Annotated in this window: 56 protein-coding genes and 1 tRNA gene (2 of these 57 cut by a window edge); 30 read left to right on the forward strand and 27 right to left on the reverse strand. The window is 58.5% G+C overall.

Annotated features, from left to right (window positions below):
• From polA to AC07U5_RS00595, 11 genes are all read left to right on the forward strand, one after another.
• Positions 1 to 861: the end of a DNA polymerase I gene (gene polA, locus AC07U5_RS00545; protein WP_494723228.1), read on the forward strand. Its footprint begins 2133 nt before the window's first position; only the last 861 of its 2994 coding nucleotides appear in the window; the start codon falls outside the window, past its left edge; it ends in the stop codon at positions 859 to 861.
• Positions 862 to 1034: 173 nt separating this feature from the next.
• Positions 1035 to 1757, forward strand: a complete 723-nt coding sequence (locus tag AC07U5_RS00550; RefSeq protein ID WP_494722021.1) for a DUF1868 domain-containing protein — start codon at positions 1035 to 1037, stop codon at positions 1755 to 1757.
• A gap of 188 nt (positions 1758 to 1945) precedes the next feature.
• A complete protein-coding gene (gene rpmF, locus AC07U5_RS00555; protein WP_016556742.1) occupies positions 1946 to 2131 on the forward strand; it encodes a 50S ribosomal protein L32 in 186 nt (61 codons plus the stop codon).
• Positions 2132 to 2154: 23 nt separating this feature from the next.
• Positions 2155 to 2355 carry a hypothetical protein gene (locus AC07U5_RS00560; protein WP_494722022.1) on the forward strand — a complete coding sequence of 67 codons (201 nt, stop codon included), beginning with the start codon at positions 2155 to 2157 and terminating at the stop codon, positions 2353 to 2355.
• Entirely contained in the window at positions 2352 to 4175 is a 1824-nt protein-coding gene (locus tag AC07U5_RS00565; RefSeq protein WP_494722023.1) for a sensor histidine kinase, read from the forward strand. The genes AC07U5_RS00560 and AC07U5_RS00565 overlap by 4 nt, the downstream gene beginning before the upstream one ends.
• A complete protein-coding gene (locus AC07U5_RS00570) occupies positions 4172 to 5533 on the forward strand; it encodes a sigma-54-dependent transcriptional regulator (protein ID WP_113266396.1) in 1362 nt (453 codons plus the stop codon). Before AC07U5_RS00565 ends, AC07U5_RS00570 begins: the two co-directional genes overlap by 4 nt.
• 217 nt (positions 5534 to 5750) lie before the next feature.
• Complete coding sequence (locus AC07U5_RS00575) at positions 5751 to 6734, forward strand: tripartite tricarboxylate transporter substrate-binding protein (protein ID WP_062427228.1); 984 nt, start codon at positions 5751 to 5753, stop codon at positions 6732 to 6734.
• Between the two features lie 134 nt (positions 6735 to 6868).
• Positions 6869 to 7330 carry a tripartite tricarboxylate transporter TctB family protein gene (locus AC07U5_RS00580; protein WP_494722024.1) on the forward strand — a complete coding sequence of 154 codons (462 nt, stop codon included), beginning with the start codon at positions 6869 to 6871 and terminating at the stop codon, positions 7328 to 7330.
• A gap of 9 nt (positions 7331 to 7339) precedes the next feature.
• Positions 7340 to 8845 (forward strand): tripartite tricarboxylate transporter permease, encoded by a 1506-nt coding sequence (locus tag AC07U5_RS00585; protein ID WP_062427230.1) that lies wholly within the window; start codon positions 7340 to 7342, stop codon positions 8843 to 8845.
• Between the two features lie 114 nt (positions 8846 to 8959).
• A complete protein-coding gene (locus AC07U5_RS00590; RefSeq protein WP_062427231.1) occupies positions 8960 to 9172 on the forward strand; it encodes a SlyX family protein in 213 nt (70 codons plus the stop codon).
• Between the two features lie 46 nt (positions 9173 to 9218).
• Positions 9219 to 9773, forward strand: coding sequence for a DUF924 family protein (locus AC07U5_RS00595; RefSeq protein ID WP_494722025.1), 555 nt, complete (start codon positions 9219 to 9221; stop codon positions 9771 to 9773).
• Between the two features lie 65 nt (positions 9774 to 9838).
• Here AC07U5_RS00595 and dnaJ read toward each other — a convergent pair whose 3' ends face one another.
• The 6 genes from dnaJ to AC07U5_RS00625 all read right to left on the reverse strand — a co-directional run bounded on the left by dnaJ (position 9839) and on the right by AC07U5_RS00625 (position 17395).
• Entirely contained in the window at positions 9839 to 10969 is a 1131-nt protein-coding gene (gene dnaJ / locus AC07U5_RS00600) for a molecular chaperone DnaJ (protein WP_494722026.1), read from the reverse strand.
• 89 nt (positions 10970 to 11058) lie between these two features.
• Positions 11059 to 12963, reverse strand: a complete 1905-nt coding sequence (gene dnaK / locus AC07U5_RS00605) for a molecular chaperone DnaK (RefSeq protein WP_062427234.1) — start codon at positions 12961 to 12963, stop codon at positions 11059 to 11061.
• Between the two features lie 264 nt (positions 12964 to 13227).
• On the reverse strand, positions 13228 to 15255 hold the full coding sequence (locus tag AC07U5_RS00610) for a PAS domain-containing protein (RefSeq protein ID WP_494722027.1): 2028 nt from the start codon (positions 15253 to 15255) through the stop codon (positions 13228 to 13230).
• The gene (locus tag AC07U5_RS00615) at positions 15255 to 15665 is read right to left on the reverse strand and encodes a response regulator (protein ID WP_494723229.1); all 411 of its coding nucleotides are present in this window, start codon (positions 15663 to 15665) and stop codon (positions 15255 to 15257) included. The genes AC07U5_RS00610 and AC07U5_RS00615 overlap by 1 nt, the downstream gene beginning before the upstream one ends.
• Positions 15666 to 15667: 2 nt before the next feature.
• The gene (locus AC07U5_RS00620) at positions 15668 to 16786 is read right to left on the reverse strand and encodes a PAS domain-containing protein (RefSeq protein WP_113225662.1); all 1119 of its coding nucleotides are present in this window, start codon (positions 16784 to 16786) and stop codon (positions 15668 to 15670) included.
• A 159-nt stretch (positions 16787 to 16945) separates the two neighbouring features.
• On the reverse strand, positions 16946 to 17395 hold the full coding sequence (locus AC07U5_RS00625) for a DoxX family protein (protein ID WP_207773822.1): 450 nt from the start codon (positions 17393 to 17395) through the stop codon (positions 16946 to 16948).
• A gap of 124 nt (positions 17396 to 17519) precedes the next feature.
• Between AC07U5_RS00625 and AC07U5_RS00630 the strand changes: the two genes are divergently transcribed.
• Positions 17520 to 17828, forward strand: a complete 309-nt coding sequence (locus tag AC07U5_RS00630) for an Rdx family protein (RefSeq protein ID WP_116493009.1) — start codon at positions 17520 to 17522, stop codon at positions 17826 to 17828.
• 207 nt (positions 17829 to 18035) lie between these two features.
• A tRNA-Leu gene (locus AC07U5_RS00635) sits at positions 18036 to 18122 on the forward strand.
• Between the two features lie 341 nt (positions 18123 to 18463).
• Here the strand turns inward: AC07U5_RS00635 and AC07U5_RS00640 are convergent.
• Positions 18464 to 18847 (reverse strand): pilus assembly protein N-terminal domain-containing protein, encoded by a 384-nt coding sequence (locus tag AC07U5_RS00640; RefSeq protein ID WP_376784953.1) that lies wholly within the window; start codon positions 18845 to 18847, stop codon positions 18464 to 18466.
• A 414-nt stretch (positions 18848 to 19261) separates the two neighbouring features.
• Between AC07U5_RS00640 and AC07U5_RS00645 the strand changes: the two genes are divergently transcribed.
• The 9 genes from AC07U5_RS00645 (at position 19262) to AC07U5_RS00685 (ending at position 28132) form a co-directional block, all read left to right on the forward strand.
• Entirely contained in the window at positions 19262 to 19450 is a 189-nt protein-coding gene (locus AC07U5_RS00645; RefSeq protein ID WP_112358208.1) for a Flp family type IVb pilin, read from the forward strand.
• A 99-nt stretch (positions 19451 to 19549) separates the two neighbouring features.
• Positions 19550 to 20062, forward strand: coding sequence for an A24 family peptidase (locus AC07U5_RS00650; protein ID WP_112358209.1), 513 nt, complete (start codon positions 19550 to 19552; stop codon positions 20060 to 20062).
• A gap of 143 nt (positions 20063 to 20205) precedes the next feature.
• Positions 20206 to 21012, forward strand: a complete 807-nt coding sequence (gene cpaB / locus AC07U5_RS00655) for a Flp pilus assembly protein CpaB (RefSeq protein WP_494722028.1) — start codon at positions 20206 to 20208, stop codon at positions 21010 to 21012.
• Positions 21009 to 22589: a type II and III secretion system protein family protein gene (locus AC07U5_RS00660; RefSeq protein WP_494722029.1), complete on the forward strand. Its 1581-nt coding sequence runs from the start codon at positions 21009 to 21011 to the stop codon at positions 22587 to 22589. Before cpaB ends, AC07U5_RS00660 begins: the two co-directional genes overlap by 4 nt.
• Positions 22586 to 23278, forward strand: coding sequence for a CpaD family pilus assembly protein (locus tag AC07U5_RS00665; RefSeq protein ID WP_112358212.1), 693 nt, complete (start codon positions 22586 to 22588; stop codon positions 23276 to 23278). The genes AC07U5_RS00660 and AC07U5_RS00665 overlap by 4 nt, the downstream gene beginning before the upstream one ends.
• Before the next feature lie 34 nt (positions 23279 to 23312).
• Positions 23313 to 24602, forward strand: a complete 1290-nt coding sequence (locus AC07U5_RS00670; protein ID WP_162692999.1) for a CpaE/TadZ family protein — start codon at positions 23313 to 23315, stop codon at positions 24600 to 24602.
• A gap of 42 nt (positions 24603 to 24644) precedes the next feature.
• On the forward strand, positions 24645 to 26135 hold the full coding sequence (locus tag AC07U5_RS00675; protein WP_112955365.1) for a TadA family conjugal transfer-associated ATPase: 1491 nt from the start codon (positions 24645 to 24647) through the stop codon (positions 26133 to 26135).
• Positions 26132 to 27136, forward strand: coding sequence for a type II secretion system F family protein (locus AC07U5_RS00680; protein WP_312806734.1), 1005 nt, complete (start codon positions 26132 to 26134; stop codon positions 27134 to 27136). The genes AC07U5_RS00675 and AC07U5_RS00680 overlap by 4 nt, the downstream gene beginning before the upstream one ends.
• Positions 27137 to 27145: 9 nt before the next feature.
• The gene (locus tag AC07U5_RS00685; protein ID WP_494722030.1) at positions 27146 to 28132 is read left to right on the forward strand and encodes a type II secretion system F family protein; all 987 of its coding nucleotides are present in this window, start codon (positions 27146 to 27148) and stop codon (positions 28130 to 28132) included.
• Between the two features lie 108 nt (positions 28133 to 28240).
• On the opposite strand, the gene AC07U5_RS00690 is transcribed toward AC07U5_RS00685, so the two are convergent.
• Positions 28241 to 28957 carry a tetratricopeptide repeat protein gene (locus tag AC07U5_RS00690; protein WP_162693003.1) on the reverse strand — a complete coding sequence of 239 codons (717 nt, stop codon included), beginning with the start codon at positions 28955 to 28957 and terminating at the stop codon, positions 28241 to 28243.
• Positions 28958 to 29200: 243 nt separating this feature from the next.
• Here AC07U5_RS00690 and AC07U5_RS00695 point away from each other — a divergent pair, with 243 nt between their 5' ends.
• The gene (locus AC07U5_RS00695; protein ID WP_494722031.1) at positions 29201 to 30598 is read left to right on the forward strand and encodes a leucyl aminopeptidase family protein; all 1398 of its coding nucleotides are present in this window, start codon (positions 29201 to 29203) and stop codon (positions 30596 to 30598) included.
• Between the two features lie 74 nt (positions 30599 to 30672).
• On the opposite strand, the gene pncB is transcribed toward AC07U5_RS00695, so the two are convergent.
• The 7 genes from pncB to AC07U5_RS00730 form a co-directional block, all read right to left on the reverse strand.
• A complete protein-coding gene (gene pncB / locus AC07U5_RS00700) occupies positions 30673 to 31977 on the reverse strand; it encodes a nicotinate phosphoribosyltransferase (protein ID WP_062443305.1) in 1305 nt (434 codons plus the stop codon).
• A gap of 163 nt (positions 31978 to 32140) precedes the next feature.
• Complete coding sequence (locus AC07U5_RS00705; RefSeq protein ID WP_494722032.1) at positions 32141 to 32506, reverse strand: hypothetical protein; 366 nt, start codon at positions 32504 to 32506, stop codon at positions 32141 to 32143.
• Between the two features lie 87 nt (positions 32507 to 32593).
• Complete coding sequence (locus AC07U5_RS00710; protein WP_494722033.1) at positions 32594 to 33451, reverse strand: C40 family peptidase; 858 nt, start codon at positions 33449 to 33451, stop codon at positions 32594 to 32596.
• A gap of 71 nt (positions 33452 to 33522) precedes the next feature.
• On the reverse strand, positions 33523 to 33867 hold the full coding sequence (locus AC07U5_RS00715) for a MarR family winged helix-turn-helix transcriptional regulator (protein ID WP_112955357.1): 345 nt from the start codon (positions 33865 to 33867) through the stop codon (positions 33523 to 33525).
• A gap of 314 nt (positions 33868 to 34181) precedes the next feature.
• On the reverse strand, positions 34182 to 35288 hold the full coding sequence (locus AC07U5_RS00720; protein ID WP_062427252.1) for a DUF475 domain-containing protein: 1107 nt from the start codon (positions 35286 to 35288) through the stop codon (positions 34182 to 34184).
• Positions 35289 to 35637: 349 nt separating this feature from the next.
• Complete coding sequence (locus tag AC07U5_RS00725) at positions 35638 to 36567, reverse strand: DMT family transporter (protein WP_112520101.1); 930 nt, start codon at positions 36565 to 36567, stop codon at positions 35638 to 35640.
• An 89-nt stretch (positions 36568 to 36656) separates the two neighbouring features.
• Positions 36657 to 38000: a formimidoylglutamate deiminase gene (locus tag AC07U5_RS00730; protein ID WP_494722034.1), complete on the reverse strand. Its 1344-nt coding sequence runs from the start codon at positions 37998 to 38000 to the stop codon at positions 36657 to 36659.
• Between the two features lie 85 nt (positions 38001 to 38085).
• Between AC07U5_RS00730 and hutI the strand changes: the two genes are divergently transcribed.
• The 5 genes from hutI to AC07U5_RS00755 are packed head-to-tail and all read left to right on the forward strand — an operon-like array spanning position 38086 to position 43939.
• A complete protein-coding gene (gene hutI, locus AC07U5_RS00735; RefSeq protein WP_494722035.1) occupies positions 38086 to 39330 on the forward strand; it encodes an imidazolonepropionase in 1245 nt (414 codons plus the stop codon).
• 3 nt (positions 39331 to 39333) lie between these two features.
• On the forward strand, positions 39334 to 40869 hold the full coding sequence (gene hutH / locus AC07U5_RS00740; RefSeq protein WP_494722036.1) for a histidine ammonia-lyase: 1536 nt from the start codon (positions 39334 to 39336) through the stop codon (positions 40867 to 40869).
• Between the two features lies 1 nt (position 40870).
• Positions 40871 to 41671: an N-formylglutamate deformylase gene (hutG, locus tag AC07U5_RS00745; RefSeq protein WP_494722037.1), complete on the forward strand. Its 801-nt coding sequence runs from the start codon at positions 40871 to 40873 to the stop codon at positions 41669 to 41671.
• 12 nt (positions 41672 to 41683) lie between these two features.
• The gene (gene hutU / locus AC07U5_RS00750) at positions 41684 to 43369 is read left to right on the forward strand and encodes a urocanate hydratase (protein ID WP_062427258.1); all 1686 of its coding nucleotides are present in this window, start codon (positions 41684 to 41686) and stop codon (positions 43367 to 43369) included.
• Positions 43370 to 43372: 3 nt separating this feature from the next.
• Positions 43373 to 43939: a HutD/Ves family protein gene (locus tag AC07U5_RS00755; RefSeq protein ID WP_494722038.1), complete on the forward strand. Its 567-nt coding sequence runs from the start codon at positions 43373 to 43375 to the stop codon at positions 43937 to 43939.
• Between the two features lie 228 nt (positions 43940 to 44167).
• On the opposite strand, the gene AC07U5_RS00760 is transcribed toward AC07U5_RS00755, so the two are convergent.
• Complete coding sequence (locus AC07U5_RS00760; protein ID WP_313556811.1) at positions 44168 to 45664, reverse strand: CoA-acylating methylmalonate-semialdehyde dehydrogenase; 1497 nt, start codon at positions 45662 to 45664, stop codon at positions 44168 to 44170.
• 154 nt (positions 45665 to 45818) lie between these two features.
• Here AC07U5_RS00760 and AC07U5_RS00765 point away from each other — a divergent pair, with 154 nt between their 5' ends.
• On the forward strand, positions 45819 to 46130 hold the full coding sequence (locus AC07U5_RS00765) for a putative quinol monooxygenase (RefSeq protein ID WP_313556812.1): 312 nt from the start codon (positions 45819 to 45821) through the stop codon (positions 46128 to 46130).
• Positions 46127 to 47008 (forward strand): LysR family transcriptional regulator, encoded by an 882-nt coding sequence (locus AC07U5_RS00770; protein WP_062427262.1) that lies wholly within the window; start codon positions 46127 to 46129, stop codon positions 47006 to 47008. The genes AC07U5_RS00765 and AC07U5_RS00770 overlap by 4 nt, the downstream gene beginning before the upstream one ends.
• A 9-nt stretch (positions 47009 to 47017) precedes the next feature.
• On the opposite strand, the gene phnN is transcribed toward AC07U5_RS00770, so the two are convergent.
• From phnN to AC07U5_RS00825, 11 genes are all read right to left on the reverse strand, one after another.
• Positions 47018 to 47617 carry a phosphonate metabolism protein/1,5-bisphosphokinase (PRPP-forming) PhnN gene (gene phnN, locus AC07U5_RS00775; protein WP_313556814.1) on the reverse strand — a complete coding sequence of 200 codons (600 nt, stop codon included), beginning with the start codon at positions 47615 to 47617 and terminating at the stop codon, positions 47018 to 47020.
• Positions 47614 to 48750 carry an alpha-D-ribose 1-methylphosphonate 5-triphosphate diphosphatase gene (locus tag AC07U5_RS00780; RefSeq protein WP_494722039.1) on the reverse strand — a complete coding sequence of 379 codons (1137 nt, stop codon included), beginning with the start codon at positions 48748 to 48750 and terminating at the stop codon, positions 47614 to 47616. Before AC07U5_RS00780 ends, phnN begins: the two co-directional genes overlap by 4 nt.
• Positions 48743 to 49435 (reverse strand): DUF1045 domain-containing protein, encoded by a 693-nt coding sequence (locus AC07U5_RS00785; RefSeq protein WP_494722040.1) that lies wholly within the window; start codon positions 49433 to 49435, stop codon positions 48743 to 48745. The genes AC07U5_RS00780 and AC07U5_RS00785 overlap by 8 nt, the downstream gene beginning before the upstream one ends.
• A gap of 254 nt (positions 49436 to 49689) precedes the next feature.
• On the reverse strand, positions 49690 to 51039 hold the full coding sequence (gene phnE / locus AC07U5_RS00790; protein WP_494722041.1) for a phosphonate ABC transporter, permease protein PhnE: 1350 nt from the start codon (positions 51037 to 51039) through the stop codon (positions 49690 to 49692).
• Positions 51039 to 52013: a phosphonate ABC transporter, permease protein PhnE gene (phnE, locus tag AC07U5_RS00795; RefSeq protein ID WP_494722042.1), complete on the reverse strand. Its 975-nt coding sequence runs from the start codon at positions 52011 to 52013 to the stop codon at positions 51039 to 51041. The genes phnE (AC07U5_RS00790) and phnE (AC07U5_RS00795) overlap by 1 nt, the downstream gene beginning before the upstream one ends.
• 165 nt (positions 52014 to 52178) lie before the next feature.
• Positions 52179 to 53084: a phosphonate ABC transporter substrate-binding protein gene (gene phnD, locus AC07U5_RS00800; RefSeq protein ID WP_062443352.1), complete on the reverse strand. Its 906-nt coding sequence runs from the start codon at positions 53082 to 53084 to the stop codon at positions 52179 to 52181.
• Positions 53085 to 53178: 94 nt separating this feature from the next.
• Positions 53179 to 54054: a phosphonate ABC transporter ATP-binding protein gene (gene phnC, locus AC07U5_RS00805; RefSeq protein WP_494722043.1), complete on the reverse strand. Its 876-nt coding sequence runs from the start codon at positions 54052 to 54054 to the stop codon at positions 53179 to 53181.
• Between the two features lie 115 nt (positions 54055 to 54169).
• Complete coding sequence (locus AC07U5_RS00810) at positions 54170 to 54787, reverse strand: DapH/DapD/GlmU-related protein (protein WP_062427270.1); 618 nt, start codon at positions 54785 to 54787, stop codon at positions 54170 to 54172.
• Entirely contained in the window at positions 54784 to 55491 is a 708-nt protein-coding gene (gene phnL, locus AC07U5_RS00815; RefSeq protein WP_494722044.1) for a phosphonate C-P lyase system protein PhnL, read from the reverse strand. The genes AC07U5_RS00810 and phnL overlap by 4 nt, the downstream gene beginning before the upstream one ends.
• Position 55492: 1 nt before the next feature.
• Positions 55493 to 56269: a phosphonate C-P lyase system protein PhnK gene (gene phnK, locus AC07U5_RS00820; RefSeq protein WP_062427272.1), complete on the reverse strand. Its 777-nt coding sequence runs from the start codon at positions 56267 to 56269 to the stop codon at positions 55493 to 55495.
• On the reverse strand, positions 56266 to 56783 hold the 3' portion of the coding sequence (locus AC07U5_RS00825; protein ID WP_494722045.1) for an alpha-D-ribose 1-methylphosphonate 5-phosphate C-P-lyase PhnJ. The gene runs 400 nt beyond the window's last position; the window shows 518 of its 918 coding nt (coding positions 401-918); its start codon lies off the right edge, out of view; it ends in the stop codon at positions 56266 to 56268. The genes phnK and AC07U5_RS00825 overlap by 4 nt, the downstream gene beginning before the upstream one ends.

Genomic DNA, 56783 nt, shown 5'->3' on the forward strand with positions numbered 1-56783 from the left:
TATATCCATGCCGACACCAAGCGCGTCCACACCTCCTATTCGCTGGCATCGACCACGACGGGTCGTCTTTCCTCGTCGGAACCGAACCTTCAGAACATTCCGGTGCGAACGGCGGAAGGCCGCAAGATCAGAACGGCCTTCATTTCCACGCCCGGCAACAAGCTTCTTTCGGCCGACTACAGCCAGATCGAATTGCGTGTGCTGGCGCATGTCGCCGATATCCCGCAGTTGAGAAATGCCTTTGAAAACGGCATCGATATTCATGCGATGACAGCATCGGAGATGTTCGGTGTGCCGGTGGAAGGCATGCCATCGGAAGTGCGTCGCCGCGCCAAGGCGATCAATTTCGGCATCATCTACGGCATTTCGTCTTTCGGTCTTGCCAATCAGCTCAGCATCGGCCGCTCTGAAGCGGGTGAGTACATCAAGAAATACTTCGAGCGCTTCCCCGGCATTCGCGACTATATGGAAAATACCAAGGCCTATGCCCGCGAGCATGGCTATGTCGAGACCATCTTCGGCCGCCGCATTCACTACCCTGAAATCAAGTCGTCCAACCCGTCGGTAAGGGCGTTCAACGAGCGCGCGGCAATCAATGCGCCGATCCAGGGGTCTGCGGCCGATATCATCCGTCGGGCGATGATCCGCATGGAACCGGCACTCGAGCAGGCGAAACTTTCCGCCCGCATGCTGCTTCAGGTGCATGACGAACTGATTTTTGAGGTCGAAGACAGCGAAATCGAAAAGACGCTGCCTGTGGTCGTCTCCATCATGGAAAACGCTGCCATGCCGGCCATCGACATGAGGGTGCCGCTGCAGGTGGATGCCCGGGCCGCCAGCAACTGGGACGAGGCTCACTAAAGCGCCGTGCGTCCTATTATGGGACGCACAAAAGACGCTTTACCTGTTTGAATCGACGCAACGTGCTTTCCGAAAATCGGGTCCGATTTTCGGGCCGATGCTGTAACATTTCGAATGTCATGTGCCTGTCGCCCATGAGGCGTAGGGGAAGGCTTCTATCAAGGAGCCCTCCCATGCACGCCCCGTTCGTTTCGCCACAACTTTCCGCCTTCTCGACCACCCATCACACTGCACCACCCCGACATCTGGGAACGCGCTATTCTCCCGAGGGAGAATTTCTGCCTGAGCCGGGCAACACGGTCGTCTGCCATCTGGTCGAAGGTTCGCCGTCTCAACAGGCGATCATTGCCGCCCTTCAGCGGCTTCTCGATATGCCCGAGTCTTCGACCCACCTCGCCTTCACACCCGTCTCCAGCCTGCACATGACGGTGTTTCAGGGCATCATCGAGCATCGCCGCGCTTGGCCTTACTGGCCGAAGGAGATGCCGGAAGACAGCACGATCGACGCGATGACGGCGTTTTACCGTGAGCGCCTCGCAGAATTTCTTAAGCTGCCAGCCTTCAATATGCAGGCAACATCGGTCACGCCGCTCGGCCTGATCCTGAAAGGGGTAACCGAGGTGGATGACAGGATCATCGCTGCATGGCGTGACGCCTTTGCCGAGGCCTTCGGTTATCGTCATCCCGATCACGAGACTTACGAATTCCACATTACATTTGCCTATGCCCGCCGTTGGTTCGAGCCGGAGTGCCTGCCACGCTGGCAGGCGATGCTGGATGACTGCCTTGAAAAATTGCGTGCGTCAGCGCCGGTCATCGAAATGCGCCCGCCAGCCTTCTGTGCATTTGCCGACATGAACCACTTTGAGGAGTTGCTTGTCTTCGATCCCATCTGATATGGATGGGTCGGACGGATGCCGATTTTCGATTGCGTCGGTATCTCGCGAAAAAATGTGCGTCGGGGCTGGTCAAAGCCCCGCAGGGCATGTATAAGCGCGCCAAATTTCCGATATCGAGACATGCGACATTCGGCCTATGGTTCTGGCCGGTTCCCGTGTTTCGCCGCTTCAGTGGAGTAACACAAATGGCAGTTCCTAAAAGAAAAACGAGCCCGTCCAAGCGCGGTATGCGCCGTTCGGCAGACGCCCTCAAGGCAGCAACCTACGTCGAAGACAAGAACTCCGGCGAACTGCGTCGCCCGCACCACATCGACCTGAAGACAGGCATGTATCGCGGCCGTCAGGTTCTGACGCCGAAGGAAAGCGCATAATCAGCGCTTCTTGATGCGATTGCATGACGAACGAGCCGGCCTTTGGGTCGGCTTTTTTGTTGCCTTCTCCTGCCGTCGCAATGCCGCTTGGAAAAAAACGAACCCGCACATACTATCCTCAGCAGGAGGACGGTTTTTTTACAGCATGTCGCGCAAAAGTGGTCACCGGTTTTGCGGCAACGACACGCGACAGAAAAAACCGTCAGGTGGAGGGGTTCGAGTGAGATATCGGTGGGTTGGCATCCTTTTGCTTTGCCTTGGTCTGTGCGGCTTTGCCTTCACCAAGGGACGGGAACTGCTGGCAGAGAGTTATCTCAACGAGGCTGCCGAACAGGGTGGAACGACGTTACGGCTCGCGGTCTCTGCCCTTGGCGGGCATCTGAGCCGCTACGAGCCCCTTCCCGCACTGATGGCCGACCACGACGATATCGAGGAGCTGGTTGCCCATCCGGAGGATCAGCGTCTCAGGCAGCGCGCCAACATCTATCTGAAGTCGATCAACGACCTACTGAAGTCCTCTGACATCTACATCATGACGCTGGACGGCGAAACGATCGCAGCCAGCAACTATGATGGCCCGGCAAGCTTCATCGGACAGAATTTCAGCTATCGCCCGTATTTCCAGGATGCCGCCAAGGGCCTGCAGTCGCGCTTCTTCGCGCTGGGGACAACCTCACACAAGCGCGGCTATTATTTCGCCTCTCCCATCCTGTTCAACGACGTCATCAAAGGCGTCATCGTCTTCAAGGTGGATATTGAAGGCATCGAGGCCTCCTTCGGCACCGGCGAAAATCGCATCGTCGTCACCGATCCGGAAGGCATCATCTTCATGACCGGTGTGCCGCAATGGCTCTATTCGGCGGTCCTGCCGCTGACGCCCGATAGAATTGCCAGGACGGAAGCCTCGCGCCGCTATGCGGATGCCAAGCTCAGCCAGTTGCCGGTCACCGAAGGCATCTTCGGCAGTCATCGGTTGATGACGATCCGTGAAGGGCAGCAGGACAGGGAATATCTCGTCCTTTCGCAACCCATGCCGGAAGCGGGCTGGACGGTGAATGTGCTGATGGATACTGGCTCGGTGCGCACGCAGGTGCAGACGACGATGCTGGCAGCCCTGCTCTGCTTTGGCCTGGCAGGCGCACTTCTGGCGGCCATGCTGCAAAGACGCAGGCGCCTGCAGGACCGCCTGGTGCATCAGGCGGAAGCCCAGGCAGAGCTGGAGCGGCGGGTGGAGGAACGCACCGCAGACCTGGCGCGGGTGAACCGCGACATCAAGCGGGAGATTGCCGAACGCCGCCAGACGGAAAAGCAGCTGCGTAAAACCCAGAAGGATCTGATCCAGGCGGGCAAGCTTGCAGCCCTTGGCCAGATGTCGGCCGCCCTTTCCCACGAGTTCAACCAGCCGCTCGCCGCTGCCAAGACCTATGCCGAAAGTGCCTCTCTGCTGATCGAACGCGGGCGCGTGGAGGAGGCGAACTCCAATCTCTCCCGCATCTCCGCCCTGATCGACAGAATGGCTTCGATCAGCAGGCATCTTCGCAACTTCGCCCGCAAGCCCAATGAGCATGTCGGCCCTGTTCCGCTCGACACGGTGGTGGCCGATACGCTCGAAATCGTCAGCGCAAGGCTGAAAGCGGCGGATGCGCAATTGCATGTGGCGCTTGGACCGGAGACGCTTTTTGTCAAGGCCGGACCGGTGCGTCTGCAGCAGGTGCTCGTCAACATCATCTCCAATGCCGCGGATGCGGTAGAGGGGCTGGACGACCGGCGTATCGATCTCACTGCACAAAAGAGCGACAACAAGGTGATCGTTTCGGTGCGCGATCGTGGCCCCGGCGTGCCGCCCGCGATCATGGAGCGCATCTTCGACCCGTTCTTTTCGACGAAAGGCGTCGGCAAGGGCCTGGGTCTTGGCTTGTCGATCTCCTATAATATCGTCAAGGATTTTGGCGGGCGGCTTGTCGTCACCAATCTGGAGGACGGCGGCGCGCGATTCGATATTGAACTCGACGCCGAAACACCGATGGAGATTGCCGCGGAATGAGCGTGTCCCGCGTATTGCTGATCGATGACGAAGAGGATTTGCGCCTTTCCACAGCCCAGGCGCTGGAGCTTGCAGGCCTCGATGTCGTCACCATCGACAATGCCGACCATGTCTTCGAACTGATCGGCTACAGTTTCGATGGCGTGATCGTCAGCGATATCCGCATGCCCGGCATCGACGGCATGAGCCTGCTGCAGAAGGTGCGGGAACTGGACGCGGAAATTCCAGTGATTCTCGTGACCGGCCATGGCGATGTGCAGCTTGCGGTCAGTGCCATGCGCAACGGTGCTTACGACTTTATCGAAAAACCATTCAGCATCCAGTATCTCGCCGGCATCATCAAACGCGCCATGGATCGGCGTTCTCTGGTGCTGGAAAATCGGCGCCTGCGCGCGGTTGCCGGAAAACGTGACGATCTGGAAACGCGCCTGCCAGGCCGCACGCAGGTGATGGTCGATCTGCGCTACCGTATCCGTGCCATAGGAGCCGCGGATGCCGATACGCTGATCATCGGCGATACGGGAGCCGGCAAGGAAGTGGTGGCGCGGGCGCTGCATGATGTGAGCGCGCGCGCCGACCGTCCCTTCGTCGCCATCAATTGCGCCGCCCTTCCCCAGCATCTGATCGAGAGCGAACTCTTCGGCCACGAGGCAGGGGCCTTTCCAGGGGCACTGAGGGCACGCTACGGCAAGTTCGAGCATGCGCGCGGTGGAACCATCCTGCTCGACGAGATCGGCTCCATGCCGCCCGATATGCAGGGCAAGCTGCTGCGCGTGCTTCAGGAGCGCACCATCACGCGGCTTGGCTCCAACGAGACCGTGGAACTCGATGTCCGCTTCATTGCCACCAGCAAGACGGACCTGGCGCATGAGGCCCTTGCCGGTCGCTTCCGCCAGGATCTCCTCTATCGTCTGAACGTCGCCACGATCCATGTCCCGTCGCTTGCGCAACGGCAAAGCGATATTCCCCTGCTTTTCCTGCATCTCGTAAGAGAAGCAGCAGCGCGCTATGGCCGCGACGACATGGAGGTGCCATCCAGCATCATTTCATCGCTGGCGATGCGCGAGTGGCCCGGCAATGTGCGTGAGCTGAGAAACGAGGCAGACCGGTTCGTTCTTGGACTGGACGGTCGTTCCGGCGAAGGGCCGCAAAGCGATCCGCTTGCTGGTCATGGCCTCTCCGCCAAGGTGGCAGAGTTTGAAAAAGGCATCATCGCAAGAACAATCGCGAGCCATAAAGGCAATCTGAAAGCCGTCTATGAGACGCTCGGAATATCGCGCAAGACGCTCTATGAAAAGATGCAAAAATACGCACTAACAAAGCATGCCCTCATCGATGAAGACATGACAAGCTCCTGAGTTCTGTTCGTCATTATTATCATGGGTAGGAATCCACCCACGCCACGACGGCGATGTTTCGGATTCCACCCATTCGGGCCGTTAGCCGACGCTCTTTTAACGATTTGTTTTCTTCCCTCGATTGCGTGACGCGCGATCTCGATTGCAAATGATCTCACCCCGGCGAGCGCAGAGGAGTGCGTCTCGTCGCTGAGGCCATATTCATCGGGAGGAAAAGATGAAACTTCTGAAATCCGTCACGGGTGCAGTCGCTGCCGCCGCCGTATCGCTCTTTGCGCTTTCTGCAGCCGCACAGGATTATCCTGGCCGTAACATCACCATGGTCGTGCCGTTCTCCGCAGGCGGTCCAACGGACACCGTGGCACGCCTCGTTGCTGAATCCATGTCCAAGGATCTCGGCCAGCAGATCATCGTCGAGAACGTCGGCGGCGCTGGCGGCACGCTCGGTGCAGGTCGCGTGGCATCTGCCGATCCGGATGGTTACACCATCCTTCTGCATCACATCGGCATGGCCACCAGCGATACTCTCTACCGCAAGCTGGCCTACAAGACGCTCGACGCCTTCGACTATGTGGGCCTCGTGACCGAAGTTCCGATGACCATCCTGTCGCGCAAGAATCTTGAAACCAACGACCTCAAGGGCCTGATCGACTACGCCAAGGCGAACAAGGACAAGGTGACGGTAGCCAATGCCGGCATCGGCGCTGCCTCTCACCTGTGCGGCATGCTGTTCATGAGCGCCATCGAAACGCCGCTCGTCACCGTTCCCTACAAGGGAACGGGTCCTGCCATGACCGACCTTCTGGGCGGCCAGGTCGACATCATGTGCGACCAGACCACCAACACCACCAAGCAGATCCAGGGCGGCACCGTGAAGGCTTACGCGGTCACCACGCCTCAGCGTCTGAGCGTCCTGCCGAACGTGCCGACCGCAACGGAAGCTGGCCTGCCCAACTTCGAAGTTGGTATCTGGCACGGCATCTACACACCCAAGGGCACGCCTGCGGCTGTGAATGAGCGTTTGTCCAAGGCGCTTCAGGTGGCCCTGAAGGACCAGAACGTTGCTGCACGCTTTGCCGAACTCGGCACCACGCCTTCGCCAGAAGCAGATGCGACGCCAGCCGCGCTCAAGGCCAAGCTTGAAAGCGAAATTGCTCGCTGGAAGCCTGTGATCGAATCTGCCGGCCAATACGCCGACTAATCCTGCTTCAGGCCGGGGATGACGCATGTCGTCCCCGGCTTCGCCTTGCAGACGACAGTTATCCTTGAAGACCTTACATCGAACTCTACAGACATTGGGCCAAAGGCGGCACCGATGCACAGGCGGGGACGACCATGAAATCAGTTAGTTTCGATGCCACAGAAGCCATCTGCGGCGCAATTTTCATCTGCCTCGGCATCTTATTTGCCTGGCAAGCCTATGATCTGGATCTGGGAACGACATTCCGCATGGGGCCGGGCTATTTTCCGCTCGTCCTGTCCTTGATCCTCATATTGCTCGGCGGCGTCATTTTTCTTCGCGCCGGCAAGGTTGCAAACGAGCCGATGACCTCCATCGCGTGGCGGGGCATCTTCTTCATCCTTCCGGCGCCGATCTTCTTCGGCCTGACGGTGCGTGGACTGGGCTTCGTGCCATCGCTGTTTCTCAGTGCGCTAATCGCCTCCTTTGCATCGCACAAGATGAAACCAATGATGGCCGTGCTTTTGTCGGCTGCCATCACGGTGTTTTCGGTTCTCGTCTTCAATTACGGTCTCGGCCTGCCTTTCCAGCGCTTTGGCCCCTGGCTCAACTTCTGAGGTCGCGTCATGGAACTCTTCGATAATCTGGCGCTCGGCTTTTATACGGCCTCCACGCTTCACAATCTGTTCTTCTGCCTGATCGGCGTGCTTCTAGGAACACTGATCGGTGTTCTGCCGGGTATCGGTGCTACGGCCACCATTGCCATGCTGTTGCCGATCACCTTCCAGTTGGAGCCCGTCTCCTCGCTGATCATGCTGGCCGGCATTTATTACGGTGCGCAATATGGCGGCTCGACCACGGCGATCCTGATCAACATGCCGGGCGAGTCCTCATCCGCCGTGACGGCCATCGACGGTTACCAGATGGCGCGCAAGGGCAAGGCGGGGGCGGCTCTCGCAATCGCTGCCATCGGTTCTTTCTTTGCCGGCACTGTTGCGACCTTCCTCGTAGCGGTCTTCGCTCCGCCACTGACGTCGATTGCTCTTGAGTTCGGCGCGGCGGAATATTTCTCACTGATGGTCGTCGGTCTCGTCTCATCCATCGCACTGGCACATGGCTCCATCGTCAAGGCGCTCGCCATGGTCGTGCTCGGCCTGCTGCTGGGTCTCGTCGGTACCGACATCTATAGCGGCACGCCGCGCTTCACGCTCGGCATTCGCGAATATGCTGATGGCCTGAACTTCGTTGCCGTTGCCGTCGGTGTTTTCGGTATCGCCGAAATCCTGCGCAATCTGGAAGACGAGCGCACCCGTACCGTGCTGATGGCCAAGGTTTCCGGCCTTCTGCCGACCAAGGACGACTTCAAGAAGATGGTGGGGCCGGTCCTGCGCGGTACGGCGATCGGCTCGGCACTCGGCATCCTGCCGGGCGGCGGTGCCATCCTCGCGGCCTTTGCTTCCTACACAGTGGAAAAGCGCGTCTCTAAGAACCCGGAAGAATTTGGCCATGGCGCGATCGCCGGCGTGGCCGGTCCGGAATCGGCCAACAATGCCGGTGCTCAGACCTCCTTCATCCCGCTTCTGACCCTTGGAATTCCAGCCAATCCGGTCATGGCGCTGATGGTGGGCGCAATGATCATCCAGGGTATAGTGCCCGGTCCGAATGTTGCGACCGAGCAGCCGGCGCTCTTCTGGGGTATCATCGCCTCCATGTGGATCGGTAACCTGATGCTGGTGGTGTTGAACCTGCCGCTCATCGGGCTCTGGGTGAAGCTTCTGACGATCCCTTACTACGTGCTCTTCCCGATCATCATGGCCTTCTGCGCCATCGGGGTTTACAGCGTCAACTCCAACGTCTTCGATCTCTATGCCGTCGCCTTCTTCGGCTTCATCGGTTACGCCTTGGTGAAACTGCGCTGCGAACCGGCACCGCTGCTGCTCGGCTTCGTGCTGGGGCCGCTCCTCGAAGAGAACCTGCGCCGCGCCATGATCCTGTCGCGTGGCGATCCGAGCACCTTCGTCACCCGGCCGATCAGCGCTACGCTGCTTCTGATCGCCGTGCTGGTTCTCGTTGTCGTCTTCCTGCCAAGCGTCAAGAAGAAACGCGAAGAGGTTTTCCAGGACGAAGGCTGACACAGCCTCACGATTTTCATGACACCATCAAAGGCCGGCACCACGTGTCCGGCCTTTGTCTTGTTTATGCTTTATAAAACTGCGAAAGCAGCGTGAGTGATAACGGAGGTCTTCATGGCAGATCACAACGAAGCGCGGATCGTCGCTTTGGAAGAGACGGTGGCATATCAGGCCAAGACGATCGAGGAGCTGTCCGATCAGTTGGCTGAGCAGTGGAAGGTCGTCGAGCAGACCCGTGCGAAGCTCGATCGTCTCACCGAGCGGTTCTTGAGCCTTGAGGAGCAGTCGCTCGACGCGCCAGCCATAACCAAGCCGCCGCATTACTGATAGCCTCGGTGCGCGCCAGCGCAGACCAAGATATTGAGGAGCTGAGATGACAGAAATCGCGATACCGACGCCAGCCGCCGAGGTCCTGTCCTTCTGGAACGAGGCAGGCCCGGAAAAATGGTTTGAGAAGAACGCCCATTTCGACAGTTCCTTCCACGCCCGCTTTCACGATCTGCACTTCACGGCGGCCAGTCAGGAATTGACCGACTGGCTGAATGCGCCGGAGAGCAGCCTCGCCCTCCTCCTTCTGCTCGACCAGTTTCCCCGCAACTGTTTCCGCGGCACGGCGCATATGTATGCGACAGATCCACTGGCGCTTCATTATGCCCGCGACGCCATTTCGCGCGGTCATGATGAGACAATCGATCCCGAACTGCGGATTTTCTTCTACCTGCCCTTCATGCATTCGGAAGAGCTGGCCGATCAGGAGCTTTGCTGCGAGCTTTGCGAGCCTCTGGGCGAACGATACCTGCCTTTCGCGATCGAGCATCGCGATATCGTCGCGCGCTTCGGTCGCTTCCCGCACCGCAACGACATCCTGCTTCGCGAGACGACGGTAGAAGAGCGCGCCTTCCTTGCCGAAGGCGGGTTTGCAGGCTGACCAATAAAAACGCCGCCAATCCAGATGGATGGCGGCGTTGGAAGACTCGTGAGCTGAAGGCGGCGTCAGCCGTCAAAAAATTCCTTCATCCGAGCAAAGAAGCCCGTCGATTCCGGATTGTTGTCCTTCGATGAGATATCCTCGAACTCCTGCAAGAGTTCGCGCTGACGCTTGGTCAGCTTCTGTGGCGTCTCGATCTGGATCTGGATATAGAGATCACCCGTCTGCGCCGAGCGCAGAACCGGCATGCCCTTACCCTTCAATCGGAACTGCTTGCCTGGCTGCGTGCCTTCCGGCACGGTGACGCGCGACTTCGTTCCGTCCAGCGTCGTGACATCGAAGGTGCCACCGAGCGCCGCCGTCGTCATCGAGATCGGCACTGCGCAATAGAGATCTGCGCCATCGCGCTGGAAGAATTCGTGCGGACGCACCGACAGGAAGATGTAGAGGTCTCCCGAAGGACCGCCCCGCATGCCAGCTTCGCCCTCGCCCTGCAGACGAATACGCGTTCCGTCCTCGATACCGGCCGGGATATTGACAGACAGCGACCGCTCTTCCGTTACACGGCCCTGGCCGTGGCACTTGGTGCAGGGATCGGTAATCGTCTGGCCGCGGCCATGGCAGGTCGGGCAGGTCCGTTCGACCGAGAAGAAGCCTTGCGCGGCACGCACGCGTCCCGAACCCTGGCAGGTGCCGCAGGTCTTGGGGCTCGTACCCGGCTTTGCGCCGGAACCGGAACAGACATCGCAGGTTATGGATGTCGGCACCCGGATCTGCGCCGTCTTGCCGGTGAAGGCTTCTTCCAGCGAGATTTCCATATTGTAGCGGAGATCGGCACCGCGTTCGCGACCGCCCGACGACCGGCGCGCACGACCGCCACCCATCATCTCGCCAAATATGTCTTCGAAGATGTCGGAGAAACCGCCGCTGGCAAAACCACCGCCGCCGCCACCGCCACCCATGCCACCATGCTCGAAAGCTGCGTGGCCAAAGCGATCGTAAGCCGCGCGCTTCTGTGGGTCCTTCAGTGTTTCGTAGGCTTCGTTGATTTCCTTGAATTTCTTCTCGGATTCAGCGTCATCGGGATTCTTGTCCGGATGATACTTCATCGCAAGTTTGCGGAAGGCGCTCTTCAGCTCCTTTTCATCGGCGGATCTGCTCACGCCCAATGTCTCGTAAAAGTCTGCTTTCGCCATGAAGATAACACACCCCGAAATGGATTTCCGGCTGCACGAGGCAGCCGGAGTCAGTCTCATTTACCCAAGTTCAAGAGCAAGAACCACACTTAAGCGGACTTCTTGTCGTCCTTGATTTCCTCATAGTCGGCGTCGACCACACCATCGTCCTTGCCGCCTGCGCCGCCTTCACCGGCTTCCGCCTGCTGGGCTTCGTAGATGGCCTGACCGAGCTTCATGGACACTTCCATGAGGGTCTGGGTCTTCGCCTGGATGTCGTCTGCATCCGGCTCGGATGCTTCAACAGCCGTCTTGAGGGCAGCGATGGCATCTTCAATTGCCTTGCGGTCAGTTTCGGAAACCTTGTCACCATACTCCTGAACCGACTTCTCGGTGGAGTGGATCAGGCTTTCCGCCTGGTTCTTGGCTTCTACGCCCGCACGACGCTTCTTGTCGGCTTCAGCATTGGCTTCCGCATCCTTGACCATCTTCTCGATGTCGGCGTCGGAGAGACCACCGGAGGCCTGGATACGGATCTGCTGTTCCTTGCCGGTGCCCTTGTCCTTGGCCGAAACCTGGACAATGCCGTTCGCATCGATATCGAAGGTCACTTCGATCTGCGGAACGCCACGGGGAGATGGCGGCAGGCCAACGAGGTCGAACTGGCCGAGCAGCTTGTTGTCGGCTGCCATTTCGCGCTCACCCTGCGAGACGCGGATGGTCACGGCAGACTGGTTGTCTTCGGCGGTCGAGAAGGTCTGGCTCTTCTTCGTCGGGATCGTCGTGTTACGGTCGATCAGACGAGTGAAGACGCCGCCCAGCGTTTCGATGCCGAGAGACAGCGGGGTTACGTCGAGAAGCAGAACGTCCTTGACGTCGCCCTGCAGAACGCCTGCCTGGATGGCAGCGCCCATGGCAACCACTTCGTCCGGGTTGACGCCCTTGTGGGGTTCCTTGCCGAACAGCTGCTTGACGACTTCCTGAACCTTCGGCATGCGGCTCATACCACCGACCAGAACGACTTCGTCGATCTCGGAAGCGGACACGCCTGCATCCTTAAGAGCTGCCTTGCACGGTGCGACAGTGCGCTGAACCAGGTCATCGACCAGGCTTTCGAACTTGGCGCGGGTCAGCTTCAGCGTCAGGTGCTTCGGACCGGAAGCATCTGCCGTGATAAAGGGCAGGTTGATTTCGGTCTGCTGCGAAGACGACAGCTCGATCTTTGCCTTCTCGGCAGCTTCCTTGAGGCGCTGCAGAGCCAGCTTGTCGGACTTCAGGTCGATGCCGTTGTCCTTCTTGAATTCGGCTGCGAGGTACTCAACCAGACGCATGTCGAAGTCTTCACCGCCAAGGAAGGTATCACCATTGGTGGACTTCACTTCGAAGACGCCATCGCCGATTTCCAGGATGGAGATATCGAAGGTGCCACCACCAAGGTCGTACACGGCAATCGTCTTTCCTTCCTTCTTGTCGAGACCATAGGCAAGCGCAGCAGCTGTCGGCTCGTTGATGATGCGCAGCACATCAAGACCAGCGATGCGGCCTGCATCCTTGGTTGCCTGACGCTGGGCGTCGTTGAAGTATGCCGGAACGGTGATGACGGCCTTTTCGACCTTTTCACCGAGGTAGGATTCAGCGGTTTCCTTCATCTTCTGAAGGATCATCGCGGAGATCTGCGACGGGGAATAACCCTTGCCCTGCGCCTGTACCCAAGCGTCGCCATTGTCACCCTTGACGATGTCGAAGGGGACCAGACCCTTGTCCTTCTCAACGGTCGGATCGTCGTAACGACGGCCGATGAGGCGCTTTACCGCAAACAGGGTATTGGTCGGGTTGGTGACGGCCTGGCGCTTTGCAGGCTGACCGACCAGACGCTCGCCATCATCGCTGAACGCGACCATGGAAGGGGTGGTGCGCGCGCCTTCCGCGTTTTCGATTACTTTGATGTCCTTGCCGTCCATCACTGCGACGCAGGAATTGGTCGTGCCAAGGTCAATGCCGATTACTTTTGCCATTTTCTTCTCTCCTTGAAGCGAGTCATCGGAACCCCGGGAGGCATTCCACTGACGACTCCTTGACTTGGATGGTCTTGCCTTTTTGTCAGCATTTCTGCTGGTATGCGGCGTATATAAGGAGCGAATTTTCTTGCTGCAAGGCGAATGGCGTCAGCGAAGGCAGCAAAAAGAAAGATTTGCTGAACTTCTTCATCAAGCTTCTAAAGCTGGTGTGACAGGCGTACGATCCACACAAGGGATCGTGCTATAGCAGTCGGACAGCCCTTAAGCCTGAGGCTTGATCAGGCTCTTGACCCTTTGGGCGAAAACATCGAGCTGGAAGGGCTTGGTCATCACGTGCATGCCATGCTCCAGATGGCCGTGGTTCAACACCGCATTCTCCGCATAGCCGGTGATGAACAGCACTTCCAGATCCGGCCGGTTGGTGCGCGCGGCATCCGCCAGCTGTCGGCCATTCATGCCTCCAGGCAAGCCGACATCAGTGATCAACAGGCTGATTTGCCTATTGGAATTGAGGAGACGCAGGGCAGATGGCGCGTCTTCCGCTTCGATGACGGAGTAGCCCAAATCCTGAAGCTCCTCGACAGCAAGCATTCTGACGAGAGGCTCGTCATCCACCACCAGGATCGTCTCGTCACCATCCGCCCGCGGCGCATCGATGCTGGCCTCCGCTTCCGGATCGGCCGTATCGATGGAGCCGGAATAGCGCGGCAGATAGATGCAAATCATCGTGCCTTTGCCGAGTTCGGAATAGATGCGCGCAGCACCGCCCGACTGACCGGCAAAACCATAGACCATCGAGAGGCCAAGCCCCGTGCCCTGACCGATCGGCTTGGTGGTGAAGAACGGATCGAAGGCACGCTCGATAATGTCCTGCGACATGCCCGTTCCGGTGTCCGAGACGCAAAGTGACACGTACTGTCCCGGCTCCAGCCCGCGCATCCGGGCCGCGCGCTCGTCCATCCAGCGATTTCCGGTTTCGATCGTCAGCTTGCCGCCATTCGGCATGGCGTCGCGCGCATTGATGCAGAGATTGAGAAGCGCATTTTCGAGCTGGCTGGTATCCACGAATGTCGGCCAGAGACCGGCCGCCCCCACCGTCTCTACTTTGATTTCCGGCCCGACGCTGCGGATCACCAAGTCCAGCATGCTATCGACCAGCGTGTTGATGTTGAGCGGTTTCGGATCGAGCGTCTGGCGGCGCGAGAAGGCGAGCAATCGTTGGGTCAGTGCGGAGGCCCGTTTGGTGGCGCCCATGGCACCATTGATATAACGTGACAGGTCCCCAACCCGACCCTGTGCAAGCCGGGTGTTCATCATCTCCAGGCTGCCACTGATGCCAGCCAGGATGTTATTGAAATCATGGGCCAATCCGCCGGTTAGCTGGCCGACGGCTTCCATCTTCTGGGCTTGGCGCAGAGCTTCTTCCGCCACCATCAGCTCGGCGGTGCGCTCCTCGACCTGCTGCTCCAAAGTGACGTTCAGCTTTTCCAGGGCGAGCTCCGCCCGTCTGCGCGCGGTAATATCCTGAAAAAGAACGGCGACCTGGCGCCGCTCCTTCGGCTCGATGCGAACGGCCGCAAGCTCGAGATAGCGGCCTGTGGCCACCAGCTCCTGCTGAAAGCGAATGGGTTTGCCTGTTTTGAGAACCGCACCATAGCGCGCGATCCAGGCATCGGCCTCGTCCGGCACCATCTCGCGCAGCTTCTGGCCAACCACATTCGGGATCCCTGCGTGACGGGCATAGGCATCGTTTGCCTGGATATGCACATAGTCGCTATCCGGCCCATGCGGCCCATCCATAAACTCGATGATACAGAAGCCCTCATCAATGGCATCGAAGAGGCCTTTGTAGAGGTCTTCGCTTTCGCGTCTCGCCCGTTCGGAGAGCGTGCGTTCCGTGACGTCCGAGCCTTCGACGAAAATGGCGCAGACGTCTCCCTTCTGATCGCGGATCGGCTGATAGAGGAAGTCGAGATAGCATTCTCTGCCGGGTCCACCCTCTTCCGTCTGAATGACGAAGAGCGCGCCGAGAGCCTTATAGGGTGTGCCCGTCCGGTAAACGTCGTCGAGAATGTTGACGAAGCCTTGCGCAGCCGCGTCAGGAAGCGCTTCGGCCACCGTTCGCCCTAGAATATCGTGCCGTCCAACTAGGTTCAAATAGCTTGGATTGGCAAGCTCGAAGCGGTGGTCCGGTCCGCGCAAAAGCGCGATGAAGGTCGGCGCCTGTTCGAAAAGCTGGGTCAGAATCGGACCGATATTGCCGGTATCGCTAGTCACAGTCATAGCCATTACGGAGTCGTTGTTGCGGGCATGATCAGGTTCGGTGGCACAATCAGAGTGTCTTTGCCGCTGATCATGGCATCCAGATATTCGAGCGCGTTCTGTAAGCCATTGACCGTATAGGGTTTTTCAATAGCACCGACAGCACCGGCAAAATCCGGCGGGATGCGTTTCACATTGCCGCTGACAAACACGTAAGGGATGTCTTTGCTGGCAAGAAACCGCCCGACATCCACCCCGGTCGGCCCGTCAAGAAGATGAATATCAACAAAGGCGAAGTCCGCACTTTCCTTCTCGATCAAGGTCATGGCCGACGCGCTATCGGCTGCGACACCGATGACGGTATGTCCGGCGGCCTCGACTTCGCTTTCCAGTTCAAGCGCCAGGAGTGCCTCATCCTCCACGATGATAATGCGCAAATTCATGATTCCTTTTCATGTCCCACCAGCAGCGTCACGCTGACGATCGTCTGCCGGCCATTTTGTTCTCGTTTGATTTCCGCACTGACTTGGCGTGCGCATGTTTCCAGCAACATCTGACTGAAACGCTGTTCTTCCTCATCGACCTCGACCGGATCGGTCTTGTCGGCCACCTGAATGAGGAAATGCCCGTTCAGCCTCTTCACTGTTACCTTGATGTCGCCGCCTCCATCACCCAGCCCGCGCCTGACGGCATCGCCCACCAACTCGTTGACGATGAGCGACAAAGGTGATGCCTTGTCTGCAGGCACATAAACCGGGGATAGATCCAGCGTGACATTGATATCGGTGCGTTTCAGCTGGCTTGTCAGGTTGACGACGAGATCTTCGGCGAAATCGGCAACATCGAAGCGAGCGATATTGTCGAACGTGAACAGCTTGCGATGAACGGTGCTGAGGGCCTCAATGCGGTTCAGCACCGATTTCAGCGTCGCGCTCGCCGTCTCGTTCTCCGTCATCCGCTCCTGAAGCTTCACGATCGACGCCATCGTCATCAGGTTGTTCTTGACGCGGTGATCGACCTCGTGGACCAGCATTGTCTTCGCGTCGAGCGCATCGCGAAGATCCTTGGTGCGGCGACTGACTTCCTCTTCGGCAAGGTTACGGGCTTCGGCGAGCTCTGCTTCTTTGTCCTTGATGCGGGTGAAATCGAGCTGCGAGGCGAAATAGTAGATCACCTCTCCCTTATCATCCCAGACGGGGCTGACGAAGAGAGCATTCCAGAACTGCGTTCCGTCTTTTCGATAGTTCAATATGTCGACGGAGACCGAGGTTTGCGCACTGATGGCGTCGCGGATTTTGGCGACCGCCTGGGGATCGGTCCTCTCGCCCTGGAGAAGGCGACAGTTGCGGCCGATCAACTCATCGCTGCTATAGCCTGTGAGGTCGTTGAAGGCCTTGTTGCAGAAAATGATCGGATTGTCGTCCTGCTTCGGATTGGTGATGATCATCGGCATGCGGGTCGCCTTGAACGCTGCCGCAAAAGGGTCTTCCGATGCATGATCGGCAAGCAAACGCTCACCGGCTCTACGCGCTTCCAGAGGCAGCAAATAATCGACCATGAATTTTTCCGCACTTCACCCCATGCGTAATCCCCTTGCGGCAGGAAAGTTCCCGGCTGAAGATTATTTTCACCGCCTCGTCGTGTGCTCGTTGGACGACCGAATTTTGCGTGGAGGCGAGCTGCTAATACGCAGTGTCGCCTCCACATTGTCTCCGCCTCAAAAGACTTTCCGCAGCTTGGCATCAATGGAGTGCCTGTTGCCGCCTCTGACCGCAAAGAACAGAAAAATCGCCGACCAGAGAATGGACTTCTCTGCCCCGCCGAGCCCTTCCGACTTGACGATCCAATGGAAATAAACCGTCACCATCAAGACGATGAAGGCGGCGAAAGCCGCAGGACGCGTGAGGAGCCCGACTGCGACAAGAATGCCGCCAAAAAATTCCGTTGCCGCCAGTAGCGGCGACCAGAAGACGCCGGGATAAAAACCCAGGCTTTCCACCATGCCGACGGCGCCGAAGGGATTGGTGATTTTGCCGAAGCCATGCGTAACAAGAAGCACGCCGGCGACGATACGCAGAACCGTTTCCACAAGTTCATAGGTGCCGTTATAGACCGGCGCGACAGCCGGGACGATCAATCGTTCACGAGAAAGCTCATTATGTGGCACAAGAATACTCCGTTGATTGCAATTCCTGACCATCTGCAACAAGCTGCCGTTCGCGCAAGTTGCGCTCGTTCAAAACATGACAAACTAAGTAATATTTCCGTGAGTTTATATGAGGACGGCTGAGATGGAAGGCACTGTAAAACCCCGCGTTTCGATCACCTACTGCACACAGTGCAACTGGCTGCTACGTTCTGCTTGGATGGCGCAAGAGCTGCTCAGCACCTTCTCGGACAGTCTCGCAGAGGTCGCGCTGGTTCCGGCCACGGGCGGCCGCTTTGAAATTACCGTGGATGGGGCACTGTTGTGGGAGCGGAAACGCGATGGCGGTTTTCCGGGGCCCAAGGAGTTGAAACAGCGCATGCGCGACATGATCGATCCGGACCGGAATCTCGGCCATCTTGACCGGCAGAAGAACGACGGGCTGGATACGTAATACTACAAGCACGTCGGATGGCCGCTATCAGGAATCAGCGCGTGGACGGCGGATCATAGAAGGCCCAGTATTTGATTGCTCGACTGACATTCCAGTGTCCACCTCAAGCCCAGCGACGATGTTTTTCGATGAAAAAACAAGGATCGTCACAAAACTTCAAAATCCCTGTTGACACCAGCCGCCTGCCCCCGTACATGGCTCCTCGTCGCCCAGATGGCGGAATTGGTAGACGCGCCAGCTTCAGGTGCTGGTACTCGCAAGGGTGTGGAGGTTCGAGTCCTCTTCTGGGCACCATTCCTTATTTGATCCTAGCCAGATCAATCACTTAGCTAAAAAATGGAAATTGCGATCTCCCCTTAGGGGGCGATGCTCTTATCGTTCGGATTGCCGACCCTCACTCACGAATTGGGTGTCGATAAGCGTTGTGCGAGGCAGAGGCTCTTCGCATGCGAGCGCGCTTCTACGCACGGATTAATGGCCGTGTTCTTGCTGCGAAACTTCTGTTTCAACAAAAGGGGAAGTCGTTTTTGAGTGCAGTGCGTGTGGCGTCCAAACGCCAAAGTCAGCAGATGTGTTCAGCAAACGCGGGCTGAACGAAGAACACCCTGAAGCGAGTAATGCTGGCATACGCGATTTTAGTTCTGCGCGTGCTCTTCACAGGAGGGAGAGCAGGACAGAACGCTTCGTGAGGTCTGGCGATAGACTCTGACCGTGTTGCCTTCATCGATCGACACCAGAACACGTTCATCGACGATTGCGTTTCCCTCGGCATCCAGCAGCACAAGATTGGTGGTGCCGAAACTGCGTCCGGTCAGCACGATCGTCGTTGCATCGGCAACGGTCGCATCTGCGACTTTGGAATTACCGACAATGACTTTGCTCACTGCGCGGTCAAGTTTCAACACACGCGCCTGATTCATCGAGACGCGGAGCATCTCATCATCCGCAGAGAGCGCAAAAGCAGGCGCAAAACCTAAGACCGCTGCAGCAATTGCAAATCTTTTGATGGTGGAAGACAGCATGAGCGGAACAGACCTTTGGTTATGCTTGGCGCATTTCATCGTCACCACCATGAACGGGAATGGTGAATGAAGACTTAAACGGCGCTCCAAAATGAGAAAGTGCCGCGCGATCAAATACAATCCGACTTGGCTCCAGCCTGTAGCATAACCGCACAATACCAGCGATGTTGCGATGAATTTCCTGCAAGATAGGCTCGCACTATCCTATACTCTTCAGACGTTCTCTCCATCAAACGTATTTTATCTTTTAATATTTGGCTTTGTTTACCAAACGTTCGACATTACTCATTTAACGTTACGTTAAGCCCGTTCTTTAAACGCTTGGCAATCGACATTTTGTAGGTTTGCCTCAACCGAACAACGGGAAACAGTTGTCGGCGTGCTGACCAACAACGAATTAGGAGAATCCGCATGACCAATATTTTCGCTCGGTTCCTGAAGGACGAGTCCGGCGCCACTGCCATTGAGTATGGCCTGATCGCGGCGCTGATCTCTGTCGCTATCATCGGCGGTGCAGGCGTCATAGGCAGCAAGCTAAAGTTGACCTTCGACCGCGTAGGCACCGAGTTGACGAATTCTAAAGCCGCTACTGGTGGCTGACACGCGGCTGCGACCGGTTTTCTCTATGCATTAGAAAGTGCCGTCCTCTGGGCGGCATTCTTCTTAAATGAGAGTCATCTGATAAACTAGGGGTGAGACATGATCATAGCTTCCATCTTTCTTGTCGTCCCGCTGTGCCTCGCGTTTGCGGCGCTCACTGATCTTTTTTCGATGACGATCCCTAATCGAGTCTCGGTCATTCTCTTAGGTGCCTTTTTTGTAATAGGACCCTTGTCGGGTATGGATTTGCAGGTTCTCGCACTAAGTATCGCAGCGGGGGCGGCCGTTTTCCTAACTTGTTTCATCCTGTTCGCATTCAACACGATGGGAGGTGGAGATGCCAAGCTTCTCACCTCGTGCGCCGTCTGGTTTGGCTTCAATCAATCTTTAATCGAGTTTTTGGTCGCAGTTGCACTCATCGGAGGAATGTTGACGCTTTGCATAGTAATTTTACGATCGCGCTCCGAAGAGATTATGGCAACGGGGCTTCCAATTCCGCACTCATTGTTGGTCGCCAAAAAGGTGCCGTATGGTATCGCGATTGCAATCGCGGGTTTGCTCACCTACCCCGAAGCCCCTATTGTACAGGCCGCGATGCGCGCTGCGCTCTAAATTAACACGCCAAAAGTGCTATTTAAACTTGCTAATACAGCACATTAATTTCTGATTAACCCAAAACAATCACTTCTTATTAACCATAATTACACGAATGGCAGGCCATCTTCTGGGCAGAGATTCTACTCCAAAGGCCCAGCATGAAGTCCTCACGTGTCGTTATCCTCTCCGTTGCCGTTGTGGCTGCTGGTCTTGCTGGCCTGCTGGCCATGCAGATTTCTGCGCCGCAAGCGGTGGTGGAAAAGGCAGAAGCCATTATCCAGAAAGAGCCGACCGTCAGGGTTCTGGTCTCGGCCGTTAATTTGCCCGTGGGTAGCAGACTCGACGCAAGTTCCGTGCGCTGGGCGCGATGGCCGCAAGGCAGCATCAACGACAGTTATGTCACCGAGGAAAAACGACCTGATGCGATCGCCGAACTGACGGGCGCGATTGTTCGCCTCCCGCTTTTCGAAGGAGAGCCCCTTCGCTCCGAAAAGGTCGTCGATTCCAGTACGCGCATCATGTCGTCGCTTCTGCCCGCCGGAAAGCGGGCTGTTTCCACCGAAATATCGGTTGCCACCGGTGCCGGCGGCTTCGTTCTTCCCAATGACCGCGTCGATGTCATCATGGTGCGCAAAAATGAGGGCGGCGGCTTCTTGACCGAAAACGTCCTCAACAATGTCCGCGTTCTGGCGATCGACCAGCAGATCAAGGAAGGGCCTGACGGTACGCCGTCCGTCATTGGCGCAACCGCGACACTGGAACTGACGCCCGAGCAGGCCAAGATTATTACCGTCGCGCACCAGATGGCGGACCGTCTGACCTTGTCGCTCCGCTCCGTTGCGGATGTGCAGGATAGCGATACGGCATCTGCAGATTATCTACTCAGCGGCGAATCCGGCAGACCGGCGATCCAGATCATCAAGTCTGGCTCGATCGTGCGAGAAAATGAGGGAGCCGCACAATGAGCAAGACGAACTCGATCCGACATAGCCTGAAGGCGACGCTCATTGGAGGCATCGCCTTCAGCATTGGCTTTGCAGGCGTTCCCGGTGCATCCCACTTTGGGATCGGCACCATTGATGCGCTGGCCCAAAGTGCCAGCATTCTTCGGATTTCTGAAAGTGGCACGGGCGTGCGCAAGCGCGTGAAGCTTGGTCTGAACAAGGCCCTCGTTGTGGATCTTCCGCAGGATGCCCACGATATTCTCGTTGCCGATCCGAGCATGGCAGATGCGGTGACACGCACGTCGCGCCGTATCTATCTCTTCGGCAAGTCGGTCGGGCAGACCAACATCTTCATCTTCGGCGCCCGTGGCGAAGAGATCGTCAGCCTTGATCTTGAGGTCGAGCGCGATATCACCGGTCTTGAGGCCAATCTACGCCGCTTCATCCCGGATTCGGATATTCGGGTCGAGATCGTATCGGACAACATTGTTCTCTCGGGCAGTGTCCGTACCCCTCAGGATTCCGCACGTGCAGTGCAACTTGCCACAGCCTTCCTTCAGGGCGGTGAAGCCACAACCCGCAACATCACGGCGACCAGCGAAAGCAACGGCGATGGTGCCGTGGCGATCTTTGCGGAAAACCGCCAGAAGTCGTCTATCGTCAATATGCTGACGATCGAAGGCGAAGATCAGGTGACCTTGAAGGTGACGGTCGCCGAAGTCAGTCGCCAGGTTCTCAAGCAGCTCGGCTTCAACGGTTCCATAAGCGGCTCGGGCTCGGACTTCGGTGGAGCGGTCTCGTTCTCCAATCCCGCCAACCTGGGTAACGCGCTGGCGATTGGAGGCTCTGGCAATATCGGAGGCGCCATCGGCAAGGTCGCTCTGTCCAGCTATTTTAACGCCATGGAACAGGCAGGCGTCATGCGCACGCTCGCTGAACCGAGCCTGACTGCGATTTCCGGCGAGCAGGCAAAGTTCTATGTCGGCGGCGACTTCCGCCTTGCCGGCGTTCAGAACGTCACTTTCGACGACAATAATGTGCCGACGGTAACGCGCCAGACCGATACGGTTGAATATGGCATCGAGTTGAATTTCCGGCCGGTCGTGCTGTCTCCCGGCCGCATCAGCCTGAAAATCGAGACCAACGTGTCCGAGCCGACCTATGAAGGCAACGTCGTCTCAGGCAACGGCAACACGAGCCGCGTTCCTGGCAGCACCTATCTGTCGATCCGCAAACGCGAAGCATCAACAAGTGTTGAGTTGCCCTCGGGTGGCTCGATCGTGATTGCCGGTCTGGTGCAGGACAATGTCCGCCAGGCTATGTCAGGCCTCCCAGGTGCGTCCAAGGTCCCAATTCTCGGCACGCTGTTCCGCAGCAAGGATTTCATTCGCAACGAGACCGAACTCGTCATCATCGCCACGCCCTATCTCGTTCGGCCCGTGGCACGTAATCAGATCGCACGACCGGATGACAACTTCAGCCCGGAAAACGACTCAGCGACGTTTTTCATGAACCGGGTGAACAAGGTCTACGGCAACAACAGGCAGCAGGTTCAGGCACAGCCATATCAGGGCTCGGTAGGATTTATCTACAAATGACGAAAACGCACCCTATAACGAATTCTGTTTCTTATCTGCGCCTCTCTAACCTCGTCTGCGTGCTCGCTGCGGTCGCTGCCCTGCAGGGATGTGCCCGCGACCCACAGACGACGGGCGCCATTCCAGACGACTATCGCACGCGCCACCCGATCACCCTGTCCGAAGCGCAGCACTCTCTGGATATTCCAGTCTCTCCGGCAGACAACAGGCTGCCCGGGGCTATGGCCGAAAATGTGAAGGGCTTCGTCCAGAACTATGTGGCGAGCTCCACGAGCATCGTTCAAATGCAGGTGCCCACGGGCTCGGCCAATGCAGCGTCCGCGTCCATCATCAAGCGTCAAATCCGATCGATCCTGACCTCTTCCGGCATTCCAGCAGGCAAGATCGCCGAGGTTCCTTATGGTGCTTCGCCCTACGGCGATGCGGCACCCATACGGCTTTCCTATGTCGCCGTCACCGCCATGACGGGTCAGTGCGGCCAGTGGCCCGAAGACTTGAACAGCAACACCTCGTCCAACAAGAATTGGTACAATTTCGGCTGCGCTTCCCAGAACAATCTGGCGGCACAGATCGCCAACCCCATGGATCTCGTCGGCCCCCGCGGCATGAGCCCGATCGACGCTGAACGGCGATCGGTCGTACTCGGCAAGTATCGCGCCGGTAAGAACACAGCCACCACGAACGACTAAGACGCGCCTCCCAGCTTGAGCGACAGGATCTGATATGAACCCGGTGAACTACGATATTCGGCACAATAACGCAGATGTGCCAGTCGCCGAAGAGACGCTCCGCCCGGGCGAGCTGGAGAGTGTGCGTCCTTTGCCACGCATCTCGATCCACGCCTTCTGTGAAAGCGAGGCTATGCAGCGGACGATGGAGCGGCTGGCAGCCGACCGGCGGATGAACAAGGTCAGCATGCGAGTGACCAATGGCGAGATCGAAGCGGCTGCGAGAACGTTTTCGTCCACGGCTACACCCAATCTCGTCATCCTCGAAACCCATCGCGATCCATCGACGCTACTGAGCGATCTCGCACCTCTGGCAGAGGTGTGCGATCCATCGACGCGCGTCATCATCATCGGGCGTCACAACGATATCGCGCTCTACCGCGACCTGATGCGCAATGGTATTTCCGAGTACCTCGTTTCACCGATCAAAGCGTCGGACCTGATGGCGTCGATCTCCGCGATCTTCGTCGATCCGGAGGCTGAGCCGCTTGGGCGGAGCATTGCCTTCATCGGCGCCAAGGGCGGCGTCGGTTCTTCCACCATCGCGCATAATTGTGCCTTCGGAATATCGAGCCTGTTTTCCACAGAGACGATTCTTGCAGACCTGGATCTGCCCTTCGGGACGGTCAATATCGACTTCGATCAGGATCCTGCACAGGGAATTGCCGAGGCAGTCTTCGCGCCGGATCGGCTCGACGAGGTTTTTCTTGATCGGCTGCTGACCAAATGTTCCGAAAACCTGTCCATTCTGGCCGCGCCTTCGCTTCTCGACCGTGCATATGATTTCGATAGAGCGGCCTTCCAGCCACTTTTGGAGCTCCTGCAACGCAGCGCACCGGTTGCGGTGCTGGACGTACCACATGTCTGGTCGGACTGGACGCAGGCCGTTCTGGCAGAGGTCGATGAGGTGGTCATCACCGCAGTTCCGGACCTGGCAAATCTAAGAAACACCAAGAACCTTCTCGATGCATTGAAGAAGCTGCGACCGAACGACAAGGCGCCGCATTTGGTTCTGAACCAGGTGGGTATGGCGAAGCGTCCTGAGATCGATCCTACCGACTTCTTCGAGCCGCTGGAAATAGAGCCGCTTGCCATCATCCCCTTCGATGTTCAGCTCTTCGGTGCTGCCTCTAACAGCGGGCGCATGATCAGTGAGATAGACGCCAAATCGCCGGTTGCGGAAACCTTCTCCCAGCTTTCGCACGTGCTTACGGGCCGATCGTCGGCCCGCAAAGCGAAACGACCGGGGCTCGGCAAGTTCATGGAAATCCTGAAACGCAAATAAAACGTGGATTGGTCCACGAGACGACAGACCGGAAGACAAGAGATGTTTGGAAAACGTGGCGGCGAAGGCTTCGGACGAAGCGCAAACAGTGGACGGCCTGCTTTGCCGGCTGCCCATCCGGCTGTCATGACTGCGCCGCCTGTGATGGACGAACCCCGTCCATCACAGGCTATCGTGATGCAGCCACCGGCGCCTAAGCCTTCTGCGGTTCAAAAGGACACAGGCAGCCAGGCCCGCAAGCGTGTGCGCACCGAGGACTATTACCAGACGAAGGCTCAGGTCTTCTCCGCCTTGATCGACACCATCGATCTGTCCCAGCTTTCAAAGCTCGACGGGGAGAGCGCGCGCGAAGAAATCCGCGATATCGTCAACGATATCATCACCATCAAAAACTTCGCGATGTCCATCTCCGAGCAGGAAGAACTGCTGGAAGATATCTGCAACGACGTCCTGGGTTATGGTCCGCTGGAGCCGCTTCTGGCGCGTGACGACATTGCCGATATCATGGTCAATGGTGCCGGGCAGACCTTCATCGAAGTCAACGGCAAGACGATCGAATCCGATATCCGCTTCCGCGACAATGCCCAGCTGCTTTCGATCTGCCAACGCATCGTCAGTCAGGTTGGCCGCCGCGTCGATGAATCAAGCCCGATCTGCGATGCGCGCCTCCCGGATGGCTCGCGCGTCAACGTGATCGCGCCGCCACTCTCTATCGATGGGCCAGCGCTGACGATCCGTAAGTTCAAGAAGGACAAGCTGACGCTTGACCAGTTGGTGCGTTTCGGCGCGATCACGCCGGAGGGCGCTGTCCTTCTGCAGATCATCGGCCGCGTCCGCTGCAATGTCGTCATCTCCGGCGGTACCGGCTCAGGTAAGACGACCCTTCTCAACTGCCTGACGAGCTATATCGACCGCGATGAACGCGTGATCACCTGCGAGGACACCGCCGAGCTTCAGCTTCAGCAGCCGCACGTTGTGCGCCTTGAAACCCGCCCGCCGAATATCGAAGGCGAAGGCGAGATCACCATGCGTGACCTGATCAAGAACTGCCTGCGTATGCGGCCGGAACGTATCATCGTCGGCGAAGTCCGTGGACCGGAGGTCTTCGACCTTCTGCAGGCCATGAATACCGGTCACGACGGCTCGATGGGTACCATCCATGCCAATACGCCCCGCGAGTGCCTGAGCCGTATGGAATCGATGATTGCCATGGGCGGCTATACGCTACCGGCAAAAACCGTGCGTGAAATCATCGCGTCATCCGTCGACGTCATCATCCAGGCCGCGCGTCTTCGCGACGGCTCCAGACGCATTACCCAGGTGACGGAAGTCGTCGGCATGGAAGGTGATGTGATCATCACGCAGGACCTCTTCAAATATGAGATCGAGGGGGAGGACTCCAACGGACGCTTGATCGGTCGCCATGTTTCGAGCGGCATCACCAAGCCGCACTTCCACGATCGGGTTCGATATTACAACGAGGAACAGCGCCTTGCTGCGGCCTTGGAGGCGATGGAGCGCAACAGCCAATGACCATGACAATGCTGCTTCTCATCGTTCTCGTCGCCATTTCGGCTGGCTCGCTCGCCTATGTTTTCCTTTTTCCGCAAATCGAGACGGAGAAAAAAACTGCGACCCGCGTCAACCGTGTGAAGGCGGCTGAAACAGACCGCATCAACATGAAAGCCGCGCGTGATCGCCTTCAGGAAACCACCAAGCGTCGCAAGTCGACTCAGGACATGCTGAAGGAGCTGGAAAAAAAACAGAGCGAGAAGGCCAAAAAGCGCAACAATGCAAGCGTGAAGAGCCTCATTCTTCAGGCCAATCTATCGATCTCACCCTCCAGACTCTATCTCATCAGCGCCGGTCTTTCTGTGTTCGCGGCACTGGTTGCTCTTCTTTACGACATGCCGCTTCTCGTGGCGCTCGGCATCGGCTTTATTGGCATCCTCGGTGCCCCGCGTTGGGTTTTACGGTTTCTTGTGAAACGTCGTCAGACCAAGTTTCTCGAGGAGTTTCCGAATGCGCTCGACGTGATGTGCCGCTCGATCCGATCCGGCCTTCCACTCAACGAAGCGGTACGGCTCATCGCCTCCGACGGTCAGGAGCCTGTGAAGACGGAGTTCCGACGCGTCGTCGATTCCCAGCAGGTCGGCATGTCGCTACCTGAAGCCATCGAGCGCATGACGCTGACAATGCCTCTGCCGGAGGTGAGTTTCTTCGGAATCGTCATTGCAATGCAGGCACAGGCCGGCGGCAATCTGTCCGAAACGCTCGGCAACCTTTCAAAGGTGCTGCGCGATCGGCGCAAGATGAAGGCCAAGGTCAGCGCGTTGTCAATGGAGGCGAAGGCCTCTGCCGTGATCATCGGAGCCCTGCCCTTCATCGTAGCGTTCCTGGTCTATCTTACTTCCCCAGACTATCTGATGGTGCTGTTCACCGACCAGCGAGGGCACCTCATTCTTGGCTGCTCTGCGGTGTGGATGTCGATCGGCATCATCATCATGCGCAACATGATCAACTTCGAGATTTGAGGCCGTTCCATGTTTGATCATATCATGTCCAGCCTTCTCAACCTGCATTTGATCATCGGTGCTCTTGTTGCCTTTGCAGCTTTCTCCACCGTCTATACATTGGCTATGCCCTATCTGAACCGCGCGGACCTCAACCGACGGACGAAAGCGGTATCGACGGAACGCGAGCGCATTCGCGTGCGCGAACGTGAGCGGACGGATGGTGGGAACAAGGCCGGCAAAGCAAGCCTTCGAGCCACGCAGAGTAAATCCGCCACGAAGATCGTGGAGCGCTTCAACCTGCGTGAGGCGCTGGTGGATGCCAATACGATGAACAAGCTGAAGGCAGCAGGTTTTCGCTCTCAGAACGCGCTGAATACGTTTCTGGCGGCACGTTTCATTCTGCCCTTCATCTTTCTGATCCTCGCAGCGTTCTGGGTCTACGGCCTGAACAACCTTGCCAATTACAGCTTTTTTGTCCGTCTCATGGCTGTCCTGTTGTTCGGCTATCTCGGATTTTACGCGCCGAATATCTATATCTCGAACCGCATCACCAAGCGCCAAAAATCGATCAAGCGGAGCTGGCCGGATGCGCTGGACCTGATGCTCATCTGCGTCGAATCCGGGACCACCATGGAAATCGCCATGCGCCGCGTGGCAGATGAAATGACGGAGCAGTCTCCAGAGCTTGCGGAAGAAATGGTGCTGACGGTGGCAGAGCTGTCCTTTCTACAGGATCGCCGCGTCGCGCTGGAGAATCTTGGATTGCGCACCCAGTTGGACGGCGTGAAGAACGTCGTTCAGGCGCTCATCCAGGCGGAACGCTACGGTACGCCGCTCTCCCAGGCTTTGCGTGTTCTGGCGCAAGAGGGTCGTGACGAGCGCATGAACGAGGCCGAGAAGAAGGCAGCAGCCTTGCCGCCCAAGCTCACCGTGCCGATGATCCTGTTTTTCCTGCCGGTGCTGGTTGCAGTGATTCTCGGCCCCGCCGGTATTCGCGTTGCCGACTCGTTCTGATGACGTTGCCGGCAGCGCCAGCCGTGCCGTTCCAGACCGATGATGATGGGTCGCGATGCTGAGGAATACAGCGCCGCCATTGCTGAAGGGATCTATAAGGGTGGGCGCTTAACGGACTTCCGTCTTCTTGTTCTTGTCGGCCAGCTGCGACCAGGCATTTTGCTGAGACAGCATGCCGCGCAGATAGGTGAGGTTGGCCTGCGCCTGCTGAGGAGAGAGTTCCTGCGTGGCGATCTTCTGCGCTTCCTCAAAACGTCCCTGAAGGCCTACGACCAACGCCAGGTTTTGGCGAATACGGCTATCGGCACCGGGCTGCCCGGCGGCACTGCGCAGATAGGTCTCTGCGGTGCGCGGATCGTTTTGCAGAACGTAGGACATTCCAAGATTTGAGAGGATGCTCGGGTCGTTGGGTTTCAAGTCAAGCGCCTGACGATACTTCGTCCGGGCTTCATTCGAACGGCCCAACTGATCCAGAACCGCACCTTCCGCGGAATAAAGGCGCCAATCCGGTCTATCGGGGGTTTGCGCGCGCTGGATGGTGTTGAGCGCCTGTTCCAGCTGGCCAGCGGCAGCCTGGGACTTGCCGTAGGCCGCCAGAACCTCACGGTCTGCTGGATAGGCGATCGCCACTTGCTGCATGACGGCAAGCGCCTGTGCGTTCTTGCCCGTCATCATCAAGATGTTGGCGTAGTTGAGCCCGGTGTTGCGATCCTTGGGATTGCGGGCATAGGATGCACCAACCGAGGCTTCCGCCTGACGCAACTGATCCATGTTCATCTGATCATAGGAATGCGAGACGGCAGGAGAAATCGATCCCGTCGACATGCGGTCCGGACGGTTCGTGGAGCAGGCCGCAAGGCCAAGCGCCAGAACAGCGGCACAGGCACCCCGAAGGAGGATGCGCTTGTTGGCATGATGTGAGGAAATCGCAATCATGATATCGCCCCGGCCCTGTGATCGGATATTTCATCGAAGCAGCGTGCACCACGCAACTTTCGCTCCAGCAATAATCTGTTAACCCTAACAGAGTGTTAATTTGCCCGCCTCAGCCGTTTACGAAAGCAGACAATGGTCCCTTATCAATTCATCGAGCGCGCCACTCCCTTCAGTTCGAAACCTGGGGAAACACTTCCCGTTTTTGCGGTTACGCCCGCCCATATCGACCAGGGTGCCATCGATCCCATCGCTCTCGACTGGGCGAAGAAGGCAGGCTTTAAAGCAGAAGCGGGAGCCATCCTGTTGATTCCTTCTGCGGAAGGCGCTCTGGGCGGCGCGTTGCTTGGGCTCGGGACCAACCCTTCGGAGCTTCCTTTCATCGCCGGAAAACTGGCGCGCGAGCTTCCCGAAGGCGACTGGCATATCGAGACGGCACCGCTCACCGTCAATCGGCTGGCACTTGGCTTCGGTCTCGGCGCCTATCGCTTCGACAAGTATCGTGCCGCCAAAAGCACAGGCCCGAAACTTCTCATCCCCCGCGATGCCGAAGATGCGGAGATCAAGCGCGTGCTGGCCGGTGTCTTCCTGGCGCGCGATCTGATCAACGTTCCTACCAACGACATGGGGCCGGACGAACTCGAGATCGCTTTTCGCAGTCTGGCCGCCCACTACAAGGCGCAGGTTTCCGTCATCACCGGCGACGATCTCTTGAAGGAGAACTTTCCGCTTGTGCATGCGGTTGGCCGAGCCAGTGCCAGCGCGCCGCGTCTGCTGGAAATGTCATGGGGCAAGAAAGGTCACCCGCGCCTGACGCTCGTCGGCAAGGGTGTTTGCTTCGACACAGGTGGGCTCGATATCAAACCCTCCTCCTCCATGGCGCTGATGAAGAAGGATATGGGCGGTGCGGCTAACGTGCTTGGTCTCGCGCTAATGATCATGGATGCCCGGCTGCCCATCGATCTGCGCGTCCTCGTTCCGGCGGTTGAAAACTCCATCTCCGCCAATGCCTTCCGCCCTGGCGACATTTACAAGAGCCGCAAGGGTCTGACCGTCCAGATCGACAATACCGATGCCGAGGGTCGACTGATTCTCGCCGATGCGCTGGCCTATGCCGACGAAGACGCGCCCGACCTGATGATCGATATGGCGACACTGACGGGGGCTGCGCGCGTCGCCCTCGGACCTGACGTCCCGCCCTTCTACACGGATGATGAAGACCTAGCGCACAGCATCGCAGAGGCCAGCATCGATACGGACGATCCGCTGTGGCGGCTACCGCTTCATATGGGGTACGATAAGGACATTCGCTCCCGCGCCGCCGACCTTACAAATGCGCCGTCCGGCGGCATGGCCGGATCGATCACCGCAGCGCTCTTCCTCAGGCGCTTCGTCACGGCCACGAAGAAGTGGGTGCATTTCGATATTTACGGATGGTCGCTGAGCGAGCGTCCGCACACCTCGGTGGGTGGCGAGGCACAGGCGATCCGCGCTCTGTTCCACTACATCTCCCGCAGCTTTGCGAAGAAATAAGCGGACGCATTTTCATCCTCGCCGCTCAAGGCGAGGATGACCGGGCCGTGTGAATTTGCGGTTCTTGAAGACGCTTACACCAGGACCTTCTGGTCCTTACGGTCTTCCTGGCCGAAGAACTTCAGATAGCGTTGCACCTCGTCTGCCTCGCCGGTCGCCTTTTGCGGATTGTCGGAAAGCTTGACCGCGGGGCGGCCATTGGCGTCGCTGACCTTGCAGACGACCGAGATCGGCTTCAAGCCTTCGATGGTTTTCGGCGCGCAGCCGGCAAAATCATTGGTGAGGTTGGTGCCCCAGCCGAAGCTCATGCGCGCACGGCCTTCGAAATGCTTATAGGTGTCGATAATGGCATCGACATCCAGCCCGTCGGAGAAGATGAGAAGCTTCTTCTTCGGGTCGCGGCCCATCTTCTTCCACCACTCGATGATCTTTTCACCGCCTTCGATCGGCGGCGCGCTATCCGGTCTGAAGCCTGTCCAATCCGCCACCCATTCCGGTGCATTGCGCAGGAAGGCCGCCGTGCCGAAGGCATCTGGCAGGACGATCAAAAGATTGCCGCCATAGAGCCGATTCCAGTCCTTCATCACCTGATAGGGTGCTGCGGCCAGGTCCTCGTCGTTCTGTGCCAGAGCGGCGACGACCATCGGCAGCTCGTGCGCATTGGTGCCGACGGCTTCGAGATCGGAATCCATCGCCAGCAATACATTGCTCGTTCCGGTAAAGGCCGGGCCGATGCCTTCCTTCAGCGCTTCGACGCACCAGCGCTGCCACAGGAAGCTGTGGCGGCGGCGCGTGCCGAAATCTGAGATACGCAGACCAGGAAGTTCGCGCAATCGCTCCACCTTTGCCCACATCTTGGCCTTTGCACGTGCATAAAGCACGTCCAGGGTGAAATAGCCGAGCGAACGCATGGCGCTTCTCGAACGCAATTCATTGACGATGGCGAGCGCCGGGATTTCCCATAGCGTGGTATCCATCCAGCGGCCATGGAAATTCAGCTCGTATTGGCCGTCGCGCTTGAAGAGCTCATATTCGGGCAATTGATAGCTGGAGAGCCAGGAAAGAAACTCGGGCTCGAAAATCTGCGAGCGCCCGTAGAAGGTGTTACCGGCAAGCCAGATACTTTCCTTCTTCGTCAGTCGAAGACTGCGCGCATGATCGAGCTGCTCACGCAGTTCGACCTCGTCGATTTCCTCTGCGAGCCGAACAGTCTTCGTCCGGTTGATCAGGGAGAAAGTCGCGTTGACGTCCGGATAGAGCTTCCAGATCATCTGCAACATCAACAGCTTGTAGAAATCCGTGTCGATCAGGCTACGGATGATGGGATCAAGCTTCCAGGTGTGGTTGTGAACACGGGTCGCTATGTCTGTCTTCGTCATTGCTGCTGCTATCCCCCGCGCCAGACCCTTGCATGAGGCAGGTCCGGCATCGCCGCGCATTTCTAAAGGTCATGGACCTTGTGGGTCAAAGACTTATCTGAAAAGCGCATGGCAAGTCCAGACCGGTTGATGCAGGTACGGTACGCGCGAAAGCCGAAGCAATTTAGAAGTCGGTGGCAGGTGGATTGATGCCCGGATACCAGTCCTTCGATGTCGGCACTCTTGTGCCAAAGAAAGACGTGCCTGACGAGCCGGAACAGCGATAGCCTTGAACAGGCAGGCCATCGCTGCCGAAAAGATCGCGATACGGGCCGTTCGGGTTGCTGGATTCAACAACAGTCGAATGGCAGCGATAGCGCTCCTGCGGCTGCAGCGTCTTCGGGTCCTTCACGCCAGGCAGATTGGCATAGGCGTCGGGGGCGGGCAGATAACCGTCCTTATAGACGATCTGGGCCATGCCTGCCTGGGGCACTGCAAAGGCGACAAGGCACACAGTCAGACCGGCAAGAGCACGTTTCAGGCTTCTCATCATATCGCATCCCAAAGCAAGATGACGTTCATATAAGCAGAGCCAACGTGATCCGCAGGATGCCTTTCAAAACGTTTTCGTGAGCAATCACGGACGGCGATAGGCTGTCGGCCTATCATAGAGCCAGCCAATCCGCTCAATGGCCTCGTCCAGATTTTCGCGTGCGACATTCATCGTATGGCCGTTGGCGTGCAGCAGCGTTTTCTCGTCCTCCATGATGCCCACATGGCCTTTCCAGAAGACAAGGTCGCCGCGGCGCAAGGCGTCGCGCTCGATTTCGGTTCCGAGAGACTTCACCTGCATATCCGTATCGCGCAGCGCAAATTTGCCGGTCATGGCCATCGACAACTGAACGAGGCCGGAGCAATCGATGCCGAAGCCGGAGCGGCCGCCCCAGAGATAGGGTGTTTCCAGAAAGCGCAGCGCGACCGCGACGTAGTCGCTCGAAATCTGCTGGTCGACGGGCAGACAATGGGAGGCAATCACCCCCTCGCCTTTTGCCGTCATCAGGTATCGCGTTCCGCGCGTCTCCTCCTCGCCGACGAATGTCAGGCGGCTGCCCATGGAAAGGGCTGCAACCGGTGGCTTTCTAAGTTCAGCAGCAGGATAGAGAAAGGTGCGGGGAGCGATGACGATATGGGTTGTCGCCTCCACAGCGCCCACCGCAGCATCTGGAACGTAACCGACATAACCATCAACCTCAGCCTGCACAAAGGCCCAACCGTCGGCACTATCGAAGACGCGGATCGGCTCGCCGAGCAGCAGTTCGGTATCGATGCCAGAGGCAATGTCCGGCTTCGGGCGAAGTCCGATAACGGGAAGGGCGACCTGGGCGGGTTCGCCAGTGATGAAACGCTGTGCCTCGACCCTGCCTTTAAGTTTCGCATCTGCGATATCGGCGCGGAAGACGTTCAGTCGGCGGTCAAGCGTTTCGGCAGATGTCATGGTCGTTCGGTCCTGGTTTTCGAAAGGTTTATCTGACGTTCATCGAACGGCAATGCGGCAACTTTCGAGCATTAAGCTTTTCGTGCTCCATCAATAATCAGATCGCCGAATTTTTCCAGATAAAGCGCGCCGGCGACCGTGCGTTTGATCACCACATTGCGGCGGTCCTTCGCATCGCGCTCACGATCGACAAGACCCATCGCGCCCATGCTGTCGAGTGCCCGCGTGATCACAGGCTTGGTGACGCCAAGTATACTCGCCAAGCCGCGCACGGTGTGCGGCGGTGGCACCAGATAGATCTGGAGAAGAATCGCCGTCTGTCTCAGTGTCAGATCAGGCGCATTGTCTTCCACCTGCGCCAACGCAACGCGGTGCCACAAGCCGAGCGCCTGGCTTGGCGACAATTCCACTGGCACGTTCGATCTCTCCGTCCTTTGAACAATCGCGCACATCATCGCGCCAAGCGGTGAATAAAAACAAAACCGCCGCCATCGAAGTTTTCTCTTCGAAATGGCGGCGGTCTGTCTCTGCTCTTTTTGAGCTTCCGTGTCCCCTCTGGACTTGGGAACTTAAGATGCAGGAAGCGTGCCAACCTGCCATTTCGACAGTTTGGCTTCTCCGCACCCTCGATTCGCATCGATTGCGAGGGGTCACGGGCGATTTTTTAAGCGCCGCGCAAAATTAAGGTGCAGCGACCCTCTGCCCTTGGAGTCAGAGGGTCTTGCGCTCGTCAGACTTTGGCACCATGCGCGGCACCAGCTTCGCGGGCTTTTTCCTGCCTGTTGTAGCGGATCGAAGACCAGAGCGCGATGCCGATGAGGGTCGCGCCGCCAAGACCGGTGATGACTTCCGGAATGTGGACGAGGCTCTGAGTGTACATGATCACCGAGAGGATCAGGATCGCGTAGAACGCGCCGTGCTCAAGGTAGCGATATTCCGCGAGCGTTCCCTTTTCCACCAGCATGATGGTCATGGAGCGCACATACATGGCGCCGATGCCGAGGCCGATGGCGATGATGAAAAGGTTCGACGTCAGAGCGAAAGCGCCGATGACACCATCGAAAGAGAAGCTGGCATCCAGAACTTCGAGGTACAGGAATGCGCCGAAGCCACCCTTCGCCGCGCCTTCCAGCATCTGCTGGCTGCGATCGAGAATGCCGCCAAGCACTTCCACCAGAAGGAAGGTCAAGAGGCCCCAGATCGCGGAGGTGAAGAAGACATTGGCTGCTTCCGGTCCGAGATCAGGGTTGGTGCTGTTGCTGATGATGCGCGTGAAGATCAGCATGATGATCAGGACGAAGGCGATCTCGATGCCCTTGATCGAGGAATAGGTCGCAATCTTTTCCTCGAACCAGCGGACCCAGTGAACGTCCTTCTCGTGATCGAAGAAGAAGCTGAGGCCCACCATCATCAGGAAGGTGCCGCCAAAAGCCGCGATCGGCAGATGCGCGTCATGCATGATCTGGGCGTAACGATCCGGCTCGGTCGCGGCCATCACCATGGCCGTCCACGGGCCGACATTGGCGGCAATGACGACGATCAGAAGCGGGAAGACGATACGCATGCCGAAGACGGCGATCAGAATGCCCCAGGTGAGGAAGCGATGCTGCCATTCCGGCGTCATGTCTTTCAGCTTGTTGGCATTGACGATAGCGTTGTCGAAGGAGAGCGAGATTTCCAGCACGGCCAGCACCGCGCAGATGAAGAAGATCGTGGCTGTGCCACTCACGGTGCCGGTCATTTCCCAGCCGAGATAGCCGCCGAGAAGCAGGCCGACGACCGTAACGATAAAGGCCCATTTGAAATAGGAGAGCGTGGATTGCGTGGTGGGGGTCATGACAAAGCTCCCGCAAAATTTGGAGAGCGGGAGATGTGCATGGCGTCGCGCGCCAGCACCGAATGCATGGTTGAGTTGTTCATGGGTGTTCATCCGCCGGCGTCATAAGCAGGCGGTACCGACATCGCGAGAGCGCCGTAAAACTCTCGCCAGAGGGGCCCGGCACCAAGGTTTCATCCTGCCCGATGTCAGGGGCAGCATGTCACTCTAGTCTCTCAACTTCGTGATTTCGTCAAGGTCAAAGTTGTTTTTTGGCTGCACGTCGGCCTCTCCGCGGCTCGATGACCCCTACTTTACATCTTTCAGGTTGTATCAGGGCGCCAGGCCATCGTTACGGTGCGATTAAGGATCAGACCAGATCTTCGATAGGCTGCACAGCCGTCTTTGCCTGTTTGCGCTTCACGGCATTCTCGCGGAAGAAGATGTAAAGCCCCGAGAGAACGATCAATCCGGCGCCAATGACTATGCTGAGCTGCGGCACATCGCCGAAGATCAGCCAGCCGAAGATGACGGCCCAGAGCAGCAAGGTGTATTGCAAAGGTGCGACTGTCGCCGCGTCGGCAAGTTTGAGAGCGCGATTGACCAGCACATGTGCGGTCATCGCGACGATTCCGAGAAGGGCAAGCAGCGACAGATCGAAGCCCGATTGTATCGGAATCCATCCGGACGGCGTGACGAGAATGGCAACAACACCCGCAAGCCCTGCCCCGATGATCTGCCAGAAGGCCAGCACGGTATCGGGCGTGTTGCGCAGCTGCCGGCCGGACAGCATCATGAAGGCGAATGCAGCGCTGCCAAGGATGGAAAAGAAGGCGGCGCTGGTCAAAGAGGCCGAGCTTGGTTTCAACGCGATCAGGACACCGACAAACCCGATGCCAATCGCTGTCCACCGTCTCCAGCCGACTTTCTCACCCAGAAGGAAGGGTGACAATGCGGCCACATAGATAGGTGCAGCCAGCCAATAGGTCATGACGTCAGCCAGCGGAAGCGCTGCTACGGCGAAGTAAAAGCAGAAGAGTTCCGCGGTGGAAAAAAAGACACGCGCGACCTGCAGACCGGGGCGCTCGACATTCACCAGTTTCGGCAGTCCTGCCTTCCAGACGATCGGCAACAGGATAATGACGGCCGCGATGCTACGCACGGCGATGACCTGACCGAGGCTGTAGGTGGAGACGAGGAACTTGCCCATCGCATCGTTGAGCGCGAAGAGCAGCATGCCGAAAAGCATGACCGCGACGCCGAGACCCGTCGGCGAAAGCTGGCGAAGAAAATGTGGCATGTGTCTGAACTCCCTGACCGCAATGACTCGGCGAGCTTGTTCTCCGAGTCAAGGTCGTCCGGCGCCTATATTAGCTTCATCTATTCGCGTCAGACGGACAAAAGTTGCCGCATCGTGTGCTGGAAGCGACCTGCAATTTCATCGCGTCGGATATGCGCGCCGTCGCGCACCACAGGCTTGCCGCCGATCCACACGTCACGCGGCTTGACGAGACTCCCAAAAATCCAGCCATCGAGAATATCGTCGCCTTGCAGATAGGGAGCCGCGTCCACGTTCAAGGATGAGAAATCCGCGGGATTGCCTGCGGCGATCCCGGCCTTGACACCCAAAGCCTTCGCGCCGCCCGTCGAAGCGCCATCGAACAGGGTGCGGCCAGTCGAGCCATTGGCCGGGGCGATAACGTTGCGCGCGCGGTGCGAAAGGCGTTGAGAATATTCGAGTTGACGCAGCTCTTCACCGACACCGATCAGCACATTGCTGTCCGAGCCGATGCCGAAGGTGCCGCCATGTTTAAGGAATTCAACGGCGGAAAAGGTGCCATCCCCGAGATTGGCTTCCGTGATCGGGCACAGACCGGCAATTGCACCCTTTTTGGCCACGCCCTTCGTTTCGGCGTCCGTCATATGCGTTGCGTGGATGAGGCACCAGCGATCCGTAACCTCCGCATTCTCCAGCAGCCATTCCACCGGACGCCTGCCGGACCAGGCGATGCAGTCTTCGACCTCTTTCACCTGCTCGGCAATGTGAATGTGAAGCGGCCCATCGGGCGCCAGTTGCGCGGCAAAGCTCAGCTCTTCCGGCGTTACAGCGCGCAGGCTATGGGGAGCAACGCCGACGACGCTTGCGGGCAAAGCTGAAACCGCCTTGCGGCAACCCTCCAGCAGGAGGGCGAAACTGTCGGTCGAGTTAATAAAGCGGCGCTGGCCATCCACAGGCTGTTGCCCGCCAAAACCGGAATGGGCGTAGAGGACTGGCAGCAATGTCAGAGAAATGCCGGTTTGCGAGGCTGCGGCAGCGATGCGTTCGGCCAGCTCCGCAATGTTGGCATAATGAGCGCCATCCTTGTCGTGATGGAGATAATGAAACTCACCCACACGACCAAAACCGGCCTCCAGCATTTCCATGTAAAGCTGGGCTGCCACCGCCTCCACCTGCTCCGGCGTCATCGACAGGGCGAAGCGGTACATCAGCGTGCGCCAGCTCCAGAAACTGTCTTCAGTCGCACCGCGCCGTTCCACCATCCCAGCCATGGCGCGTTGAAAGGCGTGGCTGTGAAGGTTCGGCATGGCAGGCACGAGCACCGCGTGACGCTCGTCACCGGCGCCCGCTTCCACGCCCTGCGTGACCGACAAGATCTTACCATCTGCGATCTCGAGGCGAACATTGGTCGCCCAACCTGTCGGCAACAAAGCGGTTTCAGCATGGATGAACATGTCGGCTCCTCAATTTCCTCGAACAGGCTCTTGCCTCTACCTCCATTATGTATATACATATTGATCAGAAGGGAAGGAAAAACTGATGACAAACCGGAATTCCACCTCAGCCGACAACGGCATTTCGCTCTGGCGAAACGCCCGCCTTGCGACGCTCGATCCTTCCCGTGACGGGCTTGGCATTATCGAGGGCGGTGCCATTGCCGTCAAAGACGGACGGATCGTGTTTGTCGGTCCAGAGTCCAAGCTCCCTGCAAACTTGATCGCCGAGGCAGAGACCATCGATTGCGAAGGCCGCTGGATCACGCCCGGAATGATCGATTGCCATACACATCTGGTCTTTGGCGGCAACCGCGCCATGGAATTCGAGATGCGTCTGAATGGCGCAAGCTATGAAGAGATCGCCAAGGCTGGTGGCGGCATCGTCTCTTCCGTGCGCGATACCCGCACGAGGAGCGAAGACGAACTGGTTGCGGAAGCCCTTCCACGCCTCGACACGCTGCTTGCCGAAGGTGTTTCCACCATCGAGATCAAATCTGGCTACGGGCTGGATATCGACACCGAATTGAAGATGCTGCGCGTTGCGCGCAGGCTCGAAACTTTGCGTCCGGTTCGTGTGCTGACCAGCTACCTCGCCGCCCATGCGACGCCCGCCGAATATAAAGGGCGGAATGCGGATTACATAGCCGACGTTGTATTGCCTGGTATGGAACGTGCTCATCACGAAGAGCTGGTTGATGCGGTCGATGGGTTTTGCGAAGGCATCGCTTTTTCTGTCGATGAGATGCGCACCGTTTTCGACAAGGCCAAAGCGCTCGGCCTGCCAATCAAGCTTCACGCAGAACAGCTATCCAATCTTCACGGCGCAGAGCTGGCCGCCTCTTATGGCGCACTTTCCGCCGACCATCTGGAATATCTGGATGAGGCTGGTGCAAAGGCCCTCGCCACATCCGGCACGGTTGCCGTTCTTCTGCCCGGCGCTTTCTATGCGCTGCGCGAAACAAAGCTTCCGCCGATGCAGGCTCTGCGCGATGCGGGCGCGGACATCGCGCTTGCGACAGATTGCAATCCCGGCACCTCGCCGCTGACATCTCTGTTGCTCACCATGAATATGGGAGCGACACTCTTTCGCATGACGGTGGATGAGTGCCTGACTGCCACGACCCGCAACGCTGCCAAGGCTCTCGGTATTCTCGCCGAGACCGGCACGCTGGAAGTTGGCAAATCTGCCGATCTCGCCATCTGGAATATCGAGCGTCCGGCGGAGCTCGTCTATCGCATCGGCTTCAATCCGCTTCACGCACGCATCTTCAAGGGACGGACGATCTGAACCATGACCATCACTCTTCATCCGGGCGCAGTGCCACTTGCCGATCTCGCGACAATCTATTGGGAGAATGGCGCTGCCAAGCTCCATCCCTCCTTCAATACCGGTATCGAGAAGGCTGCGAAGCGGATCGCTGATATCGCCGCTGGCAACGCGCCGGTCTATGGCATCAATACCGGCTTCGGCAAACTGGCCTCGATCAAGATCGATGCCGCCGATGTCGCGACCCTTCAGCGCAACCTAATCCTTTCCCATTGCTGCGGTGTCGGCGCGCCCCTGCCGGAAAATGTCGTGCGGCTGATCATGGCGCTGAAGCTGATTTCGCTTGGGCGCGGTGCGTCCGGCGTGCGGCTGGAGCTGGTGCGGCTGATCGAGGCGATGCTGGACAAGGGCGTCATCCCGCTGATCCCGGAGAAGGGCTCGGTCGGCGCATCGGGCGATCTCGCGCCGCTTGCGCATATGGCCGCAGTGATGATGGGCGAAGGCGAAGCCTTCTTTGGCGGCGAGCAGATGGCTGCCCGCGACGCGCTGGCAAAGGCCGGGCTGATGCCCGTGGTTCTAGCGGCCAAGGAAGGTCTGGCGCTGATCAACGGCACGCAGACATCGACCGCTCTGGCGCTCGCCGGCCTCTTCCGCGCCCATCGCGCGGCACAGGCAGCTCTCATCACCGGCGCGCTTTCCACCGATGCGGCGATGGGATCTTCGGCACCTTTCCATCCGGATATCCATACGCTTCGCGGCCACAAGGGCCAGATCGACGCCGGTGCGGCCCTTCGGCAGTTGCTGGAAGGATCGGAAATCCGCGTCAGCCATATTGAAGGCGACGAGCGGGTTCAGGACCCCTATTGCATCCGCTGCCAGCCGCAGGTGGACGGCGCATGCCTCGATCTTCTGCGACAGGTCGCGAAGACGCTGGAAATCGAGGCAAATGCGGTGACGGACAATCCGCTGGTTCTTTCCGATAACTCGGTTGTCTCCGGTGGCAATTTCCACGCAGAGCCCGTGGCCTTTGCCGCGGACCAGACCGCCCTTGCGATCTGCGAAATCGGTGCGATTGCCCAGCGTCGCATCGCGCTTCTGGTCGATCCGGCCCTCTCCTATGGCCTGCCGGCTTTCCTCTCCAAGAAGCCCGGCCTGAACTCCGGCCTGATGATCGCCGAAGTGACGTCGGCTGCGCTGATGAGCGAGAACAAGCAGATGTCGCACCCGGCATCCGTCGATTCCACGCCGACTTCCGCCAACCAGGAAGACCATGTGTCCATGGCCTGCAACGGCGCGCGTCGCCTGCTGCCCATGACGGAAAACCTCTTCGCCATCCTTGGCATCGAGGCGCTGTCTGCCGTGCAGGGCGTCGAGCTTCGCGGTCCATTGAAGACGAGTCCTGAGCTGCAGAAGGCCATGTCTGTTCTGCGCGCAGAAATTCCCTCGCTTGAAGAGGACCGCTACATGGCGCCCGATCTCAAGGCTGCATCCGACCTGATTGCAACAGGCGCCTTGGTCGATGCGATTTCAGATGGCATTCTGCCGAAGCTGGAGGCCTAAGATGTCAGTCGTCGATATCCGCCAGGGTCGATCGCCCATCATTCTCGGCCTGCCACACACCGGCACGGACGTTCCACCAGATATTTGGGAGCGGCTGAACGACAATGGCCAGTTGCTGGCAGACACGGACTGGCACATTCAAGAGCTTTATGCCGGTCTGCTCTCCGACGCGACGACGGTGCGCGCCACCTTCCATCGCTACGTGATCGACGCCAATCGCGATCCTTCCGGCACCAGCCTTTATCCAGGCCAGAACACGACTGGCCTGGTGCCCGAAACGGATTTCGATGGCGAGGCGATCTGGAAAGAGGGTGAGGCGCCGACGGAAGAGGATATCGCTTACCGGCTGCAGCATTTCCATGCGCCTTATCATGCAGCGCTTGCAGCCGAGATCGACCGTGTGAAGGCGATCCATGGCGTGGCGATCCTCTATGATTGCCACTCCATCCGCTCGCATATTCCCTTCCTCTTCGAAGGAAAGCTGCCGGATTTCAACATCGGCACGGATATGGGCAAGACTTGCGACCCGGCGGTGGAGGCCATTGCCGTCGATGTGACCTCTACGGCTGAAGGCTATACGTCCATTCTCAATGGCCGCTTCAAGGGCGGCTGGACGACGCGCCACTACGGCCAGCCGAACAAGGGCGTACATGCGATCCAGATGGAACTTGCACAATGCACGCATCTCAAAACCGAGACGCCGCCCTTTGCCTATGATGACGACAAGGCCGCGAAACTCCGCACCCATCTCAAAACCATTCTGACGCGCATGGAAGATTTTGCGCTCGCTCTCAGACCATAAAGGGGAAAGATCATGACAAACCCGCGTCATAACGAACGAGAAGTCCGCGCACCGCAGGGTCCAGAACTCAACGCCAAGAGCTGGATGACCGAAGCGCCGCTGCGCATGCTGATGAACAACCTGGACCCGGATGTCGCGGAGCGCCCGCATGAACTGGTGGTCTATGGCGGTATCGGCCGCGCCGCGCGCACCTGGGAGGATTTCGACCGGATCGTCGCCACGCTGAAGGACCTCAACGAAGATGAGACGCTGCTGGTACAATCCGGCAAGCCCGTCGGCGTGTTTCGCACCCACAAGGACGCGCCGCGCGTGCTGATCGCGAACTCCAACCTCGTTCCGCATTGGGCGACGTGGGAGCATTTCAACGAACTGGACCGCAAGGGCCTTGCCATGTACGGCCAGATGACCGCAGGGTCGTGGATTTATATCGGCACGCAGGGTATCGTTCAGGGCACCTACGAAACCTTCGTGGAAGCTGGGCGCCAGCATTTCGGCGGCAACCTCACAGGCAAGTGGATCCTGACCGGTGGCCTCGGTGGCATGGGTGGCGCACAGCCGCTCGCAGCCGTGATGGCTGGCGCCTGCTGCCTGGCTGTCGAATGCGACGAGACCCGCGTCGATTTCCGCCTGCGCACCCGCTACCTCGATGCCAAGGCGCACACGCTGGATGAGGCGCTTGCGCTGATCGACCAGTGGACCAAGGCGGGCGAAGCGAAGTCCGTTGGCCTGATCGGCAACGCCGCCGATATCTTCCCGGAACTCGTCAAGCGGATGAAGGCGGGTGGTGCACGCCCTGATATCGTCACCGACCAGACGTCCGCGCATGATCCGATCCATGGCTATCTGCCTTCCGGCTGGAGCGTCGCCGAATGGCGCGCCAAGCAGGAGAGCGACCCGAAGGCGGTGGAGGCTGCTGCCCGCGCCTCGATGAAGACGCAGGTTCAGGCCATGGTGGATTTCTGGAACGCCGGTGTTCCAACGCTCGACTACGGCAACAATATCCGCCAGGTCGCCAAGGAAGAAGGTTTCGAAAACGCCTTCGCCTTCCCCGGCTTCGTGCCTGCCTATATCCGCCCGCTCTTTTGCCGCGGCATCGGGCCGTTCCGTTGGGCTGCCCTTTCGGGTGATCCGGAAGACATCTACAAGACCGACGCCAAGGTGAAGGAACTGCTGCCGGACAACAAGCATCTGCACAACTGGCTGGACATGGCGCGTGAGCGCATTGCCTTCCAGGGTCTGCCGGCGCGTATCTGCTGGGTTGGCCTCGGCGATCGTCATCGCCTGGCGCTTGCCTTCAACGACATGGTCAAGAGCGGCGAGTTGAAGGCCCCTGTCGTGATCGGCCGCGATCACCTCGATTCCGGCTCGGTCGCCTCACCCAACCGCGAAACCGAAGCGATGAAGGACGGCTCGGACGCTGTTTCCGACTGGCCGCTGTTGAACGCGCTGCTCAACACCGCATCGGGCGCCACCTGGGTGTCGCTGCACCATGGCGGCGGCGTCGGCATGGGCTTTTCCCAGCATTCGGGTGTCGTCATCTGCGCCGACGGCACGGATGATGCCGCGCGCCGTCTGGAGCGCGTGCTGTGGAACGACCCGGCGACGGGCGTGATGCGCCATGCGGATGCCGGTTACGACATCGCGCTCGATTGCGCCAAGGAGAAGGGCCTTCGCCTGCCCGGCATTCTGGGTAACTGAGCGATGAGGCGGCTCAGCGCCTGCGACTACAAGCGCATGCCGTGGAAGAACGGAAAGGGAGAGACGGTGGAAATCGCCGTCTTTCCTCCCGGCGCATCCATGGATGCGTTCGAGTGGCGGATCAGCATGGCGAGTGTGGCCAATGACGGCGCTTTCTCGCTCTTTCCGGAGATCGATCGAACGCTATCGATTCTGTCGGGACACGGCATGTCGCTCACCATCGATGCTGCGGCACCGGTTCTTTTGGCGATGGGAAGCGATCCGCTTCGTTTTGCCGCCGATGTCCCTGTCGACGCAACGCTTGTGGATGGTGCGATCACCGATCTCAACGTCATGACTCGTCGCGGGCGGTTTGCACATAGCGTTGAGCGGAAGACTGGCCCGTTCTCGATCAGTGGCTGCGAGAGCGGAGAGACAGTTTATCTTCTGGCGACGGGTCCGGTGACGCTGACCAGTGCATGCGAGACGGCGGAACTTGAGGCGTTGGATTGCGTCCTTGTTGACGCGAATGTCAGTGTTACGGCTGAGAATATCGTCTGCTATGAAATACGACTTCAAGGGGCTGCTTAGCGCTCGACTAAGAGATGAACTCAAGCGACGCTCTGCTTGAAGATGACGGCCAACTTCCCTCTTAGCCGTCATCCTCGGTCTTGAGCCTAAGGATCTATAAGCCATTAACGCCGTTGGGAAAAATGGATACTCGGGTCAAGCCCGAGGATGACCCGAGGGAGAGTTTGGGGCCACCAAAAGAAAGGCCCCGCGCAAACGGGGCCTCCATCTTTCAAACTTTAATCCGTATCACTTCATCGTCGGCATAACGAATTCAGCACCCGACTTGATGCCGGACGGCCAGCGGGCGGTGATCGTCTTGGTCTTGGTCCAGAACTTGATCGAATCCGTGCCGTGCTGGTTGAGGTCGCCAAAGCTCGAGGCCTTCCAGCCGCCGAAGGAGTGATAGGCGAGCGGAACCGGGATCGGAACGTTGACGCCGATCATGCCGATATTGATGCGGGAAGCAAAGTCGCGAGCGGCATCGCCGTCGCGGGTGAAGATGGCGACACCGTTGCCATATTCATGCTTCATCGGCAGGTCGAGCGCTTCTTCATAGTTCTGGGCGCGGACGACGGAGAGAACCGGTCCGAAGATTTCCTGCTTGTAGATATCCATGTCAGGCGTGACGTGGTCGAACAGGCAGCCGCCGACGAAGTAACCGTCCTCATAGCCCTGCAGCTTGAAATCGCGACCATCGACCAGAAGCTTGGCGCCCTGCTCGACACCGCTGTCGATCAGACCCTTGACGCGCGCCTGGGCTTCCTTGGTGATGAGCGGACCCATGTCGGCCTTGTCGTCGGTGTAGGGACCGATTTTCAGAGCTTCAATTTGCGGAATGAGCTTTTCGACGAGACGATTGGCGGTCTCTTCACCGACCGGCACGGCAACCGAGACGGCCATGCAGCGTTCGCCAGCCGAACCGTAACCGGCACCCATCAGCGCGTTGACGGCCTGATCGAGATCGGCATCCGGCATGATGATCATGTGGTTCTTCGCGCCGCCGAAGCACTGGGCGCGCTTGCCGTTCATGGCAGCGGTTCCATAGACATAACGGGCAATCGGCGTGGAGCCGACGAAGGAGACAGCGCCGACATCCGGGTTGGTCAAAAGACCATCAACCGCGCTTTTGTCACCATTGATGACGTTGAGAATGCCGGAGGGCAGACCTGCTTCGATCATCAATTCTGCGAGACGGATCGGCAAGGAAGGATCACGCTCGGATGGCTTGAGGATGAAGGCGTTGCCGCAGGCAATTGCCGGGGCGAACATCCACATGGGGATCATGGCAGGGAAGTTAAACGGCGTGATGCCCGCACCAATGCCGACCGGCTGGCGGATGGAATACATGTCGATCGCCGGGCCTGCACCTTCGGTGAACTCGCCCTTGGCGAGATGCGGAATGCCGCAGACGAACTCGCAGACTTCAAGGCCGCGAATGATATCGCCCTTGGAATCTTCGACCGTCTTGCCGTGCTCGCTGGAGAGCAACACCGCCAGCTCATCCATGTTCTTGTTGAGGAGTTCGACGAATTTGAAGAAGACGCGGGCGCGACGCTGCGGGTTGGTCGCTGCCCATTTCGGCTGCGCGGCCTTGGCGCTCTGCACCGCGGCGAGGATTTCCGCATCGCTTGCCAGCGCCACGGTCGCCTGCACTTCGCCGGTTGCCGGGTTGAAGACGTTCGACGTGCGGCCGCTCGTGCCCGCCACGCGCTTGCCGTCAATGAAATGGCCGATCTCGTTCATGGTGTCCTCCTGGGATTTTCGTTGCCGCACCTTCGCGCTTTAATTTGCACAAATCAATGACCGGGAGTAATCATCCGTTGTGCGTAGATTAAAGTCCTAACCCATGATGGGCGATCGATGTCCGGGGTTTTTTGCAAAGCGGAGGCGAAGTGCGATGGATAACAAGCGCATTGTGAGGATGGCGGAGCTCGAAATCGATCCTGTCCATCTTGATGATTACCGCCGTCTCTTGATTGAGGAGATCGAGGCTTCGGTGCGACTTGAAGAGGGCGTCCTCGCTCTCAACGCCATCGCCTTGAAGGATGCCCCGGAGACAATCCGCATTCTCGAAGTCTACCGCGACGTCCAGGCCTATGAGGCGCACTTACAGACGCCGCATTTTCTCAAATACAAGCGCGAAACCCAGATGATGGTCCGGTCGCTGAGCCTGATCGATGTCGAGCCTGTGGCGATGGTGAGCAAATGAACTGGGATGATGTGCGCCTGTTTCTGGCGGTCGCCCGGACAGGCCAGATCCTTGCCGCCTCACGACGGCTTGGTCTCAATCACGCAACCCTGTCGAGGCGCCTGACCTTGCTGGAAACTGCCTTGGAGACGAGGCTCTTTGTCCGCCGCACCAATGGCTGCGAATTGACAGAAGAAGGGGCACGGTTTCTCATCTCCGCAGAGCGCATGGAAGCTGAAATGCTTTCCGCTCAGGCTGTTCTGGGCCAAGGCCTCTCAGCGATCAGCGGTACGGTCAGGATCGGAGCTCCGGATGGCTTTGGCGTCTCGTTTCTCGCGCCGCGTCTCGGTGCATTGACGGCGGCGCATCCGGAATTACGGATCGAGTTGGTGCCTGTGCCGCGGTCTTTCTCGCTTTCCCACCGCGAGGCCGACATTGCCATTACAATCGAACGGCCCGAGCAAGGGCGGCTGGTGTTTTCAAAGCTGACCGATTACTCACTCGGCCTCTATGCGTCGAAAACCTATCTCGAACAAAATCCGGCACCCCAATCTGTCGAGGATTTGAGGCAGCATCGGCGGATTGGATATGTCGAAGATCTGATCTTTTCGCCATCGCTCAATTTTACCGCAGAAATCATGCGCGACTGGGACGCGACATTTGCGGTTTCCAGCGCGATCGGTCAAACCGAGGCGGTGCGTTCCGGCGCAGGGATTTGCATTCTGCATGACTACATTGCCCGCAACGATCCGAGCCTTGTGCGGTTGCTTCCCGAGATTTCCATCCGGCGATCCTACTGGACGGCCTATCACGAGAATGCCCGGCAACTCGCCCGCGTGAGGACGGTCGTGCAGTTTTTGCAGGATATCGTTGCGAAAGAACGTCGCAGCTTCTTGTAAGCGAACCGGTTAGCGAGCCGACAGGCAATGCTGAAGCAGAGCCAGCAAGGCCGATCCGGCCTCTTCAATCTCGCCACTATTGTCGATGTTCGTCACATCGAAACTGTCGCAGATGGCATCGACCTTACGATCGAGCCGACCCATGATTTCCACCATGCTCTCGCGCCCGCGATTTGCCAGCCTCTCCGAAAGAATCTCCGGCCGGGCCGTAACCACGACCACCTTCAATGACGGGAAAGCACTTCTGAAATGCGGCAGCGCCGAACGCGAGCCGTTGGCCACCGCCACACCACCCGTCTTCAGATACTCTTTCACCGATGCGGGAATGCCGTAATGCAGGCCATGGGCACTCCATGACACACAAAATTCGCCGGCTACCTTTTTCCGCTGGAACGCTTCTTCGGTGCAGCCCTGGTGATTTTCACCACCAGCATCGCTGTCTCTGGTGATGACACGGCGGACGAAATGCACATCGGGATTATCCCGCAGGTGGTCTGCGGCATAATCGATGAGCGTATCCTTGCCGGCGCCACTCGGGCCGACGACGACGATCATCGTTCCGAGCAGGTTGGGGCCTGGTGACGGTGAGTCAGACGATGCGAGGCTCATGCGACACGTTTTCCCTGTCGCCAGACGCTCCGCACCACCGGCACGCCGCTTTCGCGGCGGACGCGCACGAGGTCTGCACGCAGTCCTGCCGCAATGGAGCCGCGATCCGTCAGGCCAACGGTCTTTGCCGGCGTTGCCGTCACCATCGCAAGCGCCTTGGGAAGGGTGATGCCTTCCACCTGATCGGCCAGCAGGAAGGGGGCGTAGAGCAGGCTAAAAGGCACGTAATCCGACGACAGTACATCGAGAACGCCTAGTTCGGCGAGATCGCGCGCAGCAATATTGCCGGAATGGGATTTGCCGCGAACAATGTTCGGCGCGCCCATCAGCACACTCATGCCAGCGGTATGAGAGGCCTGGGCAGCCTCGACACTCGTTGGAAATTCGGCAAGCCGCACACCGTGGCCAATGGCTTCTTCGACATGGGCTTCCGTCGCGTCGTCATGGCTGGCCACCGTGATGCCGCGTTCGGCGCAGCGGGCCGACAGATAATCGCGGTGCTTGCCGGAGAATTTTTCCGACGCAGAGACGCGTCGATCAACAAAAGCCTTGAAGGCTTCGTCACTCAAGCCGCGCTTTTTCTGGTAGAACATGACGTACTGATCCATGGTCTGGAACTGACGCTGGCCCGGGGAATGGTCCATCAGCGAGATCAGCCGCACATGCGGATCGTTTTCAAAGTCTTCGAAATGCTCCAGCACGTCGGCGGAGGCAACTTCGCAGCGTAGATGCAGCAGGTGGTCGGAGCGAAGGCGATCTTCACCCTTCGCCTTTTCGATGGCATCGGCCATGTCACGCATTTCGCCGCGCGCAAAGCCGCCATCCTCATCCGAGCCAAGACGCAGGCAATCGAAGACGGTGGTGATGCCGGAGGACGCGACCTGCGCATCATGCGCCTGAATGGCGGCGATCTTGTCCCAGGTTACACCGGGGCGGGGCGAATAATGCTGCTCCAGGTGGTCGGTGTGCAATTCGACGAGGCCGGGGATCAGATAGTCGCCTTCGAAATCTTCGCCGGCTCTTGATGAACCCTCACTGATATCGGCAATTACGCCATCGCGGATCAGGACGGAGCCTTGTACGACATCGTCGGACAGCACGATGCGCGCATTGGATAGGACATGTTCAGCCATTTCGGACATCTTTCGTATTGGGAGCAGCCAGTGGCTGCCAGCTATGAACGGTAAAGGCTTCGCCCCGCTCCTTTTCGACGAAAAGGCCAAGGCCGGAGATCGTCAGCGGGCGATGGATGAAGCCGGCAAATGTCTTGGTGAGGATATCCGCCATCTCGTCGCTGCGTCCGTCACTCACCGGCCCGGTCAAGGTCATGTGGAAGCGGAAATCGTCCATGACGTAGGGATAGCCGAAGCGATGCAGGTTGGCGCGCTGGCTTTCGCTCAGCGTCTCGGGTTTTCGACGGGCAATGTCGCGCTCGGAGAGGGGCGCGCGGAAGGGTTCGAAGTGCTCGACCACATCGGCGGCAAAATCCTGAAGCGGCTGGTGGCGTGTCGCAGGCACCAGAGCGAAGAAGGGCCCGAGCGATCCGACAACGACTTCTGGAATGTCGAAGGCGGTGCGTGAGGAGGCAAAGGCCGAAAATGCCTCGATCAGTTGCTCTTCGCTTTTGTCGGGGGCAAGCTCGAAGGGCGCTTTCAGCGTGGCGTGGAAGCCGTAGCGTCGCGGATCTTCCGTCACATCGGCGAAGCTAACGTAATCGTCAAAGACCTCTTCGGAAAAGGCGTGGCGCCCCAGCCACCGCGACGCTGTCTCAGTCAGCGGATCAGTGGCGGAAGGCGAAAAATAGAGAGCGTAGCGCACGATGTCGCACTTTCAAACGTCATGAAAACAGCGGAAGCGTCATTTGAGACGACTCGTCTCTACCCCGCAAGGTCAGAAGTGCGAGGTAGACCTTTTCCATGACAGAATGATGATATCACCCGACAAATTTGCCGGATATGAACGTCGAGTTTAAAGCGTGTCGCGATCTTTCAGATTCGCTCCTTACGCTTTAAGTCCTTGTTTTGTCGCATGTCGTTATCGCAAAACCGGTGACCACTTTTGCGCGACATGCTTTAGTGATGGGGTTTCCCGATAAGGCGGAAGCGGATCGCGTTCGACATATTGTCAAAAAGGAAGACGACGATGAGGATCAACAGCACCATATAGGCGACCTTGTCCCAATCTTGATTGGTGCGCATGGCTTCCAGAAGTTTGAGGCCGATACCGCCGGCACCGACCGCGCCGATAATGGTGGCGGAGCGGGTGTTGCTTTCCCAGAAATAGAGCGACTGCGAGATGAAAACCGGAAGCACCTGCGGAATGACACCATAGCGATTGACGATCATGGGCGACGCACCGACAGACTTCACGCCCTCGCGCTGCTTGTCATCGACATTTTCCAGCGCCTCGGCATAGACCTTTCCAAGCGCGCCGGTATCGGTGAAGAAGATCGCGGCGATGCCGGGGATCGGTCCGGGGCCGAAGCTGCGGGTAAAGAACAGCGCCCAGATCAGCATATCGATGGAGCGCAGGAAATCGAACGCGCGCTTCATGCCCCAGTTTGCCGCCCTGTTGGCGGTGATGTTGCGCGCGGCGATGAAGGCAAGCGGGAACGCAACGAGCGTGCCGAGCAGCGTGCCGAGAAACGCCATGACCAGCGTCTGCAGCAGTTTGGACAAGATATCCTCATGTTGCCAGACGTCGTTCCCCAGGAAGTCATCGACCATTTTGTCAATATTGGACTGTGCTGGATCGATGCGGGGCTGCCAAAGGGCGAGCGACGCGAGCTCCCCCCAGCTTTTGCCCCAGAACTGCGAACGTGTATCGAAGAAGAAATTGGCCCAACCCAGGAAACGGCGCTGGACGTAAAGTTGCGAGGTACGGATCTCCGCCTGTCCGGCAAAACCATATTCGACCACGACCTTGTTCTCATCCTGGCGGATCTGAGACGGCGCGCCGGCGGGCGCAGTGACGCGGTCTGCGCCGATCGTCACCGGATAGAGCTTGCCGTCGATATAGACGTTCGCCTGCGTCGGCGTGACATCGATACGGTTCTGCCCACCGCCATAGATCACGCTATAGCCGCCATCCGGAAGAGGCTGAAGCCAGCTGATATGGGCATTGGCCGGATATTGACCGCGGCTCGTCCACTGCGGAACCACCTTGCCATCTTCAAAGCGAAGTCGCGGCTGAGCGCGCCAGGAATACCAGTCCTGAATATAGCTCGACGCGCGCTCCCAGCGGCCATTCATCAAGGCCGGGCCGATATTGAAGGCGAAGAAGCAGATGACGAGATAGACGAAGACCGCGACGAGGCCGAGGAACAATCCGTACCGGCGCAGGAAGCTCTGCTGGAAGACCTGCGGATATTGCGAAAGAAGGCGTTCGCGATCCGCACCATTGATGACAAAGCTCGTGGACATCAGGCCGCTCCCCGTCCGAATTCAAAGGATTGATGGCCGATCAGTCTGCGGCGCAGCCAGCCGGAAAACTGGTCGACGGCGATGATGGTGACCAGCAGCATGATGATGATGGCATAGGTCTTGGCGGCGTGATCGTTGCCGATCGCCAGGCGAAAGACCTCGCCGATACCGCCGCCGCCAACAGCACCGATGATGGTGGAGGCGCGCACATTGATTTCGGCGCGCAGCAGCGCATAGGAGACGAAATTCGGCAGAACCTGCGGCACGATGGCAAAGCGCACCCGCTCCAGCCAGTTGGCACCCGATGCCCGCAACCCTTCATCCGGCTTCATATCGGCATTCTCGACGACTTCGAAGAACAGTTTTCCGAGCGCGCCAACGGTATGAATGGTGATGGCGACGATGGCAGCAATGGGCCCGAGCGAAAGGATAGCGGTCAGCAATCCGGCGATGACGATTTCCGGAAAGGCGCGCATGACTTCCAGCATGCGTCGGACGGCGAAACGCACGGCACCGGCGCCGACGAGATTGGTGGAGGCAAAGAAGCACAGCGCGAAAGCGAAGGCCGTGCCGATCAGCGTCGAAACCAGCGCAATGTTCAGGGTGATGATCAGCTGATAGAAGAAATGCGGAATATAAAAGCCGTCGCCGATATAGACCCGCTCCGAGACATAGTCGTATTTCAGCGAGCCGTCGGCATAGGGTGACGGCAGATCGAACATGGCGCGAACGACTTCCATCGGGCTGTTCGGCAGGAAAGTCTTCATAAAATCGAAGAAATAGGGCAGCCGCTCGAAGAACTTGCCGGAATTGGCGCTGTTGGCGAAATCGAGCGAGGCAAAGAGCAGCGCAAGAAAGACGACGATGGCGATGCCGGTGTAGATACGTCGCGTGACCAGCTGTTGCTGGTAGTGCTGCATGACCTTTTTCGAGGCCTCGCCGAACGTATCTGGGGTGATTGGCGTGCTAGCCATGTCTTTTGCGTCCTTACCGGAGCCATGCGGGTGACGATGGATTCACCGATGCTCTCATTCACCGTTTCAGCGGCACCCCTTTGGAAGCGTGACGGCGTTCCCGGGTGCGCTTTAAAAAAACGGCGGCGTCTTTCTGACGCCGCCGTCTCATGCCTTTGCTGGCAATCAGCCGCCGATCACGGCCTTACGGGCATCAACGATCGTCTGGTAGAAGGACGGATCGACCTTGATGTATTCCTTGTTCTTGCCCTGGGTGAAGCCCTGGAAGCAGGCCAGATCCTTTTTCGGCAGGTCGAGGAAGAAAGCTTCGATCTTTTCCTTCATCGGCTCGCCGACCTTGTTGGCAACCATCAGCGGACCGTTCGGGATCAGCGGCGACTTCCAGACTTCGACGAGATCGTCCATGTCGAGATTGCCCTTGGCGACCATCTGGTGGAGGTTGCCGGAGCTGTAGCCTTCTTCCCACTTGCCAACGCCGGAGCCGAAGGTGGTGCCGACATCGAACTTCTTGTCGAGAACGGCGAGAACGAGGTTCTCATGGCCGCCGCCGAAGCCGGTTTCAGAGAAGTATTCCTTGACCGGCTTGCCGGTTTCCTTTGGCAGGGCGACGTTCGGGATGAGATAGCCGGAAGTGGAGTCCGGATCGGCAAAGCCGAGCTTCTTGCCCTTGGCGTCTGCCAGCGTCTTGATGCCGGAGTCCTTGCGGGCAACCATGATGGTGTAATAGCCGCTGGAGCCGTCAGCGCCGGTGTATGTCAGGATCGGATCGACAGCCTTCGGGTCCTGAATAGCGATCTTGGCGTAGGAGGACGCGCCCATGGAAGCAATGTCGATGGTGCCGCCCAGCAGACCCTGGATAACGCCGTTATAGTCCGGCGATGGGAAGAGCTGAACCTGCTCAACACCAGTGGCAGCCTTCAGGCCATCGGCAATGCACTGCGCGTTGCGCAGCTGGTCGTTGGAGTTTTCGCCGCCATCGAGGCCGATGCGCAGAACCTTGACGTCCTGAGCGAGAGCCGAACCGGCCAGAAGGCCAAGTGCAACCGCCGAAAGAAGAGCTTTCTTCAACATGGATTTATCTCCGTTTTTCCGGCGAGCCGGAGTTTGACACGATATGGAATGTGATATTGGCCCCTGACGCGGGCGGATCGATGCTGTGCAGTCCTTACAGTCCAGCCATGGAAAGCGGCTTGGGAGCAGAAGCTTCAGGACCGGCAGATGGGTGTTGGGCGCGCGCGGTAAGCTCCGCACCTTCAATGGTGATGCTGGTCGACGTCATGGTTTCGTCGATGCCGGCACCATGAGAATCAGTACCGTAGATTTCCTTGACCGCGCGGGCATCGAGTTCGGCGGGCGTGCCGTCGAAGACGACGCGACCGGCCGCCATGCCGATGATGCGCTCACAATAATTGCGGGCCGTATCGAGCGTGTGCAGGTTGGTGATGACGGTGATGCCTTCGCGCTCATTGATGTCGCGCAGCGCATCCATGACGATTTTTGCGTTGAGCGGGTCAAGCGAGGCAATGGGCTCATCGGCAAGCAGCATGCGCGGCGACTGCATCAGTGCACGTGCGATCGCCACACGCTGCTGCTGGCCACCCGACAGCGTGCCGGCCGGCTGCATGGCCACGTGTTCGATCCCCAGGCGCTCCAGTGCTGAAATCGCCATCAGACGCTCTTCGGTGGTGAAGATGCTGAGCAGGCTCAAGACAGTGGAGCGGTGGTCGAGGCGACCGAGCATGACGTTGGTCAGCACGTCGAGACGCGGCACGAGATTGAATTGCTGGAAGATCATGGCGCAATCGCGCTGCCAGTGGCGAAGCGCAGCGCCGCGGAGCGAGGAAACCTCAAGATCGCCAAAATGAATGGAGCCGGATGTGGGATCGACCAGGCGGTTGATCATGCGCAGCAGGGTGGATTTTCCTGCACCCGAACGTCCGATGACGCCGACCATCTGGCCCTGGGGGATGTCGAGCGTCACGCTGTCGACGGCGGTCGATTTGCCGAAGCGGCGCGTTACCTGCTTGAGGTGAAAAGTCATAGGCCAAATCCAGTCTCGTTATTTCGGATTCGGCCTATCAGGGGTGCGTGAAGCGCGAATGTCAGTTTGATGAAGAAATTATTACAAGGCTGACGTCACGGGAGATGGTGTTCGTTTACCCGTCATACTTGGCAAGAAACGCTTCCGCTTCGAGCGAACGGAAATCATCGAGGGCAGCGCGAAGCCTCGCGTGATCCCAATCCCACCAGGCCAGCCGGTCCATGCGCTCGCCGATCTCTTCCGGGAAACGGCGTCGGATGAGTTTGGCTGGCACACCGCCGACGATGGTGTAGGGCGCAACATCCTTCGAGACCACGGCACCGGCACCGACGACGGCGCCATTGCCGATGGTGACGCCGGGCAGGATGGTCGCGCCGTGTCCGATCCAGACATCATGGCCGATGACAACTCGTCTGGCGCGTCTTGCGGCGAAGAACTCCGTCTCGTCCTCAGCATCGTCCCAATAGTTATGGGCGCGGTAGGTGAAGTGGTGCAGCGTCGCGCGCGACATGGGATGGTTGGTTGCGTTGATGCGCACCGAGGCGGCGATGTTGACGAACTTGCCAATCGTCGCGCACCAGACGGCACCGTCCTGCATGATGTAGGAGTAGTCGTCCATCTCCACTTCTTCGATGCGGCAGCGCTCCGAGACTTCGATGTAACGGCCGAGCTTGGAGTTGACGACGCGGGCGCTTTCGTGAATGGCCGGTTCCAGGCCAACTTTGACACTCATGCTGCGATCTTTCTGGGTGAGAACTGCGAGACATCGAGGATGCGGTCGGCCACGGCTTCACGCACTTCCTCATCGTGAAAAATGCCAAGAAGGGCTGTTCCTTCGACTTTCTTTTGCCGGATCATCTCCACCACCACCTTGCGGTTGGCCGCGTCGAGCGACGCCGTCGGTTCGTCCAAAAGCAGGATGGCATGGTCGGTGATGAAGCCGCGCGCAATGTTGACGCGCTGCTGTTCGCCGCCGGAGAAGGTCGCGGGTGGCAGGGACCACAATTCCCGTGGCAGATTGAGTTTGGACAGCAACTCCCCTGCCCGTTCGCGTGCCTCTTCGACCGGAACTTTTCGCGCAAGCAGCGGCTCCGCCACCACATCGATTGCAGCAACGCGCGGGACGGTGCGCAGGAACTGGCTGACATAGCCAAGGCTGCGGTGACGGACCTCCAGCACGGTGCGGGGTGCGGCACTGCCGATATCGACCATCTGTCCCTCATGCTTGATGAGGATCTGGCCGCTATCGATGGCGTAGTTGCCATAGAGCATCTTGAGGATGGAGCTTTTGCCGATCCCCGAAGGCCCGCCAAGCACGACGCATTCGCCCGCCTGGACGGAGAAGTTCACATTGCGCACGACGGGCAGTTCGATCCCGTCACGCAGATGCATGGTGAAGCTTTTGAAGACTTCCGAAACAATGAGGGGGGTCGGCATGTCACACCTGCAGGATCGAGGAAACGAGAAGCTGGGTATAGGGCTCGCGCGGGTCGTCCAGCACGCGGTCGGTCAAGCCATGCTCGATGACGTTGCCACCCTTCATCACCATCATGCGGTGCGACAGGAGCCGTGCGACAGCAAGGTCATGGGTGACGACGATGACGGAGAGGCCGAGATCGTTGACGAGGCCGCGAACGAGATCGAGAAGCCTTGCCTGCACCGAGACATCCAGACCGCCGGTCGGCTCGTCCATGAAGACGAGACGCGGTGAGGTGACGAGGTTGCGGGCGATCTGCAGGCGCTGGCGCATGCCGCCGGAAAAGGCGCGCGGCTGGTCATCGATGCGATCGGTGCCGATCTCCACCCGCTCCAGCCATTCGCTGGCGGTGTTGCGGATATTGCCATAATGCCGGTTGCCGACTGCCATCAGCCGTTCGCCGACATTAGCGCCGGCAGATACCGTCATGCGCAGACCGTCAGCCGGATTCTGGTGAACGAAGCCCCAATCGGTGCGCATGAGGAAACGGCGTTCCGCCTCGCCCATATGGTAGAGATCGCGCAGAGACCCGTCGCGCATGCGATACTCGACGCTGCCGGTGGTCGGCATCAGCCGGGTGGAAATGCAGTTCAGCAGCGTGGTCTTGCCGGAACCGGATTCGCCGACGATCGCCAGAACTTCTCCCGGCCAGAGATCGAAGGAGACGTTGCGGCAACCGGCGCGGTCGCCGTAATATTTGGAAACGTCGCGGACTTTCAAAAGCGGCTGGTCGCTCATTCTGCGGTCTCCTTCACATCGGCCAGCAGATGGCCGCGATGGCCATGTTCACGCCGATCTTCGCAATGGTCGGTATCGGAGCAGACGAACATGCGCCCGCCCCGATCATCCAGGATGACTTCATCGAGATAGACATGGTCCGCACCACACAGCGCACAGGGCTTGTCGAAAGTCTGAATCTCGAAGGGATGGTCGTCGAAATCGAGGCTGACGACTTCGGTGTAAGGCGGCACGGCATAGATGCGCTTTTCACGCCCGGCACCGAAGAGCTGCAAGGCTTCCGACATATGCATTTTCGGATTGTCGAACTTGGGTGTCGGCGACGGGTCCATGACGTATCGGCCTGCGACCTTCACCGGATAGGCGTAGGTTTTGGAAATACGGCCGTTATGGGCAATGTCCTCATAGAGGCGCACATGCATCAGGCCATATTCTTCCAGCGCGTGCATGACGCGGGTCTCGGTCTCGCGCGGCTCGAGGAAGCGCAAAGGCTCAGGAATCGGCACCTGGTAGA

The sequence above is a fragment of the Agrobacterium sp. GW821-FHT02D03 genome, from assembly GCF_059421725.1.

Coding starts and splice junctions, on each gene's coding strand:
- AC07U5_RS00550 (WP_494722021.1), top strand. CDS start 1,035: ATGCACGCCCCGTTCGTTTCGCCACAACTTTCCGCCTTCTCGACCACC.
- rpmF (WP_016556742.1), top strand. CDS start 1,946: ATGGCAGTTCCTAAAAGAAAAACGAGCCCGTCCAAGCGCGGTATGCGC.
- AC07U5_RS00560 (WP_494722022.1), top strand. CDS start 2,155: ATGACGAACGAGCCGGCCTTTGGGTCGGCTTTTTTGTTGCCTTCTCCT.
- AC07U5_RS00570 (WP_113266396.1), top strand. CDS start 4,172: ATGAGCGTGTCCCGCGTATTGCTGATCGATGACGAAGAGGATTTGCGC.
- AC07U5_RS00575 (WP_062427228.1), top strand. CDS start 5,751: ATGAAACTTCTGAAATCCGTCACGGGTGCAGTCGCTGCCGCCGCCGTA.
- AC07U5_RS00580 (WP_494722024.1), top strand. CDS start 6,869: ATGAAATCAGTTAGTTTCGATGCCACAGAAGCCATCTGCGGCGCAATT.
- AC07U5_RS00585 (WP_062427230.1), top strand. CDS start 7,340: ATGGAACTCTTCGATAATCTGGCGCTCGGCTTTTATACGGCCTCCACG.
- AC07U5_RS00590 (WP_062427231.1), top strand. CDS start 8,960: ATGGCAGATCACAACGAAGCGCGGATCGTCGCTTTGGAAGAGACGGTG.
- AC07U5_RS00595 (WP_494722025.1), top strand. CDS start 9,219: ATGACAGAAATCGCGATACCGACGCCAGCCGCCGAGGTCCTGTCCTTC.
- dnaJ (WP_494722026.1), bottom strand. CDS start 10,969: ATGGCGAAAGCAGACTTTTACGAGACATTGGGCGTGAGCAGATCCGCC.
- dnaK (WP_062427234.1), bottom strand. CDS start 12,963: ATGGCAAAAGTAATCGGCATTGACCTTGGCACGACCAATTCCTGCGTC.
- AC07U5_RS00610 (WP_494722027.1), bottom strand. CDS start 15,255: ATGGCTATGACTGTGACTAGCGATACCGGCAATATCGGTCCGATTCTG.
- AC07U5_RS00620 (WP_113225662.1), bottom strand. CDS start 16,786: ATGGTCGATTATTTGCTGCCTCTGGAAGCGCGTAGAGCCGGTGAGCGT.
- AC07U5_RS00630 (WP_116493009.1), top strand. CDS start 17,520: ATGGAAGGCACTGTAAAACCCCGCGTTTCGATCACCTACTGCACACAG.
- AC07U5_RS00645 (WP_112358208.1), top strand. CDS start 19,262: ATGACCAATATTTTCGCTCGGTTCCTGAAGGACGAGTCCGGCGCCACT.
- AC07U5_RS00650 (WP_112358209.1), top strand. CDS start 19,550: ATGATCATAGCTTCCATCTTTCTTGTCGTCCCGCTGTGCCTCGCGTTT.
- cpaB (WP_494722028.1), top strand. CDS start 20,206: ATGAAGTCCTCACGTGTCGTTATCCTCTCCGTTGCCGTTGTGGCTGCT.
- AC07U5_RS00660 (WP_494722029.1), top strand. CDS start 21,009: ATGAGCAAGACGAACTCGATCCGACATAGCCTGAAGGCGACGCTCATT.
- AC07U5_RS00665 (WP_112358212.1), top strand. CDS start 22,586: ATGACGAAAACGCACCCTATAACGAATTCTGTTTCTTATCTGCGCCTC.
- AC07U5_RS00670 (WP_162692999.1), top strand. CDS start 23,313: ATGAACCCGGTGAACTACGATATTCGGCACAATAACGCAGATGTGCCA.
- AC07U5_RS00675 (WP_112955365.1), top strand. CDS start 24,645: ATGTTTGGAAAACGTGGCGGCGAAGGCTTCGGACGAAGCGCAAACAGT.
- AC07U5_RS00680 (WP_312806734.1), top strand. CDS start 26,132: ATGACCATGACAATGCTGCTTCTCATCGTTCTCGTCGCCATTTCGGCT.
- AC07U5_RS00685 (WP_494722030.1), top strand. CDS start 27,146: ATGTTTGATCATATCATGTCCAGCCTTCTCAACCTGCATTTGATCATC.
- AC07U5_RS00690 (WP_162693003.1), bottom strand. CDS start 28,957: ATGTCGACGGGATCGATTTCTCCTGCCGTCTCGCATTCCTATGATCAG.
- AC07U5_RS00695 (WP_494722031.1), top strand. CDS start 29,201: ATGGTCCCTTATCAATTCATCGAGCGCGCCACTCCCTTCAGTTCGAAA.
- pncB (WP_062443305.1), bottom strand. CDS start 31,977: ATGACGAAGACAGACATAGCGACCCGTGTTCACAACCACACCTGGAAG.
- AC07U5_RS00705 (WP_494722032.1), bottom strand. CDS start 32,506: ATGAGAAGCCTGAAACGTGCTCTTGCCGGTCTGACTGTGTGCCTTGTC.
- AC07U5_RS00710 (WP_494722033.1), bottom strand. CDS start 33,451: ATGACATCTGCCGAAACGCTTGACCGCCGACTGAACGTCTTCCGCGCC.
- AC07U5_RS00720 (WP_062427252.1), bottom strand. CDS start 35,288: ATGACCCCCACCACGCAATCCACGCTCTCCTATTTCAAATGGGCCTTT.
- AC07U5_RS00725 (WP_112520101.1), bottom strand. CDS start 36,567: ATGCCACATTTTCTTCGCCAGCTTTCGCCGACGGGTCTCGGCGTCGCG.
- AC07U5_RS00730 (WP_494722034.1), bottom strand. CDS start 38,000: ATGTTCATCCATGCTGAAACCGCTTTGTTGCCGACAGGTTGGGCGACC.
- hutI (WP_494722035.1), top strand. CDS start 38,086: ATGACAAACCGGAATTCCACCTCAGCCGACAACGGCATTTCGCTCTGG.
- hutH (WP_494722036.1), top strand. CDS start 39,334: ATGACCATCACTCTTCATCCGGGCGCAGTGCCACTTGCCGATCTCGCG.
- hutG (WP_494722037.1), top strand. CDS start 40,871: ATGTCAGTCGTCGATATCCGCCAGGGTCGATCGCCCATCATTCTCGGC.
- hutU (WP_062427258.1), top strand. CDS start 41,684: ATGACAAACCCGCGTCATAACGAACGAGAAGTCCGCGCACCGCAGGGT.
- AC07U5_RS00755 (WP_494722038.1), top strand. CDS start 43,373: ATGAGGCGGCTCAGCGCCTGCGACTACAAGCGCATGCCGTGGAAGAAC.
- AC07U5_RS00760 (WP_313556811.1), bottom strand. CDS start 45,664: ATGAACGAGATCGGCCATTTCATTGACGGCAAGCGCGTGGCGGGCACG.
- AC07U5_RS00765 (WP_313556812.1), top strand. CDS start 45,819: ATGGATAACAAGCGCATTGTGAGGATGGCGGAGCTCGAAATCGATCCT.
- AC07U5_RS00770 (WP_062427262.1), top strand. CDS start 46,127: ATGAACTGGGATGATGTGCGCCTGTTTCTGGCGGTCGCCCGGACAGGC.
- phnN (WP_313556814.1), bottom strand. CDS start 47,617: ATGAGCCTCGCATCGTCTGACTCACCGTCACCAGGCCCCAACCTGCTC.
- AC07U5_RS00780 (WP_494722039.1), bottom strand. CDS start 48,750: ATGGCTGAACATGTCCTATCCAATGCGCGCATCGTGCTGTCCGACGAT.
- phnE (WP_494722041.1), bottom strand. CDS start 51,039: ATGTCCACGAGCTTTGTCATCAATGGTGCGGATCGCGAACGCCTTCTT.
- phnE (WP_494722042.1), bottom strand. CDS start 52,013: ATGGCTAGCACGCCAATCACCCCAGATACGTTCGGCGAGGCCTCGAAA.
- phnD (WP_062443352.1), bottom strand. CDS start 53,084: ATGTTGAAGAAAGCTCTTCTTTCGGCGGTTGCACTTGGCCTTCTGGCC.
- phnC (WP_494722043.1), bottom strand. CDS start 54,054: ATGACTTTTCACCTCAAGCAGGTAACGCGCCGCTTCGGCAAATCGACC.
- AC07U5_RS00810 (WP_062427270.1), bottom strand. CDS start 54,787: ATGAGTGTCAAAGTTGGCCTGGAACCGGCCATTCACGAAAGCGCCCGC.
- phnL (WP_494722044.1), bottom strand. CDS start 55,491: ATGCCGACCCCCCTCATTGTTTCGGAAGTCTTCAAAAGCTTCACCATG.
- phnK (WP_062427272.1), bottom strand. CDS start 56,269: ATGAGCGACCAGCCGCTTTTGAAAGTCCGCGACGTTTCCAAATATTAC.